A 47291-nucleotide genomic window follows, 5' to 3' on the forward strand; every position below is an offset into this window, starting at 1 on the left:
CGCCGAAAGCCGGGGGGGCGCCTCCCTCGTGTATTTGGTGTCAAATTGGGGCCTGCACTCAACCCCCCCTATGGGGGTTGGGGCCGCCCCCCCCAACCGGGGTTGTGGTGGCGCGGCCCCCCCGCCACGGAGAGAGGGGTCCTCCTTTAAGTGCCCTGCCCCCACCCTCTTCCTGGAACCGGATTCCCCGCCCCCGCATTTCCTTAACCGGGAGGCGAAGGAGCGCGGCATGAAAGCCTTATTCGCAATCTTCGGCGGCTTCGTGCTGACGCTCGCCGTATTCGCCAGCGGCCTCGCCTTCGCCACCTGGCTTCTAATAGCCAAGCCGGTACGGCCGGCCGCCCCGGTCTCCAGCGTCGCCGAACTGTGGGCCAAGGACCCGCGACCGGTGAACCCGGCCTCGCAGCGCCTCGAGCGCCTCCCGGCCCGCCCGGTCCCCGTTCGCACCTCGGAAGTCGATCGCACCTCGAAACCCACCGATGCCGCCGCAGCGTCGACAGCCGACATTACCGCGACCGGCTCTATCCAGCCACCAGCGGAAGAGCAGCAGACGCTGCCCGCCGCCCACGTGGAATGGTGCGCCAGCCGCTACCGCTCCTACAGGCCGGACGACAACCACTACACATCCTACAGCGGACAACAGCGCCCCTGCATCTCGCCCTATCTCGGCGCCGCCGATGACGGCAGCTATTTCGAGGCGAGCGATACGTCGTCGGTGGAGGGCTACGCGCCATCGGATGAATCCGGCGCCGCCGAGCTCTCATTCGACCACGTGCAATACTGCTTCAGCCGCTACCGGTCATATCGACCGGAGGACAACAGCTATCAGCCGTATTCGGGCGGGCCGCGCAGGCAGTGCGAGTAGGCAGGCCGTGGGGTGGCTGGCGGCCGCAGTGCATGGCGCCTTGTGCGACCCCACCCAACGATCACGCAGATTTCTTGGATCGTTCGGGTTGGCGCGGCGTTCATCCGATACCCAAAGGAGAAATCAACATGGGCGACGACCGGGAAGACAAGATTCGTGAGCGCGCATACCAGATCTGGGTACGCGAAGGCGGGATCCATGGCGATCCCGAGCGGCACTGGCACCGGGCCGGGGCCGAGATCGACAGGGAGGCGGCCCTGCCACTGACGGCAGGCGATGCCCTGCCGGAAACCCGCGAGGTCGCGAGCTCCGACGTTTTGACGGTGGAGGCCCTGGCGGTGCGCACCGGCATATCGGGCGAACAGGCGCAGGAGCTGATCGACAGGCTGGGAAACGACAGGGCGGCTATCGAACAAGCCGCGCGCAACCTTAAGGGGAAGCAGCGGCTCGGGGAGTGACAGATGATCAGAAAACTCAAAGACGGAAAATACCGCCTCTATTCGCGCAAGAAGGACGAAAAGACCGGCAAGCGCCGCAATCTCGGCACCTTCGATACCCGCGAGGCCGCCGAAAAGCACGAACGTGAGGTGCAGTATTTCAAGAGGCATTGAGGCGGCGTGCTGTCGCTTCGGTGCCTCCATTAGTTGATATTGAACAAAACGGGAACAAAAATGTCAAGAGCGAATTGACTCTGCGAGGAATGCCTTCCTATTTGTCAGCAGGCGGGGCGGTTGCTCACAAATCGAGGAGAGCCGCGATGGGCAGACGAAAAAGCCGGTTCGACAGGCTGTCGGCGAGGGATGCGGAGGCGATCAGGGACACTTTGAGCCTGCGCAAGACGGTGCTGTCGTCGCAACTGCATCTGAAGGCGCATGGCGAGCTGTTCTGGCAGCTTTGCGGGCTTGTCGAGAAATTGCACGAGGTGCTGGCCAGCGTCGCGGAGAAGGAGCCCGATTACCGGATGGCGGAGCTTGGCCTGCTTCCGCTGCCCGAGGATTACTCGACCCGGAATTGAGCCATGGCCGGGCCGATGGACAGCGTTGGGCGTGCCGCCAAGGCCAACATGCTGCTCATCGTGGAGTGCGGCCATTGCTACCATGTCGGACGCTTCAGGGCGAATGACGTGGCCCAGGTGGTGGGCTGGAGCAAGCCGCTGGAAGCGATCAGGTTCAGGTGCAAACGATGCAGCCGCAAGGACACGACGGTGAAGACGCAGTTCATCGACCAGGACCATCCGCCCAAGGGCTACATCTGGGTGCTGCAGAAATTCAAGCGCTAAAACAACGAGCCTTGCGCCGGCGCCTGCTGCGGAAACTTGATCTGTGTCGCCGGCTTGTCGACGATCACCAGCGCATCATCGGGCGCCGTGCGCTGCAGGTGCCTTGCCTCCGACCATGGCGCCGTCAGCCAGGTCTCGGTTTCTTTCGGCGTGGTCAGGATCACCGGCATTGCCTTTTCGTGGATCGGCGCGATCAGCGCGTTGGGCTGGGTCGTCATGAAGCCATAGACCTGGTGATCGGCGGGGCCGTCCTTGACCTTGCGAAGGCCATGCCAGCGCGTCCACAGGCCGGCAAAGAAGAACAGCGGGCGGTCCTCGCCGAGTGCAAACCAGTAGTTGCGCTGGATGCCGGTCTCGTGGTCCTTGTCGCCGGGCGTCGGGCTAGGCTCGGCGAAGCTGGTGACAGGCACCACGCAGCGGTTCTCGATGCCGAGATATTGCTGCCAGTGGCCATATTGCGGATTGCGGATATTGGTGGTGCCATAGTCGGCCTTGCCCTTGACCCGCTCCAGTGGCGTCGGCATGCCCCACAGCAGATTGGCCAATTCGCGTTCGCCGTCCGGCGTGTTGCGCACCACAGGGCCTGGCTGGTTGGGATAGGTGTCGATCGAGGGTTCGAGATTGCCGAGGATGTCGCGCAAGGCGCGGGTCCACTGGCGGATGGCCTCCTGGCTGGTCGTGATGTTGTAGAGATTGCACATTTCAGGCCATTCCCGGATGCTCAGGCATCTTGTTGGAAACGGCCTGGAATTTCCAGCGCTGTGCGTCGGGTTGCTGACACGGCAGGCCGTGTCAGCAATGGTTTGTGAGACTTACCGCGCCGATTGTCTCATAGCTTGTGCGGCGACTGCGGCGAGAAAAGCCCTCGCCGCGGCATCGCAGGCCGCTCGAGACGGGCCTTTGGCGAAAAGAAGAAGCTCGGCGGCTCGAATGTTGAGCCCGTGCTTCCTTGCGAATGTGGCTAGATCGTAAGGCTTGTTGTCGTAAGGTTCGTCGTCGTAGTCGATCGTCAGATCGTAGTTTTCTTTCATTTTCTTCCTCCCTTTAGCGATCTCCCCCCTCCTGTCGCTAACGCAAAATTAACGTCGATGGCGGCGGGCGAGTCCACCAATCAGAGATTGTGTAAAAAACGTACGAGCTCGCATGCTCACCCTCGCAACGGGGCTGCGAGCAATCGCTGCGGGCCGGACCGGTCGAAAGAGCCGATTATGATGGCAATGTTGGAAAGGCTGCCACGGCCTGGTGCTACAGGGGTGTCCGAGACGCCTAGCGTGCCTAAATGGCCGGCATTTTCATCTTCCAGGCCCCGGTCCGCAGCCGGCGCCGTTGGGTCCGGCTAAAGGATAAATCCGGCTAATAACACCGTGAGGAGCAGCGACAGCGGAACGGCCGCAAGACACCAGATCTCCAACGTGTTGTTTTGCAGCGGGTCCATCGTCAGCCTCACTTTTTGGTTTGTCATTGTGACACTAACGGTTGGTCGGAGGTAGCGGTTCCAAGCGACGCCGTTCATAGAGCGCTGCCTGTGCTGCATATTAGCAACAGCTTGACGACCGCTGCGTACCGCTTGGACAACTTCACTGGCGCTGGTGGATGCGTATTCCGCAGGACTGCAAGCGCCCTCGGCATCAGTCGTGCGGGGACAGATCGCCGCCCATGATCAGCGCCGAGCCGGTCATGCTCCGGGACCCGATGGCTGCATCTATCTCCGGCCGAAGTTTCGCTACCACCGAGCCGATCCGATGTTCACTCCAGCCAGCGATGCGCGTTTACAGGGACCTAAGTCTGACCTGCCTGCGCAATGGTCTTGTGTACGGCCGGCGTCGGGAACAACTGCGCCCGTCTTCAGTTGAAGGCGTCACCTCCTCGAGGAGACATCGGCGCAGAATCAGTCCCTTCATGCGCTGATTAGGGTCCGCCTGCCATTGCTGGATTTGGCAGGCGGACCCTTGGTTCTGTACGCTCCAGATGAAAAGCGGGTAAGCTCGGGATCACTCATCATCCCAGAAACCCCGTAGAGACGTATGGCGGAGGTCTTCCTCGCCCCTGAGATGCTTGACCCGGCTTGACATCCGAGACGACCTCCCAGCGCGCGCACGCAGCGGGTCGCCCTCAGCCTTCCAGCGCCTCGTGCTGGTAAAGCTCGTCCATGCTGAGCGTCGCAAGCGCGGCGAACGGCGCCTGCTTTTTCACACGGCCGTGGCTCAGGATCACGACGTCGTCGCAGAACGAGATGGTGCTGCGATGATGGCTGATGACGATGGTAGTGCGGCGGCCGGCCCGCGACTTGAGCGTCTCGACGATTGCCGCTTCCGACAGGCCGTCCACCGCATTGGTGGCTTCGTCCAGGATCAGGATATCGGGATCGCGCACCAGCGCTCTGGCCAGCGCGATCCGCTGTCGCTGTCCCGCCGAGAGATTGACGCCGCGGTAGCCGACGACCGTCCAGTAACCCTGCGGCAGTTGCTCGATGAAGCCATGCGCTTCGGCCAGTTTTGCCGCGCGCTCGGCGTCATCGGCCGAGGCCGCGTCCTGGCCGTAGATGATGTTGTCGAAAATCGTGCCGTCGACCAGCTCCAGCTCCTGGCTGGCAAGCGCGATGTGCTTTCGCCACTGGCCGGGGTCTATGCGGTCCAGCGGCGATCCATCGACGAGGATCCTGCCGCTATCCGGTTCGACGAAGCGGCACAAAAGGTTGACGATCGTCGTCTTGCCGGCGCCCGACCGGCCGATCAGCGCGGTCGAGCGGCCGCTACGGATATCGAAACTCGCCGCATGCAGCACCACCGCGCGCTGCTCCGAGCCGGAATAGGTAAAGGTGACGTCCTCGAACTTGATGCCTTGGCTGAGCCCGGGGAACGCTGCGCTGCCTTGCGGCGGCGCTGGCTTGTCGGATGGGTCCAGCATCCACGTCACCTCTTCCAGCGATCCGCTGAGGCCCTGCAGCTGGCTCCAGGCCATTTGCAACGATCGCATGTAGGGCTGCAGCCTGTAGAGCAGGATGACGAAGGCGACGATCAGCGGGAAGGAAACATTGGCGAACCAGGCGCCGATCACCACCGCCAGGAACAGCATGGCGTGCAGAACCTCGGTCAGCGGCGGCAAAGCTCCCTGGCGGGTTAAAAGCACGAACGCCGCCCGGCGCACCGCATCCGATGCCTGGTCGAATGCCGCCTTCTCGCGTTGCTCCTGGCCAAAAATGCGGATCAGCCGCCCGGCATGCACCAGATGCAGCATCTGCGATGCGAGCTGGCTGTTGCGGGAGGCGACGCTGCGGCTCGGCGCCTTCAGATTGGCCGACAGCACGGCGTGCGCGACCTGGACCAGCGCCAGGCCCAGCGTCACCAGCAGCGTCATCTGCCACGACAGGAGCAGCAGGAAGGCCAATAGGATGATTGCGGCCGATGCATTGACGATTGCCCCCAACGTGATCTGGATGGCATCCGAGGCCCGCCAGGATTCGTTGGAGATGATGTTGAGCAGCCGTCCCGGGCTTTGCTGCAGGAAGAATGGGTAGCCCACCCGCAGCAGCCGCTCCGACAGCGCGCTGCGGATCGAATGGCTTGCCTTGCCATAGATAAAGGTGGTCAGCAGCGTGTTGGCGAAAGCGAACAGGTTCTTCAGCACGATCGAGCCGAGGATGGCGACCGATATGACGATCAGCCGGTCGCGCTCGCTCAAGCTCGATCCGACATGCTGGAAGACGGCGGAAAAGCCAGCCATGCCGGTCTGCCCCTGTTGCCCCATGATTATGTTCAGCAACGGGATGATCAGGCCGATGCCGAAGCCTTCAAGCGCGGCGCTGAGCAGCCCGAGCACCACCACGGCCGGAAGCAGACGCAACTGTTTTTGCCCGAGCGCGCGGCGCAGCATCGGTAGGCTGGGCGGCATCAGTCGCATGATGGCGGATCACCTTGCCTCGGCATTTGCCTGTTGCTCCTGTCGCATTTCCGTCGTTTCGGGGGATTTCGCCAGCAAAAGCACCGCGAACTTGGCCGCGCCCAGCAAGTTCATGCCGATGATCGGCCAGTGCGACAGCTGGAGTTCACGGTCGAACAGCGGGCCTTTCCCCAATTCGCGCAAGGCCGCCCTCATCGACCAGTAGAAATGCCGAAGCAGCCACGGCGCGTTGCGGATATGCTTCAGGCAAAGCCCGCCATTGCCCATGCTGTAGTCGCGATGCAGCTTTTCGATGGCCTTGCGGTCGCGCCGGCCGTGATGGTGATAGATGGTCATGTCGGGCACGTATTCGACCGGAATCCCAAGCAGCACCGCCCGCACCAGATAGTCCGTATCCTCCGCCGATCGCAGCGGGCCGCCGGCGCCGAACCGTTCGTCGAACCGCCCGATACGGGCGGCGACATCGCGATGCATCGTCATGTTGCAGCCAAGCACGAAGCCGCCGGGATGGACATCCGGCGTAAGCCGCGCGCGCACCGGCGACCGCTTGATGGTGAACGGCAGGTCGCGGGGGTCGCCGATCTCGACGCGGCCGCCGCGGATGACCCGTTCGCCGGCCGCATAGTGCCGCTGCAGATCGCGCAAATAATCCTTGTGGACAGCGCAATCATCGTCGACGAAGACCAGCACGCGGCCCCGCGCCCGCTCCAGCCCGGCGTTGCGCGCGGCCGCTAATCCGGGTCGCGGCTCGCAAATGGCGGTGAACGGGATGTCCGACAGTTCGGCGATGCTGGCCAGCCGTTTGGCCGTGCTGTCGGTCGAGCCGTTGTCGACAACCACCAGCTCGGCGGCAAAGTCGGCATGGGCACGACACGCGGCCTGGATCGAGCTGATGCAGGGCTCGAGTACGGCGACACGGTCGCGTGTGCAGACAATGAAGCTGACCGCCGGCGCCGGTCCTTGCTGCGGCCGCGGCGACATGGCCGCCGGCACCGTCGAGCGGCCGCGCTGCTGGAGCTGGTGCGATTTGACGAACATGCGTTGCTAGCTCAACTGGTTCGAAGGCAAAACCGCCGCGGCCGGCACGGACTGCAGATACCGCGACAGGGCATCCACCTGCCTGGTGACCGACATCGAGGCGAGACTGAAGCGCGGCGCGAAGGCACCGGTCCGAAACACGTACTGCTCGCGCCGCCGGATGAGGTTCCATTTCGCCGTCCGCGTCAGGAATTCGTGCATCAGCAGCGGCTGCCTTTCCCCCGATATCAGCTGGTAGTGGAAATAGAACAGGTTCAGCGTGCCGGCCTGGTAACTCGGCCTCGTCTCGGCCGGCAGTGCCGAAATCCTTTCTTCCAGCGCAAGGATCCATTCGGCGGCACGGCGAACCGTGTCCATCGACAGGACCTCACCGATGTCGCGCAGGCCTTGCGTCTCTTGTGCGAGCCCTTCGCGCTCGAGGTTCTCGGCGACGATCTTCAAATGGGTCCTGCGCATTTCGCGCTTGTGCCTGTTGGTCACGCTGTCGTCATGGATACGATAGGCGATCAGGCTTTCGGGGATCATGGCCGCCGGGTAGCGGTCGGTCAGCCGCCTGAACAGGTCGAAATCCTCGGCATGCTTGTAGCTTTCGTCATAAAATAGAACGCTCTCTTCGATGACCTTCCTGTTGTAGACGACCGTGGAATGCATGAAGATCGTGAAGAACATCGACAGTATTCGCAGGATATTGTCCTGGAATATCGGATCGGGCGAACCCCGGACGATGCGGTTGCCGAGCAAGGTATCGAAACCCGCGCCGCATAGAGCCAGGTCAGGCTGCTGGTTGAACAGCGCGACCTGCCGCGACAGGCGCTGGGGATAGGCGATGTCGTCGGCGTCCATCCTGGCGACCAGATCGCCGCGCGCCACGGCCAGGCCTTCGTTCAAAGTTGCGATCAGGCCACGGTTTTCGCGTGAGATGATCGAGATGCGATTGTCGGCCTGGCGGTATTTCTGCAGGATCTGCAGCGAGTTGTCGGTCGAGCCGTCATCGATGGCGATGACCTCCAGACGCTCGTAATCCTGGCGCAGGACGCTGCCCAGCGCAGCGGCGAGATAAGGTCCCGCATTGTAGATCGGCAGCAGAACGGAAACCAAGGGAGCAGCAGCCATGATCAGCTCCGATCGGTTCGGTGCAGCTTGCGCGGCAAGGGTGACGTGCCACCATCAAGCGGCCTGCCCGGATATGCTCCGGCCGCGAGCCATCCGGCATTGCCCACGTCCATGCCTGCCGAGATGGCGCCTCGGCCTTTTCCAGCAACATAGGGGAAGTGGCGCTTGAGGCTGTTGAGCGGCTTTTCGAAAAGCAGCCACGAAACCGAAGCCAGCATGAGCGTCGCAGTTCCCGCGACCAGGAACCGCCCCGGCCCTTGCTCCGAGACGTTGAGCGGGATCCAGGGCTGCGACTTGACAACCAGAGCCAGCACTATGGGATGGTAGAGATAGACGCCGTAGCTTATGCGGCCAAGGCCAAGCAGCGGCGGCAGTTCGAGAAGTTTTCCGACGCGACCGCCAATGCCCGTTGAACAGCTTGCAACGATGACCACCAGAGGCGCGACAGGCAGGATCTGCAACAGCAGCCAGAGACCCCATTCCTGCACCGGATTTGCCGGCGCCGGCGCAAACCACTGCAGAACGAAAAACGCCGCGGCGAGCCCCGGCCAGCCAGCTCGAAGCCATTGCGGCAAGCCGGCTGTTCTTGACCGGTAGGCGGCGAGCAGCGCGCCTGACGCCAATGCATCCATCGACGCCGGCGGCAGCAGGTCGCGCGCCAAACCGGGCGTTCCCGCGATCGGCCAATAAAACCGGTAGGCCAGCGACAGCATGATCACGCCGATGCAGATCGCTTCGAGGCGCTGGCGCGGTGCCAGCAGGACGATCAGTGGCCAGGCGATATAGAACTGCTCCTCGATGCTCAGGCTCCAGAAATGGCAGAGCAGCCAGGGCGTCCATTCATTCTGCGCGGCGTACCAGAAATTCGACAGATAGAGGGCATGCCAGGCCAGTGATCCTCTGGACTGCTCCAGGTCCACCAGCCAGACGAAACCCAGCACGGCGAAATAGGGCGGGAATATTCGCAGCGCCCGCCTGATATAGAAGGATTTCAGCGCCGGTCCGGTTTCGAATTCGGCGGCCGCTCTGGCTTCCAGCAGCAGTCGCGTGATCAGAAAGCCGCTCAGCACGAAGAACAGGCGCACGCCGATATGGCCCCAGAACGAGGACCCTCCGGCCGCGAAGAAATGGGAGTACAGCACCATCGTCACGGCGATGGCCCTCAGCGCGTCCAATTGGGTGTCGCGCGCATTTCCCATTAGCGGCATACGCCGGAGGGACGGCGAAACTGCCAATCGGTCAATATAGCGGCGTCGTTCACGGCGCATTCCAATCGGAAGCGCCCCCCTTGCGCAGAATAGGACCACCATTGTGCAACGCAACACAAAAAGTTGACACATTTGAAACAGGAACGTGAGGCGCGACTAATAAAAGCCAAAAAACAGCAGGAAACAGCCTGAATTGTCCATTCTTGACGATTTTTTCGCACTGCCTTGGCCCGCCGATATCGGCGAGAGGGTGCTGCGATGCAGCATGTTCGCCGCCATCACGGGCGCAAGATCTGGGTCTGGACACAGATGCCCCGCCACAGGACCGGCCGGCAACCGACGCTCGGCGACCTTTTTGCTGCGCTGGCGCGGCTGCTGTTAGCGCGACAACAGTGGGAGCAAGCGCAAGCTTCCCGCCTTCGAGTTACGCCTCCTTGCTGGCATTCGCGAGCGCCACTGCGCGACGCTCCGGGAGCCCCAATCCGACGAGCGCGCCGGCGAGCGAGAGCAGAGCGGAGACGTCGATTGCCGAGGTGAAGCCATCGCTGAACGCGTCGGTGGACGAGAAGCTTCCAGTGCCGGCGAACACCGCACCGGCGATCGCGATCCCGGATACGCCGCCGAGAAAGCGGAATGTGTTGAACGTGCCGGCAGCCTTGCCGACCTCCGGCCGGGCGACCGCATTGAGAACCGCGTTCTGCGCGGCAGGCATGGCCATCGACACGCCGGCACCGGTAATGATCAGCGGGGCGACTAGCTGAACGTAGGGCAGATCAGGTGCGGCGATCTGCGCCAGCCAGGCCATGCCAGCCGCTTGCAGGATCAGTCCGGCCACCACAAGCCAGCGCTCGCCGACTCGGTTGATCAGGCTGCCGGCGATCGGTGCGACCACGAAAAGCGTGGCGGTCCAAGGCAGCAATCCCATGCCGGCGCCGAACGGCCCACGGCTCTGGGCAAACTGCAGAAACTGCGGCAACAGGAATACGAGGCCGTACATGGCGGCGCAAAGCAGGAAGTTCGCCCCTACGCCCGAGGAGAATGCGCGCGCCTGAAAGAACCGCAAAGGCAGCATGGGCTCACGGGCACGCAGCTGCCAAAGGACGAACGCGATGGCGAGAAGCAGCCCGGCCGTCAGCGCCGTCAGCACTTCAGAGCTGCTCCAGCCCACGATGTTGCCGCGCATCAGGCCCCAGACCACTCCGAATGCCGCCGCAGTTACCAGCACGACGCCGAGGACATCGATAACCGTGCCCGGCCCGTGACTCTCCGGAATCCGACGCAGCACCAGCGGGATGAGAACGATGCCGACCGGGACATTGAGCCAGAAGATCCAGTGCCAGGAGAGGCCTTCGGAAATCGCACCGCCCGCTATCGGGCCGATGATCAGGGCCAGGCCGGTGATGCTGCTGAAGATACCCAGCGCCTTGCCTCGTTCCTCCGGAGGAAAAGCGACGCTCAGCAGCGCCATGGCCAGCGGCATGACCATCGCGGCACCTGCGCCCTGGACCGCACGGGCCGCAATCAGCAATCCGGCATTGCCAGCGAGCGCGCACGCAACCGACGCTGCGACGAACAACGCCAATCCGGCAACGAGCGTACGGCGGCGGCCGAACCGGTCACCGAGCGCAGCCCCGGTCATGAGCAGGACGGCAAAACTCAAATTATAGGCGTTCATCGTCCATTGCAGCGTCTCCAGCGAGGCGTCGAGCTCGACGCGCATCGTGCTCAATGCCGTCGCCACGACCATCGCATCGAGAACGACCATCAAGGAGCCTATCGACGTGAGGGCGAGAACCCAGACCTTCGTTGATCCCGCACTTTGCTTGCTCATGACTATGGCGCCTCCGGCTTGAACAAAGGGCCCGCCAGGTTGACGGGCCCGTGATCCAGAGACGCGTAGGGAACATCAAAGGATTCCAGCAGGAGAAAGTTTTTTCGACCGAATCCTTTTGCCATCGTCGAGCGTCTATAAGACGCTGCGCCCGATGGCGGGCGCCTCTGCCTGGGAGATACGCATGAGATCGACCCTTGTGCGATGACCGGATCCGCAATCGGCACGCCAGAAGGACGGGAGCCATTCGACCGGCTGCTCGGCGAATTGCGGCCGAAACTGCACCGTTATTGCGCCCGCATGACCGGTTCGGTGATCGATGCCGAGGATGTCGTCCAGGAAGCTACGGTCAAGGCGCTCGAGGCGTTCCCCGGGACCGGGCCGATAGCCAATGTCGAGGGCTGGCTGTTTCGCATCGCGCACAATGCCGCGCTCGACCACCTACGCCGTCGTGCCAGGTTGGATGCCGCGCATGTCGTTGAGGATATCGATATGATCCCTGACCCCGGTATGTCGGCCGAGGGTCGACACACTGCAGCCGCAAGCCTGCAGACCTTCATGCGCCTGCCCGCGGCGCAGCGTAGCAGCGTCATCCTCATGGATGTGCTCGGCTATACGATCGAAGAGATCGGCAACATTATCGACAGCAGCGTTCCGGCGGTGAAAGCCGCACTGCATCGCGGCCGTCTGCGCCTGCGCCAGGTCGCCGGCGAGCCTGACGATCGGCCTGTGCCGGTGTTGGCCGAGCCCGAACGGGCGCGTCTGGCAGCCTATGTAGAGCGGTTCAACGCCCGCGACTTCGATGCGATCCGCGACATGCTGGCCGAGGACGTCCGGCTTGACCTCGTCAACCGGCTCCGGGCGAGTGGCCGCACGAAAGTGGGCCGGTACTTCCACAATTACGCGGGTATCCACGATTGGCGGCTGCTTCCAGGCCTGGTGGATCGGCAGCCAGCCATTCTTGTGATCGATCCGGACGACTCGGCCGGAGGGCTAAAATACTTTATCCTGCTGGAATGGGCCGGCGACAGATTGGCGAGAATTCGCGATTTCCGCTATGCGCGCTACACGCTTGACGGCGCCGAGGTGGTGCCTCTGCGGGCATAGCAATTCGCGTTTCATAATGCCGAACAAACACTGCCAGCTATTTTTGGATCGCGGCCGCTTGCCATCCAAGCGGCCGCCCTTTTCCACCGATCCTGCTTTAAGCCGGTTGCAACTCCCTGCGCGGCAGCGGCGGGAAGGCGATCGCAATCGCCATCGCGCCAAGCCCGACAAGGGCCGAGCCGATGAACAGCCAGGAATAGCTGGCATAGGCATCGAACACCATGCCGCCGGCGAGCGGGCCGAAAGCCATGCCGAGGCTGGACAGCATGGTTACTGCACCGAACACCGTACCGAGGATGCGCTGGCCGAAATATTCCCGCGCCAGCACCGCATAGAGCGGCATGACGCCGCCATAGGTGGCGCCGAAGATGACGGCGAGCGTGTAGAATTGACCAAGCTCGCTGACCGCCAGATAGGCTGCGATGACCACGGCCTGTATGGCCAGCCCGGTGATCAGCACCGGCTTGACGCCCAACCGATCGGCAAGCACGCCGTAAAGCAGCCGGCCACCCAGCCCTGCCAGGCCCTCGATGCTGTAGATGCTGACCGCCGCCATCGGCGCTATGCCGCACAGCATGGCATAGCTCACCATGTGGAAGATCGGCCCGGAATGCGCCGCGCAGCAGGCAAAGAAGGTCAGTCCCAACACGATGAATTGCGGCGAGCGCAGCGCCTGCGGAACCGTCATGCCGGCACCCTCGGCGGCAACGCTTGGGGCAGCGCCGTCGGCAGCGGGCTTGGGCGGCTGGCGCACCAGAAGCGCGGCCGGCAGTAGCAGCACCCACGCGGTTATGCCGATGTCGAACATTGCGGTGCGCCAGTCGTAGGCCGAAATCAGCCAGCGGGCGAAGGGCGAGATGGTCATTGGCGCCACGCCCATGCCGGCCGAGACCAGCGAGACGGCGAGGCTGCGGTTCGTGTCGAACCAGGCGGAGGTCAGCGCAATCATCGGCGCGAAGAAGGCGCTTGCCGCGAGGCCGACGAGCACGCCGTAGGCCAACTGGAAAACGAGCAGCGAACCGGTGCGGCTGGCCAGGACCAGCGCCAGGCCGAGCAGCACGGCGCCGGTCATGACGACGATGCGGGCGCCAAAGCGGTCGTAAATGGCGCCCCAGGCGAAGCCGCCGAGGCCCATTACCAGGAAGTTCAGCGTCATCGCACTCGATATGCCGGCGCGCGACCATTGTGTGTCAAGCGCCATCGGTTCGAGAAAGATCGCCAGCGAGAACATCGCCCCGAGGGCGACACAGGTCATCAGCGCACCAGCCGCGACGATAACCCAACGATAGGGAAGGCTCATTTCACTTTTCTCCCATGCCGGAAGCGTTGATACGGCACGACCTTTTCGAGCTTCGCCGAGCCGCTTGCGTCCGAAGGACGTTGGATATGTCATGAATCCGACAATCCGGTTGCATTTTTTATCCAGTCGGCGCGATGGCGCCATTCCACGGCTTTCTGGATTGACCGCGCACCATTCGAAGCTAGATTTCCAACCGGCGATCAGGAGCTGTCAAGCATGGCAAATCAGGAACTTCATCGCGGGCGTCTCATCGACCACCTCCATCTGGTGGTCAGGGATCTCAAGGCCAGCCGTCGTTTCTACGAGGCGGTTCTCAACGTGCTCGGCATACCGATCGGTGGCGCCGGCAATGATTATTTCTGGGCCGACGAGCTGTTCATCTCCAGCCCCGACAGCCCGGCGGCCCTGGGAAAGCTGACCGGCCGCCACCACCTGGCCTTCCAGGCAAATGACCGCGCCATGGTCGATGCCTTCTACAGGGCCGGGCTTGAGGCCGGCGGCACCGACAATGGTGCGCCGGGCGAGCGATCCTACCATCCCGGCTATTACGCCGCCTTCCTGCTCGACCCCGACGGCAACAACATCGAGGCCGTCCACCACGGCGCGGCCAACCGCAGCGCCGATTCAGTTAAGATCACGTTCTAGCTCTATGGACAGGTAACGAAGGCGGGGGTCGCTTGTGCTACTAACAGGGTAATCTCGAAGCCGCCGCTGTCTTTGCCACGGAGCCCTGCGCTATCGCGCCAGCGCCGCCATTTGGCCCGCAAGGAAGTCGACGAACAGCCGCGCCCGGACCGGTAGCTGCCGCCCGTAGGCATGGACGATGTGCACCGGCATGGTCCGCATCGCCACCTCGGGCAGCATGCGGACCAGGCGGCCCGTGTCGAGATCGTCCTGCACCGCAAACTGCATGAGATGCGCGATGCCGGCGCCGGCAAGTGCGGCATTGCGGATGGCGCCGCCGTCATCGGTATCGAGCCGCCCATCCGGCACGATCATCGTACCGTCGGCAAATGTGACCGGATAAGGCCGGCCAGCCATCTGGTGGCGGACGAATTCATGGTCCCGTAAATCCTCGACCGATGCCGGACGGCCGCGCCGCTCGACATAGGCCGGTGAGGCCACCAGCATGATCGGCAGATTGGCGATCTTGCGCGCGACGAGCCCGGTGTCTGAGAGCGGCCCCATGCGCACCGCAACGTCATAGCCTTCGCGGATCAGATCGGCGTGACGGTCGGTGACGCTGAGCTCCAGTTTGACTGCGCCGTGCTGCGCAAGGAACGCTTGCGCCCATGCCGCGATCAGGCCACGCCCAAGCTCGACCGGCGCTGTAACGCGCAGCAGGCCGCGCGCCGTATCGGCCATCTGAACGATGTCTTCGGCATCGTCCAGCGCCCTGAGCAGCGGCGCCACGCGCTCGTAATAGACGATGCCTTCGCTGGTGAGCCCGAGCCGGCGCGTCGAGCGCTGGATCAGCCTGACGCCGAGCCGACGCTCGAGCCGCGCCACGCTTTTCGACACTGCCGACGGGCTGGAGCCGACCAGCCGGCTGGCGGCATGGAAAGAGCCGGCATCGACGGTTCGGACGAAGGCGACGAGACCGGCGGTCTTTTCGAGGATGGTGGTCATTCCGGAATTCCAGGAACGAAAGAACGGATTGTGGGCACCATAATACGCGTTTCGATCATGATTAAATACCGCTCATCGTCAACAAAGGAGAGATTTGATGAGCAAGCTGAACGGCAAGGTCGCCATCGTCACCGGCGCCTCCAACGGTATCGGCGCCGCCATCGCCAAGAGTCTTGCCACGGCCGGCGCCGCAGTGGTCGTCAACTACGCCTCGTCACGGGAAGGCGCCGACCGCGTCGTCGCCGAGATCGAGGACCGTGGCGGCCGCGCCGTCGCCGTCCAGGGCGACGTGTCGCAAGCGGCTGATGTGCGCCGCCTGTTCGAGGCGGCGAAATTGGAGTTTGGCGGGCTCGACATACTGGTCAACAATGCCGGAGTCTTCGCATTCGAGCCGCTGGAAGCGGTTACCGAGGCCGAGTTTCACCGCGAGTTCGACACCAATGTGTTGGGCATCATTCTGACCACGCAAGCAGCAGTGAACCATTTTGGCGCGGGCGGCGGCAGCATCATCAACATAAGCTCGGTCGCCAGCCGCAATCCGCAACCGAACTCGCTCGTCTACGCCGCGACCAAAGGTGCGGTGGACACGATCACGCTGTCGATGTCGCGGGAGCTCGGCGCACGCAACATCCGCGTCAACGCCATCGCGCCCGGCGGCATCGATACCGAGGGCCTCGCGCGCATCGGCATCGTCGGCAGCGAATTCGAGAAGCAGATTATAGCCATGACGCCGCTCGGTCGCTTCGGCCTGCCCGACGACGTCGCCCGCGTCGCGGTGTTCCTCGCCTCCGACGAAGCGTCCTGGCTGACCGGCGAGCGCATCACCGCCTCCGGTGGCTGGCGATAGGCATGGAGGGCGCGAACCTGCCGGCTCGCTGACCGTGCTACCCGCGGCGCGACGCACTGCAATCGATGACGAGAGCGATCTAAGCCCTATGTAGCAGCGAGGAAGGAGCGCCGTGCGCCATCGATGACGGCGAGATGCCAGGGAGGTAACGGATGACGGGCGACGAAACAGCAATCCGAAAGCTGGTCGAGACGTGGATGGATGCGAGCAAGCGTGGAGACATCGCGACCGTCCTCAGCTTAATGACGGACGACGCGATCTTCATGGTTCCCGGCCGGGAACCCTTCGACAAGGAGATCTTCGCGGCAGCCGCGCGGGAGACGGCCGGCGTTCATATCGACGGCACGAGCGATATCGTGGAACTACAGCTTCTCGGCACTTGGGCCTTCATCCGCAGCCGCATCAATATGACCGCGACCCCGCCGAATGGCGAGCCGGTCCATCGATCGGGATATGCGCTGACGCTCCTGCGCAAGGAGGCGGATGGTGAGTGGCGGCTCGCACGCGACGCAAACCTGCTGACCCAGCAAGGCTAGAGCCGGTCTCCGGCATCGCTGCACCTGAAGGCGCGCCAGGGGGGAGCGATTAGATGGCGAAGATGCGATGCAGGTCGCCCTGAACAGCGTTCCCCTCCTCTACCCGATCACACCGGCAAAAGGGCGTTCGGCTTGACATCGGCGATGGAGGCGAACGTGTGCGTTTCGCGCACGCCGGGCAGCGGCAGGATGACCCGCTGCAGGAAATCCTGGAACACCGCCATATCGGCGATCCGCGCCTTGACCAGATAATCGAAACCGCCAACCACCATATGGCACTCCAGAACCTCCGGAGCTTTCGCCACGGCTTCGGCGAAGCGGTCAAAGACATGAGGCGCCGTGTGGTCAAGCCGGACCTCGATGAACACCAGCGTTCCCCGGCCGACCTTGCGCGGATCGAGCATGGCCCTGACCGCGGTGATGAACCCGTCGCGGAACAGGCGCTTAACCCGCTGGCTGGTTCCGGTCGGAGACAGCCCGACACGCCCGGCAAGATCAAGCGTCGTCCGGCGTCCGTCTTCCTGGAGCAACCGGAGCAGGCTGCGGTCTATCTGGTCGAGGTCGCTCATTTCACAATCCACGCTATCTAAGGGATTTGCGTGTTGATTTCACGCAGAGACACCGAAATCAACGTATTTCACAACATAAAACCTCGCAATAGCCTGCGCTTCCCTCACCGCTGAAAGCAAACGTGGTGAGCCGATTTCGAACACAGGAGTGCAGGATGACCAAGGAAGCGTTCAGCCCAGCCGGCAAGAGTGCGGCAGAAATCAGCAAGGGAGCGACCGAGATCCTGGTGCTGAGCGAAACCGATGTGATGGAATGCATCGACCTCAGTCAGCTTCTCGATGTTCTGGAAGACGGCTTCAAGGCGCTGTCACAAGGCAGGGTCGTCAATCCACCCCGACCACAGCTCGACATCCCCGAGGCCGGCTACAGCCTCGCCATGCCGGCCTGGATGGAGGGCATGAACCTGACCGTCAAGATCGTCAACGTCTTCGAAGGCAACCTGGCCAAGAACCTGCCCAGCCACCTCGCCACCATCACCCTGTTTGATCCGCTGTCCGGCCTGCCGGTGTGTATCATGGACGGCACCTTCATAACCGCGGTGCGGACCTCCGGCTCCGCCGTGCTGTCGGTGCGCACCCTTGCCCGCAGGGACGCCAGGATAGCGACCGTGGTCGGCGCCGGCGTGCAGGCCAACCAGCACCTGCATCTGTTGCCCTTGGTGCGCGACTTTGCCGAAATCCGTGTCGCTTCGAAGAGCTTCGACGATGCGGCAGCGCTTGCCCGGCTGCATCCGTCGGTGGTGGCGGTCGCCGATCTCGAGACGGCAGTGCGCAGTTCCGACGTGGTGTGCCTGGCGACCCACTCCTACCAGCCGGTGATCGACGCAGGCTGGGTCCAGCCGGGCACGCATGTCTCCTCGGTCGGGGTGGCGCCGCCCGGCGGTGAAATGCCGATCGAGCTCATCGGCAGATCCAGTCTTTTTGTCGAAACCAAGGATGCATTCAAACCGACCCCGGTCGGATCTTGCGAGCTTGCCGGCTTCGACCCGGATTTCGGCACCGAGCTTGGCGCCATGCTGCTCGACCGCGCGCCGGGCCGCGTTTCGGATCAACAGATCACCACCTACAAGGCGATGGGCATTGCGATGGAAGACATGGTCGCTGCCGACCTCGTCTATCGTTGCGCCCGGCGTCTGCGCAAGGGAAAGCTCATCGTGCTGTAGGGGCGCGCCGCACGCCAGGCGGGATCGACGGTGCTGACAGTGGCGCTTTCGCGCAAGCGGCCGGGCTAAAGGCCGGCCCCTCAGGCCGGCTCGCGCTTCAGCGCCTGCGCCATGCAGTGAATGCCGCCGCCGGTCTTCGAGATCTCGCTCATGTCGATGGCCGCCACCTCGAAGCCGCGCGCCTTGAGCTGGCCGATCAGCGTCTGGCTCGAGGTCGGGGCGATTACCCTGTCCTTGCCCAGCGACATGAAGTTGCAGCCGAGCGCCATAGTATCCTGGAACGGCACGTCGATGATCTCGTGGCCCTTGCCCTTCAGCCAGTCGACGATGCCGGGCTCTGTACAGGCAAGGCAGACGGCGGTCAGCTTTTCGGCGATCGGCACCACCATCAGGTCGATATGGACGTAATACTCGTCGATGAAGGCGATGCGGGTCTCCCAGCCCTCCTTGTCGAACCAGGCCTGGACCTGGCGCGCGCCCTCCTCCTGCGTGCGGGCGCCACCGCAGCCGATCAGCACGACGCCGTCCTCGATGACGTTGAAGTCGCCGCCCTCGAACGTGCCGGCGGTGACCATATCATAGATCGGGATGCCGAGCTTCTCATAGGTGCGGATCGCCGCGTAGTTCTCGCCACGCCGCCACCATTGCGACATGGCGGTGATGATGGCGCCGTACGGCGTCATGACGCTGGAATCGCGCGAGTAGACCTGCATCGGCAGTTCCGGCGTCGGCTCGTGCCAGTGGATGTTGACACCGAAATGCTCATAGGCGGCGACCAGGTCCTTGTGCTGCGCCTGCGCGATCTGGACGTTGCATGGCGCTTCGCGCAGGTGCTTGCGCGACAGCGAGCTGGTCGAGAGATGGCGCAGGAAATTCGGCGAGCCGAGCAGCACGTCGGTCAGCACGTCGGTCTCGTTGGCGAAGCCCCAGGCGGTCAGCGGCTTGGTTCCGCCGGCCGGGTTGCGGTGCTGCAGCGAAAACGGCTCGGCGACGATGCGGTCATGGACGGTCATGGGGTTTCTCCTCGTGAAGGGCGGCTTGGTTGATCATGCGGCTTGGTTGCCTGGTATCCACCAATCCCGTCCGCGCGGGGTGGTGATGTATTCCGGCCAGCGAAATCCGATGGGCGGATCGTAGTCGCAGAGCGGCGCGATCCAGTTCGAGCCGCCGATGCCGCCGCCGGTGCGGGTGACGAATTCATCCATCGCCGCGTCGCGCGCAGCCTCGTCTTCCAACAGGCGAAGTGCTGCCAGCGCGACCGTCTTTGCGGCGCAGATGACCATCGGGTCGATGGTGGCAGAAATGCCGCCCAGCGCATTCATAGCCCAGGACGGAAACGCGTGGCCGTTCTCGGATCGCAGCGCCGGCCGGGCGACGTAGAATCGTGCCGTCGGTGTATGCCACGACATGTCGGTGTAATCGTCAGAGGTGGAATTGAGCTGCCAAGGCGGCAGGTCGCGGCGCAGGAGCGCCTCGGCCGCCTGTGGTGCAATCAGCCGGTCCAGTTCGTCGATGAATGGTTCCTCGGTCGCCTCGCCCCCGGCATTGAGCTGGACTTCGCGGGCGATCGCCTTGGCCGTCTCGTCCCAGCACGGCGGCCCGACCGCCGCCAGCGCGTCGAAGGCAATACCGGCCATGACGTGATTGGCCAGCCCCGGCCGCGACTTCGACACCCAGTGCCGCTCATGGCGGCAGCCGCTCATCCTGGCTGCGGCTTCCGCATTGCGGTCGAGCACGGCGGTGACCTGCTCGGCCATCGCCAGCGTCGGCACGCGGATCATGTACTGGATCTCGGCCAGCCCGGCCGGCAGATTGTCGGCGGTCGCCTGGCCCGCCGTCAGGATCGCCTCGCTGATCGACCAGCCGCCCTGATGCGGCAGCATGGAATCGCGCAGCGCCTTGGACGCCATATACATCATCATCAGCGCGTCGTTGGCGCCGGGCGCCCTGACTGCCGAATGCGCCTGCGGGATGGGTGCTGCGCCGCCTGCCGCCCTCGCCCAATGTTCCGGCTCGTCGCACACAAAGCGGTAGATCATCGCATAGGCCGCACCGCAATGCGTATCCCAGCGCGCGGTATTGCAGAGCGGCAGCATATAAAAAGGATGGAAGGAGACCATGCCCGCTAGCCCATCGTAATAGCCCTTCGCGGCATGGATCGGCTTCGACCCGCGCACCTTCTCCGCCGGCTCGCCGGTGAAGCGCAGCGTGCCTGATATGCCGTGGCGCTGCATCGCCGCCTTGGTCGCCAGCAGCCCGCCGAGGCTGGCAATGCCGAGGCCGGAATGCGGATCGGTGTGGCCGCCAGCCTGTTCGCCGAGGCCCGGGCGCGGTCGCTTCACCGTCGCAGCATCCTGGCAATTGCCGGGCACTGCATCATACTCGGCATACAGGCCGATGGTCGGCCCCGCGCCATTGGCCCAGTGGGCGCAGAAGGCGGTCGGCATGCCGCCAGAACCTTCCTCGACGGAAAAGCCTTCGTGCTTCAGATGCTCGACATACCAGGCGGCCGACTGGTATTCGCGCCAGGCGGTCTCGCCGAAATCGAAGATCGCCCGCGTCCACGCCGATAGCGACGGCTGGATGTCATCCAGAAAGGCAAGTGCGGTCACTTGCGCGGAGGTCACCGGTTTCTCCATGGCGGAAAGAAAGCAGTGAAGCGCCCCGCCAAAAAGTGATATGTTTTCCCGGCTCATGCAAATTCGGTTCACCTCTTGAGAATTCCCTCGACGCAGGCGCTGCGCGCCCTCGACAGTTTTGCCCGCCACGGCAGCGTCTGGCGCGCCGCCGACGAACTGCATCTGACCCGCAGCGCAGTCAGCCATCAGCTTCGCCTGCTCGAACGCGATCTCGGCTTCGACCTGCTCGAGCGCATTGGCAAGGGCGTGGCGCTGACGCCGCGCGGCCAGCGCTATGCCAGCGACGTGCGCAAGGCGCTGACGGTGCTGGGCGACGCGGTGACACGCCATGCCGGCACCGGCATCGGCGGCTCGTTCAGCGTCAGTTGTACGCCGGGTTTCGCCTCGCTGTTCCTGTGCACCCATATCGGCGAGTTCCGGCAGATGTACCCCGATGTCGCGCTGCGCATCCTGACGCCGCGCCGTCTCGACGACGTGAGCAATGCCGAGGCCGATGCCTTCATCGCCTTCGGCGTCGGCAATTGGCCAAACCGCGCGGTCGAGCTGTTGTGCGGGATCTCCTTTACGCCGCTGTGCAGCCCGACGCTGCTCAACAAGATCGGCGGCTTCTCCAAGCCGGCCGACGTGCTGCGCGCCAATCTCCTGCATCTCGGCGATACCGAGGACTGGGCGCGCTGGCTGGCGCTGTCCAAGGTCGAGAACCCCGACCCGGAAGGCGGCATCTTCTTTTCCGACATGAACCTGGTCTTTTCGGCGGCGATCGCCGGCCAGGGCATCGCCATGGGCGACGAGCTGACCAGCGGCCGGGCACTGAGCGAAGGCCGGCTGGTCCGCCCCTTCGACATAGCGATCAATTCACCGCGCTCGTATTTTCTGGTTTCCGAGCACGCCAAGGCGGCGCATCCGGTGCTGGAGGCGTTTGGGCGGTGGCTGCGGTCGAAGCTGTCGGAGAACCAGCGTTAATCTCCCCCCTCGAGGGGGAGATTGGCGCATAGATGAATCAAATTTGCCGATCAGGCGAAAACTATTCGGTTGCGGTGAGCCGCCGCCCTGCCTACGATTTCGGCTACGCTAAGGAAAGGGCAGGATGCAGCAACCCGGCCGGGCCGCAGAGATCAAGGCAATCGGGATCGGCAAGAGCTTCGGCTCGTTCCGTGCGCTGGACGATCTGACGCTCGATATCGGCCGTGGCGAGTTCCTCACCCTGCTCGGCCCCTCCGGTTCCGGCAAGACCACCTTCCTGATGATCCTTGCCGGCTTCATTCAGCCGACCGACGGTCGCCTTTACAGCGACGGCGTCGACATCACCGAGCGGCCGGCCGAGCAGCGTGCCGCCGGCATGGTGTTCCAGGGCTATGCGCTGTTCCCGCATATGAGCGTCGAGGCCAACATCGCCTTTCCGCTCAAGGTGCGAAAGAAACCGGCGGCCGAGATCAAACGCCGCGTCGGCGAAATGATCGAGCGCGTCGGGCTCAAGGGCCACGAAAAGAAACTGCCGTCGCAATTGTCCGGTGGCCAGCAGCAGCGGGTCGCACTGGCGCGGGCGCTGGTGTTCGAGCCGGGCGTACTTTTGCTCGATGAGCCGTTTTCAGCACTCGACAAGGGCCTGCGCGGCCAGATGCAGGCCGAGATGAAGCGGTTGCACCAGGAGACCGGCACCACCTTCGTCTTCGTCACCCATGACCAGAGCGAGGCGCTGGCGTTGTCATCTCGCGTCGCCATCTTCAACCACGGCAAATTGCTGCAGGTCGGCGCGCCGGACGAGGTCTACGACCGGCCGGACAACCGCTTCGTCGCCGAGTTCCTGGGCGAGATCAACATGCTGCCGCTGAAGGGCGTACGCCCGGCCAACAATGGCTCGACGGGCCTCTGCGAAGACCGCGCGATCAGCATGCGCTGCAAGGCCGAGAAGGTCCGGGGCGACGCCATCCTGGCGATCCGGCCCGAATACATGTCGATCGCCCGCGAAGCCGCGACAGGCGAGAACGGCATTGCCGCGACTGCCGTCGCCTCGACCTATCTCGGCGCTGCGACGCGGCTCGATCTGACGACGCGGCAAGGCGCCAAGGTGACGATCTCTGTGCCGAACGAGGTCGCCGCTTCCGCGCTCAGCAAGGGCAATTCCGTCTGGCTGACCTGGCCGGCGGAGAAAGGCTTCCTCCTTCCGAACGGAGGACAATGACGATCGGCGCGGCGAATTCGCCAAGCTGACTTTCAGGAAATATCAACGACAAAAAAGGGGAACTGACATGACAAACCAAACCAAGAAAAATTCCATCGAGGCGCTATCCGCCAGGGCAGTGCGCGGCGAGATCTCGCGCCGGCAGTTTACGCAGCTGGCCGCACTGGTGCTGGCCGGCACGCCGATGCTGCTGCGCTCGACCGGCGCCTTTGCCGCGGCTAAGGAACTGGTGCTCGTCAACTGGGGCGGCGACGCCATTACCGCCTATGACGCGGCTTACGGCCAGGCCTTCACCAAGGAAACCGGCATTGTCGTTAAGATGGACGGCTCCGGCCCGACCGAAGGCGCGATCGCGGCGCAGTTCAAGAGCGGCGCCCCGACCTGGGACCTGGTCGACGTCGATCCGTTCTCGGCCATCACGCTCGGCGCCCAAGGCATGCTCGAGCCGATCGATTATGCGGTCGTCGACAAGAAGAAGATGCGGCCGGGCTTCGGCTGGGAATACGCCGCCTCGACCTATTTCTTCTCCTATGTCATCGCCTATGATGCCGAGAAATACGGCAGCCAGGCACCAACCGGCATGGCCGACTTCTTCGACGTGGCAAAATTCCCCGGCAAGCGCTCGCTCTACAAATGGGGCGTGTCGAGCTGGGAAGCGGCACTGCTCGCCGACGGCATCGCACCGGCATCGCTCTACCCGCTCGACCTCAAGCGCGCGCATGACAAGATCGCCGCCTTCAAGGAAAACGTCGTCGCCTATTGGGGTGGCGGCGCCGAAAGCCAGAGCGTGCTGCTCAATGGCGAGGCCTCGATGGCGATCGTCTGGTCGACCCGGGCTTCGCTCATCGAGCAGGATTCCGGCGGCAAGATCAAGTTCATCTGGGACCAGGGCCTGATCTCGCCCGGCGCGCTCGCCGTGCTCAAGGGCAATCCCGGCGGCAAGGACGCGGCGATGAAGTTCATCGCCAGCACCCAGGACCCGGAGAAGGAACTCATCATGTTCGAAAAGCTCGGTCAGGGTCCGGCCAACCCGGCCACCGATGCGCTGATACCCGCCGACAAGAGGCGCATCAATCCGGTCGATCCCGAGAACATGAAGAAGCAGATCCCGCTCGACATGGATTGGTACGCCAAGAACTACGGGGCGGCACTCGACGAATACACGAAGATCATCTCCGCCTGACAAGCCGGGATAACCGGATGAGAGCATACCTCTCCGACAGGATGGGCGCGGCGCTGTTGATGGCGCCGCTGCTCCTCTTTCTTGTGCTGGCCTATGCCTGGCCATTCCTTGGCGTGGTTAAATGGAGCTTCACCCTGCCCACGCCGGGGCTGGGGCAGTACAATGCGCTGCTCACGGATCAGTTGGTGCAGTCGGTCTTCATCCGCACGCTGCGTATCGCCGCGATCGTGACGATCGTTTCGGTTGTCGCCGCCTACGCCATCACCGTTGTCTGGGTACGCGGCACGCCGGTGCAGCGCGTCGTGGCCGAGTTCTGCATCCTGGTGCCGTTCTGGATCTCGGTGCTGACGCGCGCCTTCGGCTGGGTGGCGCTTTTGTCCAATCGCGGCCTGATCAACACCTGGCTGCAGGCGGTCGGCTTCATCTCAGAGCCGCTGGCGCTGGTGCGCAACGAGTTCGGCGTTATCGTCGGCATGACGCATTTCCTCATTCCCTTCGCCGTGTTTCCGCTGGCCTCATCGATGCGCAGCCTCGACGACCGTGTGCTGCTGGCGGCGCGCGGCCTCGGCTCCAGCCGTATGCGCACCTTTTGGTCGGTATTCGTGCCGATGACCAGCTCCGGCATCATCGGCTCGGCGCTGATCGTCTTCGTCTTTTCGCTCGGCTTCTTCGTCACGCCGGCGATCCTCGGCGGCGGCCGTAGCGTGATGATCGCCGAGCTGATCTACCTTCGCATCTTCCAGAGCCCGGACTGGGGCCTGGGCGCCGCAATCAGTGTCGTGCTGGTGCTGTTTGTCGGCGCGCTGATGGCGCTGCTGTTCCGCTATATCAGACCCAAGCAACTGGTGTAGCGCGATGCCGACCTACCGCCCCGGTCCCGTCTCGCTGGTCCTCGCCGCCCTCGTCGCGCTGTTCCTGCTGCTGCCGCTGCTCGCCGTCATCCCGGTATCGCTGACGCCGAGCCGCATGCTGGCGATGCCGTCGGGCGAATTGTCGCTGCGCCATTACCGGGCGCTGATCGAGGATCCGCGCTGGATCGATTCGATCCTGCTCTCGATCAGGATCGGCATCGTCAGCAGCGCCTTTTCCACCGTGCTGGCGCTCTGCTTCAGCCTCGGCATCTGGATGTTCCAGCCGCGCTTCACGGCAGCATTGGTCGGTTTCGTGCTGCTGCCGATGGTGGTGCCGCCGGTGGTCTCGGCAATCACGCTCTACTTCCTGCTGACCTCGATCTCCGGGTTCTCGTCGTTCTTCGGCTATGACACCTGGCTGGGTGTCGTCATGGCGCATGCGGTGATGACGGTGCCCTTCGCCACGGTGCTGATCCTGGTGTCGCTCAGCCAGCTCGACCGCCGCATCGACCTCGCCGCCCGCGGCCTCGGCGCCACCGTGTGGGAGCGCGCCACCCGCATCATCATGCCCAACATCAAGTTCGGCATCGTCACCGCGGCGTTGTTGTCTTTCGTGCTGTCCTGGGAGGAGATCGGCGTCACCCTGTTTATCACCTCGGTCAACGCCATCACGCTGCCGCGCTTGATGTGGATGGGCCTGCGCGACAACATCGACCCGGCGATCGCCGCACTCTCGGTGATCCTGATCGTCATCACCGTGCTGGTGCTTGTGGCGCGCAGCGTCGTGGTCAGGCTGCGCGCGGCGCAGTGAGGGCCGCCTCACGCCGTGGTGACTGGCGCAAATGAAACCTTGCGCTACGATTTTCGTTATAAGTAGTTCAACACGTCGAAGGCTCCGCCATGACCCAAGGATGGTTTTCCAAGCCGGTTGCGGTTGCGGTCGGCATCGTGGGAGATATCCGCAACATTTCCAACGCACGGCAGGCTGTCGAGTTGCTGGAAGCCCACTGGCGTGACGCCGGCAGCGCCAAACACGGCTTGGCACTGCGCACATGCCGCCGCGCCATGAGCGACGATCGCTGGACCGAAGCCGCCAGGGACGCGTTCGTCGAGGCCGCGCGGGCGGCGCATGTCCTGGTCGAGCGCGCCGTCGAACCGGAGAACCGGTCCAGGCAGGCAGGACCGTGATCGATTTGTGAGAGCCTCGGTGGTTCGGCCGATCTATTGCATCTCAGGCAGCATGCAATCTTGGAACGGCGCTGACGTCGACCTCGCGCTCCGCATGCCAGGCATCATAGGCAGCCTGCATCCTGAGCCAGATCGCGGCGCCGTCGCCGAACATCTTTCCAAGACGGGCAGCGACAGCCGGCGACACCGGCTTCTTTTCGCGGATGATGTCATAAAGCTGCTGGCGCGAGATTCCGAGCAGATTGGCGATCTCCACCTTGGTCTTTCCGGTTGCCGGGATAATGTCGTCAAGCAGCGCTCCAGGGTGGGATGGGCAGCGCTCCATCGGACGCATCGGCTCATAAGAGGTCATGGGCTGGTTGTCCTTTCGCTTGGGGCGCCACGTACCCATAATGATATTGTTCGAAATCTACCCGGGTTGCCAGACCTCCCGAAAACCTGGCGGAGTTGTGGCACAGCGCCACCCACTATCCCATCGCATGACGAATGGTCTTGGACAGGCGGCTCAAAAATGCCGGCCTCGACGCCGCATCAAGCTTCCACGACAGCACCGCGGTCGCCATTTTCCGCGGCAACACCCCGACCGACAGGAACCAGGCGGCAAGGATTGCACGCCGCCGCAGGGATGCGGTCATTTCGAGGCTGGCGACGGCGCCGGCCGCCCCGAGCGCCAGCCGGGAATCGTCGGCCACGGGATGTCGGCCGCTGTCCGCGCAGAGCGACGCCAGCCGCTCTTCCAGGTGGACCGGATCGTGGCGGACAGCATCCGACGGCACGATGGTCAGGCCGATCCCGGCGGCCTGGTCCGACAGCGCCTGCATGCGGCGGAAATCGTGAGTTACCCGCCAGCGTGCCCGCTCGGCGAGCTTTTCACCGAAGACTGAATGGTTGGCGCCATGGATCCGGTAGGCGCCGAGGCATTCGTCGATCGATTGGACATGCCCGTACATCGGCGCCAGCGTTGCCAGATAGCCGTCGGCGCCCTGCCGGAACTCCGGCTCCGGTATCGGCATGATCGATTCGAGCGTTGCGCGGTCAAAGGCCAGCCCGCTGGTCACTGTCGTCTGATAGCGGCCCTTGTGCAGGAGTTTCGGCATGACGTCGCCGCTGTCGAAAGGCAATTCGGGCGGCGGAAAGACATCCTTGATGCGTTGCCCCTCGTCGACGATATGCAGTCTGGACTGGACCTGAGCGGTTGCATCATCCCACGTTTCGACAATGGTGGAGACGGCGGTTGGATAAAGATAATCGTCGGCGTCGAGGAACAGGACGATCTTGCCCGAGCTCGCAGCGAAGCCGGTGTTGAACGCCGCCGCGTGTCCGCCATTTTGCGCTCGCGGGCATGCGAGGATCTCGTCGCGATAGGATTCCATGATTGTCGTGGAATTGTCCTGCGATGCATCGTCGACGACGATGACTTCGACATCCGCGTAGTCCTGCTCGAGGGCGCTGTCGATGCTGCGTTTGAGGAACCGCGCATAGTTGTAGTTCGGGATGATGATGGATACCGGAATGACAGGCTGCATCGCGTTTGACCTCGCATCTTGCTTTGGTTCGGCAAAGGCCCGCTCATGGGCCCGCCCCCCTCTTCAAGCGCCCCCTCTTGGCGCAACGAGTTCCCTGGGAGAAAGCCTGCGCTTCCCACGAGGAGACGAGTCACGTTTCGCGTTGCGACTTCGTACTGAGGCCGCCATTGCCTTCGAGGCTGCTGCCATGGTCAGGGTCGGCGGCAGCAAAAGCTCCGACGTTCGGCCAAGGTGGGTCGCAACCGAGCCCGACGGAAATGTCTCGCCTCGCGATCAGGTCGGGAGCGAAGCGGACGGGTGCCCTGAAGGCATGGCGGATACTGGCCTGCAAATGCGGCTGGAACAAGCCCCGCGTCGAAAATAGCGCCACTTCAGGTTGCGTTTCAGGCGGCATGCCGCGACCGCCGGCCCTTTTGCCCCGGAGCCGGTGAACCGCCTCCGGGGCCTTGTGATCATGTGGCCTAGACGGTCAGGCGGCCTGCAAACCCGGCAGCGACAGGTCGACTTCCTCCGGCAAGTCGCCGGCCATGGCGGCGGCAAACTTCGTCTGGTCGAGTTCTCCCTCCCAGCGTGCCACCACGACCGTCGCCACCGCATTGCCGATAAAGTTGGTCAGCGCTCGGCATTCCGACATGAAGCGGTCGACACCGAGGATCAGCGCCATGCCGGCGACCGGCACGGTGGGGACGACTGAAAGCGTTGCCGCCAGCGTGATGAAGCCCGCGCCGGTGATGCCGGCGGCACCCTTGGAGCTCAGCATGGCGACAGCGAGCAGCAGGATCTGGTCGCCGTAGGTGAGTGGCGTGTCGGTCGCCTGCGCGATGAACAGCGCCGCCAGCGTCATGTAGATGTTGGTGCCGTCGAGGTTGAAGGAATAGCCGGTCGGGATGACCAGACCGACCACCGAGCGGTTGCAGCCGGCGCGCTCCATCTTGGCCATGAGGCCCGGCAATGCCGCTTCCGAGGACGAGGTGCCGAGCACCAGCAGCAGCTCTTCCTTGATGTAGCGGATCAGCGCCAGGATCGAGAAGCCGTTGTAGCGGGCGACAGCGCCGAGCACCACCAGCACGAACAGCAGCGCGGTCAAGTAGAACGTGCCGATCAGCATGGCGAGGTTGGCGATCGAGCCGATGCCGTATTTGCCGATGGTGAACGCCATGGCGCCAAACGCACCGATCGGCGCGGCCTTCATCAGGATGGCGACGAGGCGGAAGATCGGCGTGGTCAGCGCCTGCAGGAAATCGACGACCGGACGGCCGCGATCGCCGACCAGCGCCAGGGCGACACCGAACAGCACCGAGAAGAACAGCACCTGCAGGATGTCGCCCTGCGCGAAGGCGCCGGTGATGGTGTCGGGGATGATGTTCATCAGGAAGCCGACGATGGTAGTGTCGTGCGCCTTCTCGGCATAGGCCGCCACCTTGGCGGTATCGAGCGTCGCTGGATTGATGTGCATGCCGGCGCCGGGCTGGACGACATTGGAGACGACCAGGCCGACGACCAGCGCCAGCGTCGAGAACACCAGGAAATAGATCATCGCCTTGCCGGCGACGCGGCCGACCTTCTGCAGGTCGGAAACACCAGCGATACCGGTCGCCACGGTCAGGAAGATCACCGGCGCGATCACCATCTTCACCAGCTTGATGAAAGCATCGCCGAACGGCTTCATCGCCTCGCCGGCTTCCGGATAGAAATGGCCGAGCAGCACGCCGGCGGCGATCGCCGCCAGCACCTGCACATAAAGATGCCGGTATAAGGGAAGTTTGCCGCGCGGCTCGGCGGCAGCGATTGCTGTCTGCATGACGTCCTCCATGGCGCCCCGATCGAAAGCTCGACTCCCCGGGGCAGTTGTTTTGAGACCAGCAGCCTCGCGACTGCTGAATTCGTGTTTGCAACAGCCGTGCCAGATACGCAGAAGAGTGCTTCAGCATTGATTTTATTGAGCATTCGCAAACGTCCGCACTGCCGGACGCATGGTCAAGTGCGACTCTCCGCATAGGTCGAATTGTGTTTTGTGCGAGTTCATGCACAAATGGGCGATGCTGCAACGCCCCGCCGGTGCCTTGTCTTCGACGCCCGAGCAACTCGCCAGGCGGGCGCGCCGAGCCTGGCTGCTGTTTGCGGCCGTCGCCCTGCTGATCGTCACCGCAGCGCTCTACGGCGCCGGCCTCTACGGCCGCACCGCCGAGGTCGAGACCCTGGCGGCGCAGGGGCGTACCGACGCCAATCTGAAGGTCGCGCTGCTGCGCGCCGTGCTCGAAAGCCCGCGTGCCCTGCCCCTGCTTTTGTCCGCAGACCAGCAAGTGCGTGACGCGCTGTCGCAGAAAAATGCCGCGGCAATCGATGTGCTGAACCGCAAGCTCGAGGGGCTGGTCTCCGGCACCAAGGCGTCGGTACTCTATGTCGTCGGCACCGATGGACTGGCGGTCGCCTCCAGCAACTGGCGCGAGCCGATCAGCTTCGTCGGCAATGACTACCGTTTCCGCGACTATTTCTCCGGCGCGATGCAGGCCGGAACCGCCGAGTATTTTGCACTCGGCAATGTCAGCAAGCGCCCCGGCCTCTACATTTCGCGGCGCGTCGGCGACACAGACGCACCGCTCGGCGTCGTCGTCGTCAAGATGGAGTTCGACCAGCTCGAAGCCGACTGGCGCGAGGCGAACCGCCCGGCTTATGTCAGCGACGAGAATGGCGTCGTGCTGATCACCAGCGTGCCGTCCTGGCGTTTCATGACAACCGCACCGCTGGCCGCACCTAAGCAAGCCGCGATCCGCGACAGCCAACAGTTCGGCGACGCGCCGCTTGTGCCGTTGCCGATCATGCACGCGCAGGCGCTCAGCCCGGATGTGTCAATCGTCCACGCAGTAACGCCCGGCGGCAGCGACGCGGAGTATCTCAGCCTTTTCACGACGATTCCTTCGACCCCCTGGCGGCTCGACTATCTGATCCCGGCTGAAGCGCCGATCGCCGCCGCCGTCCGCGAAATGCGGCTTCTGGCGCTCGGCGTCGTCGTCCCGCTGCTCGGCCTTGCCGCGTATCTGTTGTGGCGCCGGCAGTCGGCGCAGATGCGGATTGCCGCCGAACAGGCGGCCCGCACCGAACTCGAACGCCGCGTCGTCGAACGGACCGAGGATTTGAGCCGCGCCCGCGACCGGCTGCAGGCCGAGATAACAGGCCACCGCAGCACGGAAGCCAAGCTCCAAATCGTGCAGCAGGATCTGGTCCAGGCCAACCGCCTCGCCATCCTCGGCCAGGTCGCTGCCGGCGTCGCCCATGAGATCAACCAGCCGGTCGCCACCATACGCGCCTATGCCGACAATGCCCGCACCTTCCTCGACCGCAAGCAGACCGGGCCGGCCGAGGAAAACCTCGGCGCTATCGCAGCCCTTACCGAACGCATCGGCTCAATCACCGAGGAGTTGAAGGCATTTGCCCGCAAGGGCCGCACCGCCGCCGAGCCTGTCGAATTACGTGGTGTCATCGAAGGCGCCGTCATGCTGTTGAGAAGCCGCTTTGCCGGCCGGCTCGACGCATTGGCCATCGACCTGCCGCCGCCGAGCCTCAAGGTCATGGGCAATCGGGTGCGGCTCGAACAGGTGCTGATCAACCTCTTCCAGAACGCGCTCGAAGCACTCGACGGCCGCGACGACGCTCGTGTGCAGGTGTCGGTCGACGAGACCGCGGACGGCGTGACGGTCGGCGTGTCCGATAACGGACCCGGCATTCCACCCGCGATCCTCAAATCGCTGTTCACGCCGTTCAACACCTCCAAGGAAAAAGGCCTTGGCCTTGGCCTCGTCATCTCGAAGGACATCGTCGCCGATTATGGCGGCCGCATCGAAGTTTCGAGCGACGACAGCGGCACCCGCTTCACCATTCATCTCCAGACAGCAGCGTAAGCCATCATGACGAACGACAATGCCGCGCCGGTGATCCTGATCGACGACGACCGCGATCTCCTCAAGGCCACCGTGCAGACGCTGGAGCTTGCCGGCTTCTCGGTCTCGGCCTTTGCGGTGGCGGCCGAGGCGCTGGCCGGGCTCGACGCCGGTTTTACCGGCGTCGTGGTGTCGGATATCCGCATGCCTCAGATCGACGGCTTGCAGCTTTTCAACCGCATCCTGCGGCTGGATACCGACATTCCCGTCATCCTCGTCACCGGACATGGCGACATCGCCATGGCCGTCAAGGCGATCAAGGACGGCGCCTACGACTTCATCACCAAGCCTTTCGCCGCCGACCGGCTGGTACAGAGCGTGCGCCGCGCAGCGGAAAAGCGCCGCCTGGTGATGGAGAACCGGGCCTTGCGCGAGGCGGCCGGAGAGGCGCAGGACGGCCTGCCGCTGATCGGCCAGACGCCGGCGATGGACAGGCTGCGCCGCACACTACGCCAGATCGCCGACACCGACGTCGATGTGCTGGTGACCGGCGAGACCGGCTCCGGCAAGGAGGTGGTGGCAAGCCTTCTGCATCGCTGGAGCCGCCGCGCCAAGGGCAATTTCGTCGCGCTGAATTGCGGCACGCTGCCGGAGACCGTCATCGAAAGCGAATTGTTCGGCCATGAGGCCGGCGCCTTCACCGGCGCTCAGAAGAAACGGATCGGCCGCATCGAGCACGCCAGCGGCGGCACGCTGTTCCTCGACGAGATCGAAAGCATGCCGGTCTCGACACAGGTGCAGATGCTGCGCGTGCTGGAAATGCGCGAGGTCACCCCGCTCGGCACCAACGAGGTGCGGCCGGTGGATCTGCGCGTCGTCGCCGCCGCCAAGGTCGACCTCGCCGATCCGCGCCAGCGCGGCGCTTTCCGCGAGGACCTTTACTACCGGCTCAACGTGGTGACGATCTCGATCCCGCCGCTGCGCGAGCGCCGCGACGATGTCGCCCTGCTGTTCTTCTATTTCGCCGAGCGCGCCGCCGCCCGTTTCCACCGCCAGGTGCCGGCAGTGCCGGCTTCGGTGCATCGCCATCTCAGCGACCATGACTGGCCGGGCAATGTGCGCGAACTGGCGCATTTCGCCGAGCGGTTCGTGCTTGGATTGGAGGAAGGCGCCGAAGCACAACCCCCTGCCCCGACCCAATCGAACGCCGCCATGAAGCTGCCGGAGCGGCTGGAGCGCTACGAGGCCGACATCATTCGCGAGACGCTTGGCCGCAACGAGGGCGACGTCAGGCGCACGATCGAAGCGCTGGGGATTCCGCGCAAGACCTTCTACGACAAGCTCCAGCGCCACGGTATCGTGCGCAGCGATTTTTCGAGGTAATCGTCGCCAGGGCTTGACCGGGCGGCCCGGTTACTTGGCGTCGTGGAAGATGATACCGACAGTGTGGCGCATGCCGGAGCGAAGCCGGCTGACGCCGTGCCTGAGATTGACCCGGTAATTGCCCTTGCTGCCCTGGACCGGTCGATTGTGGACCGCGAAGGCGACCGCGTCGCCCCGGCGCAGCGGCACCACCTCGGCGCGGCTCTGCATGCGCGGACGCTGCTCGGTCAGCACGAACTCGCCGCCGGTGAAATCCTTGCCTGGTTCCGACAACAGGATCGCCACCTGCAGCGGGAAGGCCAGATCGCCGTAGAGATCCTGGTGCAAGCAGTTGAAGTCGCCGGGAACATATTGCAGCAGGAGCGGCGTCGGCCGCGTCTGGCCCTGCTCGTGGCATTGCTCGAGGAACGCGGCGTGTTCGTCGGGATAGCGCTGGGCGATACCCATGCGCTCGTTCCAGTCATTGGCGACCGCGGCCAGGCGCGGATAGAGCGCGGTGCGCAAGCCGCCGATCAAGTCGGGCAAGGGATAGCGGAAATAGCGGTACTCGCCCTTGCCGAAGCCATGCCGCGCCATATGGACATGGCTGCGGAAATGGCTCTCGTCCGAATAAAGTCCGGCGATATGCCGGCACTCCTGCGGCGTCAGCAGCTTTTCCATCACCGCGCAACCATAGCCGCTCAGCTCATCGGCCAGCGTCCGCCAGTCATATCCGGCAACGCGCACCTCCGCCGATTTGACCGCCGCTTTCGCGCCTATCGAATGGATGGTCATGGCTTCGCCTCCTGTGGCTTCTCTGTCATTGAGATGGGTGAAACGGCGCGCGCGGACCACCCGTTTCTTGCCGGGTAACTCGTTAGCGATTGTCTCGGGGATTTCGTTGAATACAATGCAGCTGGGCTTGCCGCGATGGGGGGCGATTTGATCGGACGGGTTCGACAGGGGGACAGGGCAGTCCGGCAATTCCTCGTTTGCCTCGTCGTCATGCTGGTCTCGGCGCTCCCGGCCTTGCCCGCCAGCAGCGACTGCGTCAGCGACGATGAGGTCGATCCGGCGGTGCGGATTCCCGCCTGTACGCGCATGATCGAGGATGCGACAGAGCCCCTCGAAAACCGCGGTATTGCCTATTTCAAGCGCGGCAATGCCCTGACGGAACGAGGCGACTATGACCGCGCGATCGCCGACTACAGCGCGTTCATCGGCATCGCACCGACCGTCGCCAGCGGCTACTACAACCGGGGCATCAGCTGGGTCTTCAAGGGCGACTACGACAAGGGCATCGCCGATCTGGACAAGGCGATCAGCCTGGACCCGAAATATGGCGATGCCTACTACAACCGCGGCGTCGCCTGGACCTTCAAGGGCGAGAACGACCGGGCTTTGGCCGACTATGACAGGGCAATCAGCCTCAATCCGGGAGACGGCAGAAATTACCACAATCGCGGGCTGATCTGGTCACGCAAAGGCGACGACGACCGCGCGATAGCCGACTTCGACCGGGCCATCAGGCTCAACCCGAACGACGCCGGTTCCCTGAACGATCGAGCCGATGCGTTGACCAGCAAGGGCGATGAGGAGCGCGCGCTGGCCGACTATGACAAGGTGATCAGCCTCGATCCGAAAAACGCGCATGCCTACTACCGGCGCGGCAACGCCCGGCTGACGGGCGGCGATTTTGACGGCGCCATCACCGACTACAATAAGGTCGTCGCGATCGATCCGAAGGATGCTAGCGTCTACTACAACAGAGGCCTCGCCTGGTCGAACAAGGGCGACCATGACCAGGCGCTGGCGGACTTCGACACGTCCATCAGCCTCGATCCGACATTTGCACCAGCCTATTACAGCAGAGGCGTCACTTGGGCCAACCGGGGGGACCATGACCGCGCCATAGCCGATTATGGCAAGGCGATTGGCATCGATTCAAAACTCGCCGTCGCATACTACGCGCGAGGCGCGGCCCGATCCGACGCAGGTGACGCCGATGGCGGCATCGCCGACTATGGTCAGGCCATCGCGCTCGATCCGAAATATGTCGACGCCTACAACAACCGGGGGATAGCATGGGCGGCGAAAGGCGATTTCGACGGCGCCATCACCGACTACGACCAGGCGATCAGACTCGATCCGAAACACGCCATCTCTTATTCAAACCGGGGTCTGGCCCGAGCAAACAAGGGCGACATCGATCGTGCCATCGCCGATTACAGCCAGGCGATCACCTTCGATCCGAACCTTGGCAATGCCTATTTCAACAGAGGCATCGCCTCGCTTGCAAGGGGCGATGCGGACAGTGCCATTGCCGATTACACCCAGGCGATCAGGCTCGATCCGACAAATCCGAAAATCTACGTCAGTCGTAGCCATGCCTGGTACAAGAAGGGGGAAGACGACCACGCCATTGAGGACTCCAACCGAGCCATCGGTCTCGATCCAAAAGGCGCGATGCCCTTCAACAACCGTGGCATGTCCTTGTGGCGAAAGGGCGAAGCCGACAAGGCCATCGCTGATTTTGACCAGGCGATCCGCCTCGATCCGAAATACGCCGACGCATACGCCAATCGAGGTGCAGCTCTGGCGGACCGGGGCGATAGGGACCGTGCGCTGGCCGACCTCAACCAGGCGATTACCATCGACCCGGGTCAGACCGACGCCTATCTGCATCGGGGCATGATAGATATCGACAGGGGCGATTTCGACGACGCGATGGCCAATCTCGACAAGGCGATCAGTCTTGACCAGAAAGATACCTACGCTTTCAACGCTCGGGGTTTAGTGTGGTTCAAGAAGGGCGATAATGACCACGCCCTCGCCGACTACAACATAGCGATCGATCTTGATCCGAAGCGTGCCGAGACTTTCAACAACCGGGGGATGGTCTGGGCGCGCAAAGGCGACGTCAACCGCGCCTTCAAAGATTACGGACAAGCCATCAACCTCGATCCAAAATACTCAAGCGCTTACTACAATCGGGGAATAGCCTGGTTCGCCAAAGGGGACAATGACCGTGCTATGGCCGATTACGACCAGGCAATCAGCTCCGACCCCGGGAACATCGATGCCTACAACAACCGAGGACTGGTGTGGGCGGCAAAGGGCGAGTTCGACCGTGCCATCGCCGACTACGACAAAGCGCTCGGCCTCAACCCGAAAAATACCTTTTCCTATTCCAATCGTGGAATCGCGCGTGCGGGAAAGAGCGACAATGACGGCGCCCTCGCCGATTTCGACAAGGCCATCAGCCTCGATCCAAAAGACCCTTCTGCATTTTTCAACCGGGGCATAACGTGGATTGCCAAGGGTGATGCCGAGAAGGCCATCGCCGATTTCGATAAGGCGATTAGCCTCGATCCGAAACTGATGCCCGCCTACTACAAACGCGGCGAGGCATGGCTAGAAAAAGGCGACAATGACCGGGCGATCGCCGATTACAGCCAGACCGTTACGCTCGACCCGACAAAGGCGATCGCCTACAACGACCGAGGTTTCGCCTGGAGCAGGAAAGGCGAATACGATCTCGCCATCGCCGACTACGACCGCGCGATCAGCCTCGATCCGAGACTTGTCAAGAGCTACCAAAACCGAGGCGTAGCCTGGACGGCAAAGGACCAATACAGCCGCGCTATCGCCGACTATGGCGAAGCAATCAACCTCGATCCGAAAGACGCCTCCACCTATGCTGGCCGGGGCGTCCTGTATCTCTATTCCGGCGCGACGGCGATGGCGCAGACGGATTTCGAGCAGGCGGCCTCTCTCACCCCCGACAATGCCTACTTTGCCATCTGGCTTGATATCGCGGCGCGGCGCAACGGCGCGGCGAGCCACTTGAAGGAGGCGAAAAGCAAGCTCGACATGACGAAGTGGCCGGCACCGCTGGTCAGCATGCTGCTGGGTGAAAAGACGTCCGCCGAAGCACTTTCGGATGCCGGTGCTGTGGGCCTGGCTCAGAGAACCGGACAAGTCTGCGAAACGAATTTCTACACGGCCGAGCTTAGCCGGCTCCAAGGGCATAGCGAGGAAGCCTTACGGCTTTACCGGCTCGCCGCTAGCGATTGTCCCAGGGATTTCGTCGAATACCGAGCCGCCATGAGTGCGCTGCACGATCTGGGCGTGCCGCCATAACTCTGCAAACGACCGTCTCTTTTGCCGAGAAGATCGTTGGCGAACAAGGCGATAGAGACACACCCTGCCAGACTGATCCAAGCCGGCCGGCGTCCATATGTCAGGAGCCTTCGCCAGCGCGATTCCGGTTTTCACTGGCCCGCGCTAGGCTGGCAGCAACCGCAACCGGACTGCCCATAGCATGATTGTCCAGACCTGCATCAATGGCGCGCGCAGCGCCGATTTTCACCCGCGACTGCCGCTTGATCCCGAAGCCATGGCGCGCGACGGTGCGACCTGCGTCGCCGCCGGTGCCGCCGAACTGCATGTCCATGCCCGCGGGCTGGACGGCCGCGAAAGCCTGGCTCCGGCGGCGATGGATCGGACGGTGCTGGCGCTTCGTCGCGCCTGCCCTGGAACGCTGATCGGCGTGTCGACCGGCGCCTGGATTGAGAATGACGACGAGCGGACGCTGGCCGCGATCGCCGCTTGGAGCGAGCTGCCCGACTATGCCTCGGTCAATCTCAGCGAAGACGCCGCGCCCGCTATCATGGAGCGTCTGCGCCAACGCGGCATTGGCATCGAGGCGGGGCTTGCCTCCGTCGCCGACGCCGAACGCCTGGTGAGCCTCGACCATGGCAAACGCGTGCTGCGGATCCTGATCGAAATCTCCGAGCAGGAGCCGGACGCTGCGCTGGAGATCAGCGACGATATCGCCGCCGTGCTCGACGGCGCCGGAATGCGCCGGGCAATCCTGCTGCACGGCGCCGACGCCACGGTCTGGCCTTTCGTGCACCGGGCGGCGGAACGCCGTTGGTCGACGCGCGTCGGACTGGAAGACGGCAAGGAGCTCCCTGATGGAACAGTAGCATCTAGTAACGCTGCGCTGACAGCGGCAGCCGTCGCTATCTTCGAGTCCAGCCGTTAGCGCGGGAACGGCCAATCTCCTCTTCACTGGGGAGATGCCAAGTTTGGCAACGAGGCAGGCCAAAGTCGGCCGAGCATAAGTGTGGCGGCACGCTATATCAATAAAACTTATCTAAAACTTTACGTGTTAATTAAACCAACAATTAATCGGCACATCAACGATCACGTATGTTTATGCTCTCCTGCACCGGGGACCATTTTTTGATGAACATCATTCCACAGAATGATCACGCTGCGCCGCGTCGGATTCAACAGTATACATCGATACAGGTACTGCGGGGGCTAGCAGCTCTCATGGTTGTTATCTATCATCTTCCGGCCGCGCTGGGCATGCTCGATCTGCGTATTCCCGTTCTAAACAGCGGCGTCGACCTGTTTTTCGTCATTAGTGGTTTTGTAATGGTTCTCTCGACAGAGAACAGACGCGCCGACCACCGTGCTTTTTTGATGCAGCGCTTCACGCGCGTCGTTCCCTTCTATTGGGTTATGACCTTCCTCATGGTCGCCGCACTTTGGTTGTTTGCCGGTCGTGCAGTGTTTCTTGAGCAGATCACCAATAGCCTGCTTTTCATAGCCTATCTCGATACGGTCACAGGCTATGTCCAACCGGTGCTTGGCGTGGGTTGGACGCTCAATCTGGAAATCCTGTTTTACATTCTGTTCGCAGCGACTATGCGTTTCGGCACGCTGACGCAAATGGCCATGGTCGGCGTTGTCTTTGCAATCGCCGTAGCGGCGCGCATCGTCTTCAAACCCGCCGCCGACACTGTGCTGTTTTTCTATACCACGCCAATCCTGTTTGAGTTCCTTGCCGGCATGGCGCTCGGCCACCTGGTCGGCAGACTGGCGCGTTTGCCTACCGTCCTGGGTGTCTCGGCGCTCGTGTTCGCCATCGTGTCCATGCTGGTGATGGTACTTGGCTTCAACTTGCCGCGAACCCTTGCTCAGGGAATCCCGGCCTTGATCCTTGTCGCCGGTTGCATCAGCCTGGAAAGCTATTTCCGGCTTTTTGCTCCTCGCCTGCTGGCAAGATTGGGCGATGCCTCCTACTCTCTCTATCTGACGCATCCTATCGTGCTGCTTGCGACCGCTCCTGTCGTTGCAAGCGTCAGCGTATCACCATGGCTTGCTGGCATGGTTATTGTCACCGCCTGCATTGCCGTCTCCCTGGCCAGCTACAGTTTTGTTGAAAAGCCGATTTTGGCCATTTCGCGGATGAGCCTTTCCGCCCGTCACGTGAAGGCATGAGTTGCGGCTGCGCTCCGCGGAACCACGGTGTCCCGCCAATCTTAGACCGGCGGCGCTGAACCTTCAAAAGATCCGGAAACAAAAACCCGCCTCGGGAGGACGGGTCGTTGGAGCCAAATTGGCACCATACCCAAATTAGTAGCATAGCTGCCGGCACAAAGCAAGAACAAAATGTGGCGACATCGACGAAACTGCCGATAGGCGCAGCGGCACGGCGGATGACATGGCTCTTGCCGTTGTTAAAAATCTCTCATAAGGTATTTTCATATCAGAAAGAAAATACGATCATTTCTTTCCCTTTATGAAAGCCTGAGCGTTTGCGGGAACATCTCGATCAGACCGACCGGCGACTGGTCAAGCTGCTGTCGCAAGATGCGCAGCTTGGCGTCAACCGCCTCGCTGAGAAGATGGCGATCTCGGTGCCGACGGTGCGCATGCGGCTGCGCAACCTGCTCGACCGCAACCTGCTCAAGATCGTCGGGCTGCTCAACCTGACCGAACGCCCTGAGCTGATCTCGGCCATCGTCGGCATCAATGCGCAGGGACGCGGCCGCGCCCGGGAACTGGCGCAGCGCATCTCCGAACTGCCTTTCGTGAACTCGGCCGCCGTCGTCACCGGGCGCTTCGACATCATCGTCGACGTGACCGTGGCCGGTGATGTCGCCGATCTCTACCGCGTCACCAGCGAGCTGATCCCCGGCGCCGGCGAGCCGGGCGAAGTCGTGCGCAGCGAGACCTTCGTCGTCATGGCGTCCTGCAACAAATGGGTCAGCCTGCCGGAAGGCTGCTGGTCGGACGAGACGCGGAAGGAAATGGCATGAAGATCGCGGTTCTCGGCGGCCTCGGCCTGCAAGGCCGGGCGGCGATCGCCGATCTCGTTGCCAGCGACGGCGTCGAGCAAGTGGTCTGTGTCGACACGGCAACCGACGGCGCTGCGCGGCTTGGCGGCCTGACCGACCTTGCCAGGGTGCGTTTTGTCGTGCCGGAGGGCGCGATCGGTCCGGTGCTGGCCGATGTGATGGAGGACGTCGATGCGGTCATCGACCTGTTGCCGCAGCCGCTGATGCGCGACGCGGTGCAGGCGGCGATCGCGACGCGCACGCCGCTGGTCACCACCAATTACGGCAAGGCCATCGCCGATCTCGCTCCCGAGGCCGAAAAGGCCGGCGTGTCGATCGTGACCGAATGCGGGCTCGACCCCGGCATCGACCTGGTGCTCTACGCGCGCGCCGCCAGCCAGTTCGACACCATCACCGCGATCGATTCCTACTGCGGCGGCATTCCCGAGCCGAAGGCGGTGGTCGAGCCGCTGCGCTACAAGGTGAGCTGGAATTTCGACATGGTTCTGGTCAGCCAGAACCGCGACAGCGTGCTGGTCGAGGACGGCAAACGGGTCGATGTGCCGGCCGCCCGCCAGCACGACAATCGTTTCATCCACGAGATCGAGGTGGCGGGACTGGGCAGGCTCGAAGCCTTCCCCAATGGCGACGCGCAGCATTATGCCGGCATGCTCGCCGCCGCCAAGGGGCTGCAGCGCTCCGGCCGCTATTCGCTTCGCTGGCCCGGCTGGTCGGCGTTCTGGGCGCCGCTGAAGCAGCTCGGCTTCCTGTCCGAGGACAAGGTGCAAAGCACCGGTGCCAGCCCACGCGAATTCCTCGGCCGGCTGCTTGGCCCGCAACTGCAATATGGCGCCGACGAAAAGGACCTTTGCGTGATGCGCAACGTCTTTGTCGGCAGCGAAGGCGACCGCCGCAAGACGGTGACCTCGGAGCTGGTCATCGAACGCGACCTCGCCTCGGGCCTATTCGGCATGAGCCTCGGCGTCGGCTATCCCGCCAGCATTGTGGCGCAGATGCTGGCACGGCGCGAGATCGCCGCGCCCGGCCTGCTCAATCCGCTGCTGCATGTTCCCGATGGCCGCTTCCTCGATGAGCTGGCCAAGCGCGGCATCAAGGTTGCCGAAACGGTGAGCTGGGACTGAAGGATTTTCGAACGGTGGTCGCCGCCGGCAACGGCGCTGCCGCTCAAAAAGCACCTCGATGGGGTGAAACAACAAGTGGAACAACAAACGACAACAAGGAGGAATGCCCAAATGAAGATTGCCAAGCTTTTCATCGCCGGCCTTGCGCTCGCTGGCCTTACCGCTGCCGCCAGTGCGGGAACGCTCGACGAGATCACCAAGCGCGGAGAGTTGCGCGTCGCCGTGCAGACGCAAGGACCGCCCTTCTCGCTGGTGGGTGCTGCCGGCGAACGCACCGGCAGTTCGGTCGAACTCGCCGAACTGATGGCCAAGGAAATGGGCGTCAAGATCACCTTCCTCGACTTCGACTGGGACGGCCTGATCCCGGCGCTGCTGTCGGGCAAGGCCGATCTTCTGGTCGCCGACATGACCCCGACACTGGCGCGTGGCATGAAGGTCGCCTTCACCAAGCCTTACATGTACACCGGCAGCACAGTCTTCACCAAGGCTGGGACCGCCTTCAAGTCCACCGAGGACTGCAAGGCCAAGGGCACCAAGATCGCGGTGCTGCTCGGCGCCACCGGCGAGAAGGAAGCCAAGGCCGCCTTCCCCGACGCCGATATCAAGAGCTACAAGGGCGGCGGCCCGCTGCTGCTCGACGCCGTCAACAACGGCCAGGCCGATTGCGGCGTCAACGACGTCTCGGCGGTCAAGGGCCAGTCGACCGCTTACCCCGCCGACAGCTTCATCATCATGCCGGACATGCTGTCGAAAGAGCCGCTGGCCTTCGCCACACGCTATGACGAGCAGGACCTGCTGGTGTGGATGAACCTGTTCCTCGACCAGGTCAGCCTCGACGGCCGCCTGCAGAAGAACCTCGATTACTGGGTGAATTCCGACGCCTGGAAGAAGGATCACTGAGTAGTGTGAATGGTGAATGGTGAGCAGGGAGTAGGGGGTAGGGAGTAGAGAAGAGCTACTCGCTACTTGCTGCTCCTATTCCCAATTCCCTATTCACTATTCCCTATTCACTATTCACCATTCACCGTCCAAAATGCTCGAAAACTTCAGCTTCCGCACCATCGTCGAATATCTGCCCCTGTTCGGGCAGGGCCTCGTCACGACCGTGTGGCTGTCTGTCCTCTCCTTTGCCGGCGCGCTCGCCGTCGGCATCGTGCTCGCCGCCATGAACCTGCAGCGCGGCCGGCTGTTCCGCGTCCCGGCCAAGGCCTATATCGACGCGGTGCGCGCCACGCCGCTGCTGGCGCAGCTTTATTTCCTCTATTTCGGCCTGCCGCGGCTCGGCTTCGTCCTGCCCGAGCTCGTCGTCGGCATCTTGGCCCTGTCGCTGAACAGCGGCGCCTATGTCGCCGAGATCATCCGCGCCGGCATCCTGTCGATCCCGCGCGGCCAGGTGGAGGCCGGCGTCGCCTCCGGCATGACCTATGTCCAGCGCATGCGCCTGGTCATCCTGCCGCAGGCGTTCAAGGTGACGATCCCGCCGCTGCTCGGCCAGGCGATCGTGCTGGTCAAGGATTCCGCCCTGTTGTCGCTGATCTCGGTTGCCGAGCTGACGCGCGCCGGACAATTGCTCGCCTCCGACCGCTTCATGCCGGCCGAAGGTTTCATCACCATCGCCGCCTTCTACCTCCTGCTCTATTACGGGCTGAAGGGGCTGGCGGCGCTCTCCGGGCGCTGGCTCGGCCTGGCGGGGGCACGGACATGATCTGGCAGCAGCTGCAAAGCATCGCCGGCAGCTATCCCCTCGCCTTGCACGGCCTCGGCATGACCGTGGTGCTGTCGCTGATCAGCCTGGTGCTGGGCACGCTGCTCGGCTTCGGCCTCGGCATCCTGCGCACCGGCGGCAACCGGCTGATCAGCGGCGCGATCGGCGCCTGGGTCGACCTGATCCGCGGCACGCCGTTCCTGGTGCAGATCTTCCTGATCTTCTTCATCCTGCCGGAACTCGGCATCGAGCTCGACGCCTTCACCGCCGGCATCATCGCGCTGACCAACCTGGCCGCCTGCTTCATCTGCGAGATCGTCGTCGCCGGCATCCGCTCGGTGCCGACCGGCCAGGTCGAGGCAGCACTGGCGTCCGGCCTGTCGCGCTGGCAGCGCATGCGCCAGGTGGTGCTGCCGCAGGCGATGCGCATCGTGCTGCCGCCGCTGGTCGGGCAATATGTGCTGCTGATCAAGGATTCCTCGGTCGTCTCGGCCATAGGCCTCACCGACCTCACCCGCGTCGGCTGGCTGGTGGTGCAGCGTGTACCCAATGGGCTGCTGGTCTTCTTCCTCGTCGGCCTCGGTTACTTCATCGTCTGCTACCCCCTGATCATGCTGGCCCGCCGGCTGGAGCAACGCATGGGCGCGGCGCATGGCGAGGTGCAGTTGTGACATCGAACCTCAAGGGTCCGGCAATATGACCAAAACCGGCATGATCGAATTTCGCGGCGTCAACAAATGGTTCGGCACGCTCAACGTGCTGAAGGACATCAAGCTCAGCGTCGAGCCGCGCGAAGTGGTCGTCGTCTGCGGCCCGAGCGGCTCGGGCAAGAGCACCCTGATCCGCTGCATCAATGGGCTGGAGACGATCCGCGACGGCGACCTGACGGTCGACGGCCAGCGCCTCGGCGACCCCGCCACCAACATGACGCGGCTGCGCACCGAGATCGGCTTCGTCTTCCAGTCGTTCAACCTCTACCCGCACAAGACGGCGCTCGAGAACGTCACCCTGGCGCCGATCCATGTCCGCAAGATCCCGCGCGCTGAAGCCGAGAAGGCCGGGCGCGAATTGCTCGCCAAGGTCGGCCTCGCCGACAAGGTGAACGCCTATCCGGCGCAGCTGTCTGGTGGCCAGCAGCAGCGCGTGGCGATCGCGCGCTGCCTCGGCATGCGCCCCAAGATCATGCTGTTCGACGAGCCGACCTCGGCGCTCGATCCCGAGATGATCTCGGAGGTGCTCGACGTCATGGTCGCGGTGGCCGAGGAAGGCATGACCATGATGGTGGTGACGCACGAGATGGGCTTTGCCCGCAAGGTCGCCCAGCGCGTCGTGTTCATGGACGCCGGCGCCATCGTCGAGAGCGGCACGCCGGATGAGTTCTTCTCCAACCCGAAGACCGACCGCAGCCGCGCTTTTCTGAGCAAGATCCTGCGGCATTGACAGCAGCGACAATACGCACCGAACCTGCCGTCGCCTTTGCGCCGAGGTTGCGCTCGAGCCTACAATGAATCATCCGCAGCGGCGCACTATGGCGACACACCGAGCGCGCGCAGTGCATTGCCTGCTGCGACATATTCGATGAAGTCGTGGGGGCAGTCGCGTTCCGCAAGCCGGTACCGCCGCAAGGCTTCATCGTCACGGCCGTCGAGCCGGTAAAAACTCCGCGACATAGAGATTGGCCTCGCATAGATTTTCGCGTTTCTTGGCCGGGACCGGGACGGGATCGTCGGCTGCGGCCAACGCTGCTTCGGGCGTCTGTTCGCCAAGAAACATGCGAAACCAGCGGCGCCGGCCAACTTCACGGCCGCGGCCAAGACACTTCGGGTCTCGCCGTCGGCGATCAGCAAGATGATCAGGCAACTGGAAGCGCGGCTTAGCGCGACCCTTCTGACGCGGACCACGAGGGCGACGAGCCTGACTGAAGCCGGCGAGAGGTTTTGAGCCAGGCAGGACCGGCGCTGGAGCTCATCCTTGCCGCAATGAGGGATGCGGGAAGCTTTGCCGAAAAGCCTGCCGGCCGGTTGCGGTTGAATGTCCCGCAGATGATCTATCCGAACTTCCTCAAAGTACCAGAAACTTAGGCAATGATACTTTCCAAATCCCTGCCCCGGAGCGCCGATCTGGTTCCTTTCGTGGCTCCTGCGGACGTGGCCGCGCTGTTCGCGACCAAATCTTGCGCCGGGTTAACGTCCGCTCTGGGCCTAAGATCTGCCGAAGCGTTCAGCCGACCAAGCGGCAGCAATGGGTGGCGAGCCGACGCTCCACGCGAACGCATGGAATGGCCGGCTTGCTGGGCTAGCCGGACGTTGAATGTGGATCAATTCGAGCTGAAAAGAAGCACAGTTCTGGCTCCATGACGCCGGCAGAGCCGATGGTGCCGCCAGCGCAATTCCTTTCTCTGCCCGTTTCGGACCGACGCTTCTCAGAACGCGAAATCCGCGGACTGAACGACATCGGCTGGGAGCCAGGTTTCATGAACTTGCAAGATCTCGGGCCCCCGGCTGTTGCCGCGATCGCGGACCACCATCGTCGTGACCCGGCCATTGTTCGGTTGATCGGAGTCCTTCGCGTCGCGTTGCCATTCGTGGTAGTTCACGACCGCCAGGTCGGCGCTTTGATGGCTGATCCGGATGTCGCGTATTTTGATACGGAAGGCCGGATTCGATCCGTAGATGCTCTTCATGTAACCTGCGAAATCATTTTTCCCGAACGCCCTGCCGCCCGGCATGATGGCGACCAGATCGTCGCTGATCCGGTCGAGCGCGTTCTTCTTGAACGTCGCGTCGTCGCCAGGGCATCGGCCCGCCACCCAGTCGGTGAAGAATTCGTGGATGTCGTGGATCGTCGCCTCGATTTCCTTCGTTTGAAGGGACATTTTTTCCTCCTGTCTCAAGATGATGCTGGATCAGGCGCTTTACGCCGTGGCTTGCCCCGACCGGACGCTGCTTGAGGACAGCCCGTACCACGCGAGCCACAGGCACATGAGAAGCGAGGAAATCAGCCAGATCGGACCCCCGATGCCGATCCCGAGCTGCTCACCGAGTGTCCACCCGGTTGCTGAAAGGATACCGAACGCCGAGCCGACGATCGCGGCCCATCGGGGCAGTATCCCAACGTTGTCGCGGGCATCGTGATACGCGACAAGCGCTGTCGCCAAGGCTAACGCCCAGAATCCGTTACCCATGCCGCCGGAAAACGCCCACCAGGTCATGAAGGCGTTGGTGTCACCCCGGTCGGCCGCGACCGCGACCACCGATGCCTCGGCGACTGCGGTGGAGAACGTAGTCAGGGCGCCGAGAGCCATCACCATCCAGGCAGAACTCAGCATCGGCGAACGCCGAACCCGGGGGTTGAGCGCCAGGTTCAGGAACGAAGCGCCGGCGATCAGGAACAGCGCCGCTGCCGCCGTCCAATGGACCGTAGCCCATCGCCCATGGCCCTCGGCGATATTCTGCATCTGAACAGACAAATCCGCGTCCGGTGGCCCGTGAAAGACGAGCGCAGCCGCCAGCAGCAGCGTTCCGGTGGCGAGCCAGACACCGCCCGGCCCGCTCATGCTGTTATTATTCGTTGGCATCGGGAAAACCTCCTGTGGCCTTTATCACGCCATGAGGTTTAGACCCGCGCCACGGTTGCCCGCTTCGGCGTAAGTACCCACGCAGCGAGAAATTTGGCTTGGGTAGGATTACCCAGATACGACCATGCCGATCAGGCCGTGCTCGACCGCATAGGCCGTGGCTGCCGCGCGCGTGCGCACGTTCAGCCGCGTCAGGATATCGCTAACGTGACGGTCTACCGTCCGCTGGCTCAGACCGAGCTCGCGGGCAATTTGAGGAGGTGGCGGCAGGTTACCGATGTGACAGAAGTTCGTTTCGGGCTCAATCGAGCCGTTCATCGCGTCCGCCGCCGAGGACCGGGGGAAGGGTGGATGCTGCCATTCGTCTCGTCGATGGGAACGAGTAGGTAGCGCCAATATCGCGACATTCATGGCGCTTCTCAAAAGCGGCCCTTCGCGCAACGGCTCGAATCGACCGATAGTGTTGAAGAAGTCGGCGATGAAGCCGTGGATCCACTCGCACCGAAGCGTCTTGATTAAGGTCGACGCGACCTCCTC

At 63.3% G+C, this 47291-nt stretch carries 48 protein-coding genes; 28 read left to right on the forward strand and 20 right to left on the reverse strand.

The window, feature by feature from the left end; translation table 11 throughout:
• Positions 1-229: 229 nt before the first annotated feature.
• The 5 genes from NKH04_RS27535 (at position 230) to NKH04_RS27555 (ending at position 2144) form a co-directional block, all read left to right on the forward strand.
• A complete protein-coding gene (locus NKH04_RS27535) occupies positions 230-865 on the forward strand; it encodes a BA14K family protein (protein ID WP_352473733.1) in 636 nt (211 codons plus the stop codon).
• A 128-nt stretch (positions 866-993) separates the two neighbouring features.
• Positions 994-1323: a DUF2934 domain-containing protein gene (locus tag NKH04_RS27540; RefSeq protein WP_352920286.1), complete on the forward strand. Its 330-nt coding sequence runs from the start codon at positions 994-996 to the stop codon at positions 1321-1323.
• Between the two features lie 3 nt (positions 1324-1326).
• On the forward strand, positions 1327-1476 hold the full coding sequence (locus tag NKH04_RS27545; RefSeq protein ID WP_023677295.1) for a hypothetical protein: 150 nt from the start codon (positions 1327-1329) through the stop codon (positions 1474-1476).
• 146 nt (positions 1477-1622) lie between these two features.
• Complete coding sequence (locus NKH04_RS27550) at positions 1623-1880, forward strand: hypothetical protein (protein ID WP_352473735.1); 258 nt, start codon at positions 1623-1625, stop codon at positions 1878-1880.
• Positions 1881-1883: 3 nt separating this feature from the next.
• Positions 1884-2144: a hypothetical protein gene (locus NKH04_RS27555; RefSeq protein WP_352451464.1), complete on the forward strand. Its 261-nt coding sequence runs from the start codon at positions 1884-1886 to the stop codon at positions 2142-2144.
• On the opposite strand, the gene NKH04_RS27560 is transcribed toward NKH04_RS27555, so the two are convergent.
• From NKH04_RS27560 to NKH04_RS27590, 7 genes are all read right to left on the reverse strand, one after another.
• Positions 2141-2845, reverse strand: a complete 705-nt coding sequence (locus NKH04_RS27560) for an SOS response-associated peptidase (protein WP_352473737.1) — start codon at positions 2843-2845, stop codon at positions 2141-2143. The two genes, NKH04_RS27555 and NKH04_RS27560, sit on opposite strands and share 4 nt — an antisense overlap.
• A gap of 111 nt (positions 2846-2956) precedes the next feature.
• A complete protein-coding gene (locus NKH04_RS27565) occupies positions 2957-3175 on the reverse strand; it encodes a hypothetical protein (protein WP_292659780.1) in 219 nt (72 codons plus the stop codon).
• A 1081-nt stretch (positions 3176-4256) separates the two neighbouring features.
• Positions 4257-6044, reverse strand: coding sequence for an ABC transporter ATP-binding protein (locus tag NKH04_RS27570; protein WP_502898640.1), 1788 nt, complete (start codon positions 6042-6044; stop codon positions 4257-4259).
• Between the two features lie 9 nt (positions 6045-6053).
• On the reverse strand, positions 6054-7082 hold the full coding sequence (locus tag NKH04_RS27575; protein ID WP_502896437.1) for a glycosyltransferase family 2 protein: 1029 nt from the start codon (positions 7080-7082) through the stop codon (positions 6054-6056).
• 6 nt (positions 7083-7088) lie between these two features.
• A complete protein-coding gene (locus NKH04_RS27580; protein ID WP_352473738.1) occupies positions 7089-8195 on the reverse strand; it encodes a glycosyltransferase family 2 protein in 1107 nt (368 codons plus the stop codon).
• 2 nt (positions 8196-8197) lie between these two features.
• Positions 8198-9394: an acyltransferase family protein gene (locus NKH04_RS27585; RefSeq protein ID WP_352473739.1), complete on the reverse strand. Its 1197-nt coding sequence runs from the start codon at positions 9392-9394 to the stop codon at positions 8198-8200.
• Positions 9395-9827: 433 nt separating this feature from the next.
• On the reverse strand, positions 9828-11234 hold the full coding sequence (locus tag NKH04_RS27590) for an MFS transporter (protein WP_352473740.1): 1407 nt from the start codon (positions 11232-11234) through the stop codon (positions 9828-9830).
• 204 nt (positions 11235-11438) lie between these two features.
• On the opposite strand from NKH04_RS27590, the gene NKH04_RS27595 reads away from it, so the two are divergent.
• A complete protein-coding gene (locus NKH04_RS27595; RefSeq protein ID WP_352473741.1) occupies positions 11439-12341 on the forward strand; it encodes a sigma-70 family RNA polymerase sigma factor in 903 nt (300 codons plus the stop codon).
• Positions 12342-12438: 97 nt separating this feature from the next.
• On the opposite strand, the gene NKH04_RS27600 is transcribed toward NKH04_RS27595, so the two are convergent.
• The gene (locus NKH04_RS27600; RefSeq protein WP_352451471.1) at positions 12439-13641 is read right to left on the reverse strand and encodes an MFS transporter; all 1203 of its coding nucleotides are present in this window, start codon (positions 13639-13641) and stop codon (positions 12439-12441) included.
• Between the two features lie 216 nt (positions 13642-13857).
• Between NKH04_RS27600 and NKH04_RS27605 the strand changes: the two genes are divergently transcribed.
• Positions 13858-14286 (forward strand): VOC family protein, encoded by a 429-nt coding sequence (locus tag NKH04_RS27605; RefSeq protein WP_352473742.1) that lies wholly within the window; start codon positions 13858-13860, stop codon positions 14284-14286.
• A 90-nt stretch (positions 14287-14376) separates the two neighbouring features.
• On the opposite strand, the gene NKH04_RS27610 is transcribed toward NKH04_RS27605, so the two are convergent.
• On the reverse strand, positions 14377-15270 hold the full coding sequence (locus NKH04_RS27610; protein ID WP_352473744.1) for a LysR family transcriptional regulator: 894 nt from the start codon (positions 15268-15270) through the stop codon (positions 14377-14379).
• Between the two features lie 97 nt (positions 15271-15367).
• On the opposite strand from NKH04_RS27610, the gene NKH04_RS27615 reads away from it, so the two are divergent.
• Together NKH04_RS27615 and NKH04_RS27620 are read left to right on the forward strand one after the other, a co-directional pair.
• Positions 15368-16117, forward strand: a complete 750-nt coding sequence (locus NKH04_RS27615; RefSeq protein ID WP_352473745.1) for an SDR family NAD(P)-dependent oxidoreductase — start codon at positions 15368-15370, stop codon at positions 16115-16117.
• Between the two features lie 152 nt (positions 16118-16269).
• Positions 16270-16653, forward strand: a complete 384-nt coding sequence (locus NKH04_RS27620) for a YybH family protein (RefSeq protein WP_352473747.1) — start codon at positions 16270-16272, stop codon at positions 16651-16653.
• A gap of 107 nt (positions 16654-16760) precedes the next feature.
• On the opposite strand, the gene NKH04_RS27625 is transcribed toward NKH04_RS27620, so the two are convergent.
• A complete protein-coding gene (locus NKH04_RS27625; RefSeq protein ID WP_023677275.1) occupies positions 16761-17222 on the reverse strand; it encodes an Lrp/AsnC family transcriptional regulator in 462 nt (153 codons plus the stop codon).
• A gap of 155 nt (positions 17223-17377) precedes the next feature.
• Between NKH04_RS27625 and NKH04_RS27630 the strand changes: the two genes are divergently transcribed.
• Positions 17378-18385 (forward strand): ornithine cyclodeaminase family protein, encoded by a 1008-nt coding sequence (locus NKH04_RS27630; RefSeq protein ID WP_352817112.1) that lies wholly within the window; start codon positions 17378-17380, stop codon positions 18383-18385.
• 80 nt (positions 18386-18465) lie between these two features.
• Here the strand turns inward: NKH04_RS27630 and NKH04_RS27635 are convergent, their stop codons facing one another.
• Both NKH04_RS27635 and NKH04_RS27640 read right to left on the reverse strand, forming a co-directional pair.
• Complete coding sequence (locus tag NKH04_RS27635; RefSeq protein WP_023677273.1) at positions 18466-19398, reverse strand: dimethylarginine dimethylaminohydrolase family protein; 933 nt, start codon at positions 19396-19398, stop codon at positions 18466-18468.
• A 33-nt stretch (positions 19399-19431) separates the two neighbouring features.
• On the reverse strand, positions 19432-21024 hold the full coding sequence (locus tag NKH04_RS27640; protein ID WP_352473793.1) for a zinc-binding metallopeptidase family protein: 1593 nt from the start codon (positions 21022-21024) through the stop codon (positions 19432-19434).
• A gap of 75 nt (positions 21025-21099) precedes the next feature.
• Here NKH04_RS27640 and NKH04_RS27645 point away from each other — a divergent pair, with 75 nt between their 5' ends.
• The 6 genes from NKH04_RS27645 (at position 21100) to NKH04_RS27670 (ending at position 26428) form a co-directional block, all read left to right on the forward strand.
• On the forward strand, positions 21100-21987 hold the full coding sequence (locus NKH04_RS27645; protein ID WP_023677271.1) for a LysR substrate-binding domain-containing protein: 888 nt from the start codon (positions 21100-21102) through the stop codon (positions 21985-21987).
• A 124-nt stretch (positions 21988-22111) separates the two neighbouring features.
• The gene (locus tag NKH04_RS27650; protein ID WP_023677270.1) at positions 22112-23206 is read left to right on the forward strand and encodes an ABC transporter ATP-binding protein; all 1095 of its coding nucleotides are present in this window, start codon (positions 22112-22114) and stop codon (positions 23204-23206) included.
• Between the two features lie 67 nt (positions 23207-23273).
• On the forward strand, positions 23274-24389 hold the full coding sequence (locus tag NKH04_RS27655; RefSeq protein WP_023677269.1) for an ABC transporter substrate-binding protein: 1116 nt from the start codon (positions 23274-23276) through the stop codon (positions 24387-24389).
• Positions 24390-24406: 17 nt separating this feature from the next.
• Positions 24407-25240, forward strand: a complete 834-nt coding sequence (locus tag NKH04_RS27660; RefSeq protein ID WP_352473751.1) for an ABC transporter permease — start codon at positions 24407-24409, stop codon at positions 25238-25240.
• A 4-nt stretch (positions 25241-25244) separates the two neighbouring features.
• Entirely contained in the window at positions 25245-26051 is an 807-nt protein-coding gene (locus NKH04_RS27665) for an ABC transporter permease (protein ID WP_352920295.1), read from the forward strand.
• Positions 26052-26140: 89 nt separating this feature from the next.
• Positions 26141-26428, forward strand: coding sequence for a DUF982 domain-containing protein (locus tag NKH04_RS27670; protein ID WP_352685247.1), 288 nt, complete (start codon positions 26141-26143; stop codon positions 26426-26428).
• A gap of 43 nt (positions 26429-26471) precedes the next feature.
• On the opposite strand, the gene NKH04_RS27675 is transcribed toward NKH04_RS27670, so the two are convergent.
• The 3 genes from NKH04_RS27675 to NKH04_RS27685 form a co-directional block, all read right to left on the reverse strand.
• Positions 26472-26780 (reverse strand): HigA family addiction module antitoxin, encoded by a 309-nt coding sequence (locus tag NKH04_RS27675; RefSeq protein WP_352473755.1) that lies wholly within the window; start codon positions 26778-26780, stop codon positions 26472-26474.
• 115 nt (positions 26781-26895) lie between these two features.
• A complete protein-coding gene (locus tag NKH04_RS27680; protein ID WP_352920299.1) occupies positions 26896-27954 on the reverse strand; it encodes a glycosyltransferase family 2 protein in 1059 nt (352 codons plus the stop codon).
• A 469-nt stretch (positions 27955-28423) separates the two neighbouring features.
• The gene (locus NKH04_RS27685; protein ID WP_352920302.1) at positions 28424-29755 is read right to left on the reverse strand and encodes a dicarboxylate/amino acid:cation symporter; all 1332 of its coding nucleotides are present in this window, start codon (positions 29753-29755) and stop codon (positions 28424-28426) included.
• A gap of 238 nt (positions 29756-29993) precedes the next feature.
• Between NKH04_RS27685 and NKH04_RS27690 the strand changes: the two genes are divergently transcribed.
• Complete coding sequence (locus NKH04_RS27690) at positions 29994-31853, forward strand: sensor histidine kinase (RefSeq protein WP_352920304.1); 1860 nt, start codon at positions 29994-29996, stop codon at positions 31851-31853.
• Between the two features lie 6 nt (positions 31854-31859).
• The gene (locus NKH04_RS27695) at positions 31860-33215 is read left to right on the forward strand and encodes a sigma-54-dependent transcriptional regulator (RefSeq protein WP_352920306.1); all 1356 of its coding nucleotides are present in this window, start codon (positions 31860-31862) and stop codon (positions 33213-33215) included.
• A 30-nt stretch (positions 33216-33245) separates the two neighbouring features.
• Here the strand turns inward: NKH04_RS27695 and NKH04_RS27700 are convergent, their stop codons facing one another.
• Positions 33246-33989: a 2OG-Fe(II) oxygenase gene (locus NKH04_RS27700; RefSeq protein ID WP_352774355.1), complete on the reverse strand. Its 744-nt coding sequence runs from the start codon at positions 33987-33989 to the stop codon at positions 33246-33248.
• Positions 33990-34124: 135 nt separating this feature from the next.
• On the opposite strand from NKH04_RS27700, the gene NKH04_RS27705 reads away from it, so the two are divergent.
• From NKH04_RS27705 to NKH04_RS27745, 9 genes are all read left to right on the forward strand, one after another.
• Positions 34125-37337, forward strand: a complete 3213-nt coding sequence (locus NKH04_RS27705) for a tetratricopeptide repeat protein (protein WP_353045291.1) — start codon at positions 34125-34127, stop codon at positions 37335-37337.
• 181 nt (positions 37338-37518) lie between these two features.
• Entirely contained in the window at positions 37519-38244 is a 726-nt protein-coding gene (locus tag NKH04_RS27710) for a 3-keto-5-aminohexanoate cleavage protein (RefSeq protein WP_352920313.1), read from the forward strand.
• A gap of 203 nt (positions 38245-38447) precedes the next feature.
• On the forward strand, positions 38448-39491 hold the full coding sequence (locus NKH04_RS27715) for an acyltransferase family protein (RefSeq protein ID WP_352569108.1): 1044 nt from the start codon (positions 38448-38450) through the stop codon (positions 39489-39491).
• Positions 39492-39808: 317 nt separating this feature from the next.
• Entirely contained in the window at positions 39809-40312 is a 504-nt protein-coding gene (locus tag NKH04_RS27720; protein WP_023677254.1) for an Lrp/AsnC family transcriptional regulator, read from the forward strand.
• Positions 40309-41472 (forward strand): saccharopine dehydrogenase family protein, encoded by a 1164-nt coding sequence (locus NKH04_RS27725; protein ID WP_352920317.1) that lies wholly within the window; start codon positions 40309-40311, stop codon positions 41470-41472. Before NKH04_RS27720 ends, NKH04_RS27725 begins: the two co-directional genes overlap by 4 nt.
• Before the next feature lie 111 nt (positions 41473-41583).
• Positions 41584-42372, forward strand: coding sequence for an ABC transporter substrate-binding protein (locus tag NKH04_RS27730; protein WP_352569105.1), 789 nt, complete (start codon positions 41584-41586; stop codon positions 42370-42372).
• A 133-nt stretch (positions 42373-42505) separates the two neighbouring features.
• Positions 42506-43177 carry an amino acid ABC transporter permease gene (locus tag NKH04_RS27735; RefSeq protein WP_023720609.1) on the forward strand — a complete coding sequence of 224 codons (672 nt, stop codon included), beginning with the start codon at positions 42506-42508 and terminating at the stop codon, positions 43175-43177.
• Entirely contained in the window at positions 43174-43848 is a 675-nt protein-coding gene (locus NKH04_RS27740) for an amino acid ABC transporter permease (RefSeq protein ID WP_352920321.1), read from the forward strand. Before NKH04_RS27735 ends, NKH04_RS27740 begins: the two co-directional genes overlap by 4 nt.
• A gap of 25 nt (positions 43849-43873) precedes the next feature.
• Positions 43874-44617 (forward strand): amino acid ABC transporter ATP-binding protein, encoded by a 744-nt coding sequence (locus NKH04_RS27745; protein ID WP_352473770.1) that lies wholly within the window; start codon positions 43874-43876, stop codon positions 44615-44617.
• A gap of 86 nt (positions 44618-44703) precedes the next feature.
• Here NKH04_RS27745 and NKH04_RS27750 read toward each other — a convergent pair whose 3' ends face one another.
• Positions 44704-44847, reverse strand: a complete 144-nt coding sequence (locus tag NKH04_RS27750; RefSeq protein WP_352685236.1) for a hypothetical protein — start codon at positions 44845-44847, stop codon at positions 44704-44706.
• A 178-nt stretch (positions 44848-45025) separates the two neighbouring features.
• Between NKH04_RS27750 and NKH04_RS27755 the strand changes: the two genes are divergently transcribed.
• Positions 45026-45118 (forward strand): LysR family transcriptional regulator, encoded by a 93-nt coding sequence (locus NKH04_RS27755; RefSeq protein WP_352473773.1) that lies wholly within the window; start codon positions 45026-45028, stop codon positions 45116-45118.
• 481 nt (positions 45119-45599) lie between these two features.
• Here NKH04_RS27755 and NKH04_RS27760 read toward each other — a convergent pair whose 3' ends face one another.
• From NKH04_RS27760 to NKH04_RS27770, 3 genes are all read right to left on the reverse strand, one after another.
• Positions 45600-46052: a nuclear transport factor 2 family protein gene (locus NKH04_RS27760; protein WP_352473774.1), complete on the reverse strand. Its 453-nt coding sequence runs from the start codon at positions 46050-46052 to the stop codon at positions 45600-45602.
• Between the two features lie 39 nt (positions 46053-46091).
• Positions 46092-46733, reverse strand: a complete 642-nt coding sequence (locus NKH04_RS27765) for a hypothetical protein (protein ID WP_352473775.1) — start codon at positions 46731-46733, stop codon at positions 46092-46094.
• A 129-nt stretch (positions 46734-46862) separates the two neighbouring features.
• Positions 46863-47291: LuxR C-terminal-related transcriptional regulator (locus tag NKH04_RS27770; protein WP_353045292.1), on the reverse strand; the 429-nt coding region annotated here is incomplete at its 5' end.

Origin of the sequence: Mesorhizobium sp. M1365 (genome assembly GCF_040317865.1) — a bacterium.
Lineage (GTDB): Bacteria > Pseudomonadota > Alphaproteobacteria > Rhizobiales > Rhizobiaceae > Mesorhizobium.

Excerpts from the sequence above, each read along its gene's own strand:
- NKH04_RS27535 (WP_352473733.1), top strand. The coding sequence starts at position 230 with ATGAAAGCCTTATTCGCAATCTTCGGCGGCTTCGTGCTGACGCTCGCC.
- NKH04_RS27540 (WP_352920286.1), top strand. The coding sequence starts at position 994 with ATGGGCGACGACCGGGAAGACAAGATTCGTGAGCGCGCATACCAGATC.
- NKH04_RS27545 (WP_023677295.1), top strand. The coding sequence starts at position 1,327 with ATGATCAGAAAACTCAAAGACGGAAAATACCGCCTCTATTCGCGCAAG.
- NKH04_RS27550 (WP_352473735.1), top strand. The coding sequence starts at position 1,623 with ATGGGCAGACGAAAAAGCCGGTTCGACAGGCTGTCGGCGAGGGATGCG.
- NKH04_RS27555 (WP_352451464.1), top strand. The coding sequence starts at position 1,884 with ATGGCCGGGCCGATGGACAGCGTTGGGCGTGCCGCCAAGGCCAACATG.
- NKH04_RS27560 (WP_352473737.1), bottom strand. The coding sequence starts at position 2,845 with ATGTGCAATCTCTACAACATCACGACCAGCCAGGAGGCCATCCGCCAG.
- NKH04_RS27565 (WP_292659780.1), bottom strand. The coding sequence starts at position 3,175 with ATGAAAGAAAACTACGATCTGACGATCGACTACGACGACGAACCTTAC.
- NKH04_RS27570 (WP_502898640.1), bottom strand. The coding sequence starts at position 6,044 with ATGCGACTGATGCCGCCCAGCCTACCGATGCTGCGCCGCGCGCTCGGG.
- NKH04_RS27575 (WP_502896437.1), bottom strand. The coding sequence starts at position 7,082 with ATGTTCGTCAAATCGCACCAGCTCCAGCAGCGCGGCCGCTCGACGGTG.
- NKH04_RS27580 (WP_352473738.1), bottom strand. The coding sequence starts at position 8,195 with ATGGCTGCTGCTCCCTTGGTTTCCGTTCTGCTGCCGATCTACAATGCG.
- NKH04_RS27585 (WP_352473739.1), bottom strand. The coding sequence starts at position 9,394 with ATGGGAAATGCGCGCGACACCCAATTGGACGCGCTGAGGGCCATCGCC.
- NKH04_RS27590 (WP_352473740.1), bottom strand. The coding sequence starts at position 11,234 with ATGAGCAAGCAAAGTGCGGGATCAACGAAGGTCTGGGTTCTCGCCCTC.
- NKH04_RS27595 (WP_352473741.1), top strand. The coding sequence starts at position 11,439 with ATGACCGGATCCGCAATCGGCACGCCAGAAGGACGGGAGCCATTCGAC.
- NKH04_RS27600 (WP_352451471.1), bottom strand. The coding sequence starts at position 13,641 with ATGAGCCTTCCCTATCGTTGGGTTATCGTCGCGGCTGGTGCGCTGATG.
- NKH04_RS27605 (WP_352473742.1), top strand. The coding sequence starts at position 13,858 with ATGGCAAATCAGGAACTTCATCGCGGGCGTCTCATCGACCACCTCCAT.
- NKH04_RS27610 (WP_352473744.1), bottom strand. The coding sequence starts at position 15,270 with ATGACCACCATCCTCGAAAAGACCGCCGGTCTCGTCGCCTTCGTCCGA.
- NKH04_RS27615 (WP_352473745.1), top strand. The coding sequence starts at position 15,368 with ATGAGCAAGCTGAACGGCAAGGTCGCCATCGTCACCGGCGCCTCCAAC.
- NKH04_RS27620 (WP_352473747.1), top strand. The coding sequence starts at position 16,270 with ATGACGGGCGACGAAACAGCAATCCGAAAGCTGGTCGAGACGTGGATG.
- NKH04_RS27625 (WP_023677275.1), bottom strand. The coding sequence starts at position 17,222 with ATGAGCGACCTCGACCAGATAGACCGCAGCCTGCTCCGGTTGCTCCAG.
- NKH04_RS27630 (WP_352817112.1), top strand. The coding sequence starts at position 17,378 with ATGACCAAGGAAGCGTTCAGCCCAGCCGGCAAGAGTGCGGCAGAAATC.
- NKH04_RS27635 (WP_023677273.1), bottom strand. The coding sequence starts at position 19,398 with ATGACCGTCCATGACCGCATCGTCGCCGAGCCGTTTTCGCTGCAGCAC.
- NKH04_RS27640 (WP_352473793.1), bottom strand. The coding sequence starts at position 21,024 with ATGGAGAAACCGGTGACCTCCGCGCAAGTGACCGCACTTGCCTTTCTG.
- NKH04_RS27650 (WP_023677270.1), top strand. The coding sequence starts at position 22,112 with ATGCAGCAACCCGGCCGGGCCGCAGAGATCAAGGCAATCGGGATCGGC.
- NKH04_RS27655 (WP_023677269.1), top strand. The coding sequence starts at position 23,274 with ATGACAAACCAAACCAAGAAAAATTCCATCGAGGCGCTATCCGCCAGG.
- NKH04_RS27660 (WP_352473751.1), top strand. The coding sequence starts at position 24,407 with ATGAGAGCATACCTCTCCGACAGGATGGGCGCGGCGCTGTTGATGGCG.
- NKH04_RS27665 (WP_352920295.1), top strand. The coding sequence starts at position 25,245 with ATGCCGACCTACCGCCCCGGTCCCGTCTCGCTGGTCCTCGCCGCCCTC.
- NKH04_RS27670 (WP_352685247.1), top strand. The coding sequence starts at position 26,141 with ATGACCCAAGGATGGTTTTCCAAGCCGGTTGCGGTTGCGGTCGGCATC.
- NKH04_RS27675 (WP_352473755.1), bottom strand. The coding sequence starts at position 26,780 with ATGACCTCTTATGAGCCGATGCGTCCGATGGAGCGCTGCCCATCCCAC.
- NKH04_RS27680 (WP_352920299.1), bottom strand. The coding sequence starts at position 27,954 with ATGCAGCCTGTCATTCCGGTATCCATCATCATCCCGAACTACAACTAT.
- NKH04_RS27685 (WP_352920302.1), bottom strand. The coding sequence starts at position 29,755 with ATGCAGACAGCAATCGCTGCCGCCGAGCCGCGCGGCAAACTTCCCTTA.
- NKH04_RS27690 (WP_352920304.1), top strand. The coding sequence starts at position 29,994 with ATGCTGCAACGCCCCGCCGGTGCCTTGTCTTCGACGCCCGAGCAACTC.
- NKH04_RS27695 (WP_352920306.1), top strand. The coding sequence starts at position 31,860 with ATGACGAACGACAATGCCGCGCCGGTGATCCTGATCGACGACGACCGC.
- NKH04_RS27700 (WP_352774355.1), bottom strand. The coding sequence starts at position 33,989 with ATGACCATCCATTCGATAGGCGCGAAAGCGGCGGTCAAATCGGCGGAG.
- NKH04_RS27705 (WP_353045291.1), top strand. The coding sequence starts at position 34,125 with ATGGGGGGCGATTTGATCGGACGGGTTCGACAGGGGGACAGGGCAGTC.
- NKH04_RS27710 (WP_352920313.1), top strand. The coding sequence starts at position 37,519 with ATGATTGTCCAGACCTGCATCAATGGCGCGCGCAGCGCCGATTTTCAC.
- NKH04_RS27715 (WP_352569108.1), top strand. The coding sequence starts at position 38,448 with ATGAACATCATTCCACAGAATGATCACGCTGCGCCGCGTCGGATTCAA.
- NKH04_RS27725 (WP_352920317.1), top strand. The coding sequence starts at position 40,309 with ATGAAGATCGCGGTTCTCGGCGGCCTCGGCCTGCAAGGCCGGGCGGCG.
- NKH04_RS27730 (WP_352569105.1), top strand. The coding sequence starts at position 41,584 with ATGAAGATTGCCAAGCTTTTCATCGCCGGCCTTGCGCTCGCTGGCCTT.
- NKH04_RS27735 (WP_023720609.1), top strand. The coding sequence starts at position 42,506 with ATGCTCGAAAACTTCAGCTTCCGCACCATCGTCGAATATCTGCCCCTG.
- NKH04_RS27740 (WP_352920321.1), top strand. The coding sequence starts at position 43,174 with ATGATCTGGCAGCAGCTGCAAAGCATCGCCGGCAGCTATCCCCTCGCC.
- NKH04_RS27745 (WP_352473770.1), top strand. The coding sequence starts at position 43,874 with ATGACCAAAACCGGCATGATCGAATTTCGCGGCGTCAACAAATGGTTC.
- NKH04_RS27750 (WP_352685236.1), bottom strand. The coding sequence starts at position 44,847 with ATGTCGCGGAGTTTTTACCGGCTCGACGGCCGTGACGATGAAGCCTTG.
- NKH04_RS27755 (WP_352473773.1), top strand. The coding sequence starts at position 45,026 with ATGATCAGGCAACTGGAAGCGCGGCTTAGCGCGACCCTTCTGACGCGG.
- NKH04_RS27760 (WP_352473774.1), bottom strand. The coding sequence starts at position 46,052 with ATGTCCCTTCAAACGAAGGAAATCGAGGCGACGATCCACGACATCCAC.
- NKH04_RS27765 (WP_352473775.1), bottom strand. The coding sequence starts at position 46,733 with ATGAGCGGGCCGGGCGGTGTCTGGCTCGCCACCGGAACGCTGCTGCTG.